This window comes from Streptomyces sp. NPDC058335 (assembly GCF_042723915.1).
Classification (GTDB): Bacteria; Actinomycetota; Actinomycetes; order Streptomycetales; family Streptomycetaceae; genus Streptomyces.
Genome location: NZ_JBHXHX010000016.1, coordinates 11,863 through 57,831, shown reverse-complemented (window position 1 = coordinate 57,831; position 45,969 = coordinate 11,863). Strand labels below are relative to the sequence as shown.

The 45,969-nt window shown below is 71.1% G+C and carries 43 protein-coding genes and 3 pseudogenes; 28 read left to right on the top strand and 18 right to left on the bottom strand.

The genetic code is table 11. The features are described 5' to 3' along the window. Positions 1 to 97: 97 nt before the first annotated feature. Positions 98 to 715, bottom strand: coding sequence for a hypothetical protein (locus ACFWJX_RS28555; protein ID WP_383248739.1), 618 nt, complete (start codon positions 713 to 715; stop codon positions 98 to 100). Between the two features lie 145 nt (positions 716 to 860). Between ACFWJX_RS28555 and ACFWJX_RS28550 the strand changes: the two genes are divergently transcribed. The 6 genes from ACFWJX_RS28550 (at position 861) to ACFWJX_RS28525 (ending at position 7,209) form a co-directional block, all read left to right on the top strand. Next, complete coding sequence (locus ACFWJX_RS28550) at positions 861 to 2,072, top strand: pyridoxal phosphate-dependent aminotransferase (RefSeq protein WP_383248737.1); 1,212 nt, start codon at positions 861 to 863, stop codon at positions 2,070 to 2,072. Between the two features lie 103 nt (positions 2,073 to 2,175). Then, positions 2,176 to 2,589: a hypothetical protein gene (locus tag ACFWJX_RS28545; protein WP_383248735.1), complete on the top strand. Its 414-nt coding sequence runs from the start codon at positions 2,176 to 2,178 to the stop codon at positions 2,587 to 2,589. A 208-nt stretch (positions 2,590 to 2,797) separates the two neighbouring features. Beyond that, positions 2,798 to 3,892: a hypothetical protein gene (locus tag ACFWJX_RS28540; RefSeq protein ID WP_383248733.1), complete on the top strand. Its 1,095-nt coding sequence runs from the start codon at positions 2,798 to 2,800 to the stop codon at positions 3,890 to 3,892. Next, positions 3,889 to 5,064 carry a toxic anion resistance protein gene (locus ACFWJX_RS28535; protein ID WP_383248731.1) on the top strand — a complete coding sequence of 392 codons (1,176 nt, stop codon included), beginning with the start codon at positions 3,889 to 3,891 and terminating at the stop codon, positions 5,062 to 5,064. The genes ACFWJX_RS28540 and ACFWJX_RS28535 overlap by 4 nt, the downstream gene beginning before the upstream one ends. After that, complete coding sequence (locus tag ACFWJX_RS28530; protein WP_383248729.1) at positions 5,061 to 6,620, top strand: substrate-binding domain-containing protein; 1,560 nt, start codon at positions 5,061 to 5,063, stop codon at positions 6,618 to 6,620. Before ACFWJX_RS28535 ends, ACFWJX_RS28530 begins: the two co-directional genes overlap by 4 nt. A 4-nt stretch (positions 6,621 to 6,624) precedes the next feature. After that, a complete protein-coding gene (locus ACFWJX_RS28525) occupies positions 6,625 to 7,209 on the top strand; it encodes a hypothetical protein (protein ID WP_383249000.1) in 585 nt (194 codons plus the stop codon). Between the two features lie 206 nt (positions 7,210 to 7,415). Here the strand turns inward: ACFWJX_RS28525 and ACFWJX_RS28520 are convergent, their stop codons facing one another. Beyond that, positions 7,416 to 9,239, bottom strand: a complete 1,824-nt coding sequence (locus ACFWJX_RS28520) for a phosphoenolpyruvate carboxykinase (GTP) (RefSeq protein ID WP_383248727.1) — start codon at positions 9,237 to 9,239, stop codon at positions 7,416 to 7,418. A 292-nt stretch (positions 9,240 to 9,531) separates the two neighbouring features. On the opposite strand from ACFWJX_RS28520, the gene ACFWJX_RS28515 reads away from it, so the two are divergent. From ACFWJX_RS28515 to ACFWJX_RS28500, 4 genes and pseudogenes are all read left to right on the top strand, one after another. After that, positions 9,532 to 10,245, top strand: coding sequence for a hemolysin III family protein (locus ACFWJX_RS28515; RefSeq protein ID WP_383248725.1), 714 nt, complete (start codon positions 9,532 to 9,534; stop codon positions 10,243 to 10,245). A gap of 105 nt (positions 10,246 to 10,350) precedes the next feature. Next, positions 10,351 to 10,900 (top strand): annotated as a pseudogene (locus tag ACFWJX_RS28510) (MFS transporter); the annotation flags it as partial. After that, the gene (locus tag ACFWJX_RS28505; RefSeq protein ID WP_383248723.1) at positions 10,897 to 11,538 is read left to right on the top strand and encodes a TetR/AcrR family transcriptional regulator; all 642 of its coding nucleotides are present in this window, start codon (positions 10,897 to 10,899) and stop codon (positions 11,536 to 11,538) included. The pseudogene ACFWJX_RS28510 and the gene ACFWJX_RS28505, both read left to right, overlap by 4 nt. Before the next feature lie 33 nt (positions 11,539 to 11,571). Further along, entirely contained in the window at positions 11,572 to 12,297 is a 726-nt protein-coding gene (locus tag ACFWJX_RS28500) for a Mut7-C RNAse domain-containing protein (RefSeq protein ID WP_383248721.1), read from the top strand. Here the strand turns inward: ACFWJX_RS28500 and ACFWJX_RS28495 are convergent. Both ACFWJX_RS28495 and ACFWJX_RS28490 read right to left on the bottom strand, forming a co-directional pair. Next, complete coding sequence (locus ACFWJX_RS28495; protein WP_383248718.1) at positions 12,294 to 14,708, bottom strand: galactose oxidase-like domain-containing protein; 2,415 nt, start codon at positions 14,706 to 14,708, stop codon at positions 12,294 to 12,296. The genes ACFWJX_RS28500 and ACFWJX_RS28495 overlap by 4 nt on opposite strands. Before the next feature lie 134 nt (positions 14,709 to 14,842). Further along, the gene (locus tag ACFWJX_RS28490; protein WP_383248716.1) at positions 14,843 to 16,135 is read right to left on the bottom strand and encodes a phospholipid carrier-dependent glycosyltransferase; all 1,293 of its coding nucleotides are present in this window, start codon (positions 16,133 to 16,135) and stop codon (positions 14,843 to 14,845) included. Between the two features lie 796 nt (positions 16,136 to 16,931). On the opposite strand from ACFWJX_RS28490, the gene ACFWJX_RS28485 reads away from it, so the two are divergent. From ACFWJX_RS28485 to ACFWJX_RS28475, 3 genes are all read left to right on the top strand, one after another. Next, positions 16,932 to 18,158, top strand: a complete 1,227-nt coding sequence (locus ACFWJX_RS28485) for a glycosyltransferase (protein ID WP_383248714.1) — start codon at positions 16,932 to 16,934, stop codon at positions 18,156 to 18,158. Then, entirely contained in the window at positions 18,155 to 19,339 is a 1,185-nt protein-coding gene (locus tag ACFWJX_RS28480) for a glycosyltransferase (RefSeq protein ID WP_383248712.1), read from the top strand. Before ACFWJX_RS28485 ends, ACFWJX_RS28480 begins: the two co-directional genes overlap by 4 nt. A 92-nt stretch (positions 19,340 to 19,431) precedes the next feature. Then, a complete protein-coding gene (locus ACFWJX_RS28475) occupies positions 19,432 to 19,755 on the top strand; it encodes a hypothetical protein (protein WP_383248710.1) in 324 nt (107 codons plus the stop codon). 29 nt (positions 19,756 to 19,784) lie between these two features. On the opposite strand, the gene ACFWJX_RS28470 is transcribed toward ACFWJX_RS28475, so the two are convergent. The 3 genes from ACFWJX_RS28470 to mca all read right to left on the bottom strand — a co-directional run bounded on the left by ACFWJX_RS28470 (position 19,785) and on the right by mca (position 23,364). Beyond that, positions 19,785 to 21,818, bottom strand: a complete 2,034-nt coding sequence (locus ACFWJX_RS28470; protein WP_383248708.1) for a thioredoxin domain-containing protein — start codon at positions 21,816 to 21,818, stop codon at positions 19,785 to 19,787. A gap of 426 nt (positions 21,819 to 22,244) precedes the next feature. Beyond that, positions 22,245 to 22,490 carry a hypothetical protein gene (locus ACFWJX_RS28465; protein ID WP_383248706.1) on the bottom strand — a complete coding sequence of 82 codons (246 nt, stop codon included), beginning with the start codon at positions 22,488 to 22,490 and terminating at the stop codon, positions 22,245 to 22,247. Next, complete coding sequence (mca, locus tag ACFWJX_RS28460) at positions 22,483 to 23,364, bottom strand: mycothiol conjugate amidase Mca (RefSeq protein ID WP_383248704.1); 882 nt, start codon at positions 23,362 to 23,364, stop codon at positions 22,483 to 22,485. The genes ACFWJX_RS28465 and mca overlap by 8 nt, the downstream gene beginning before the upstream one ends. 160 nt (positions 23,365 to 23,524) lie before the next feature. On the opposite strand from mca, the gene ACFWJX_RS28455 reads away from it, so the two are divergent. Both ACFWJX_RS28455 and greA read left to right on the top strand, forming a co-directional pair. Then, positions 23,525 to 23,923, top strand: a complete 399-nt coding sequence (locus tag ACFWJX_RS28455; RefSeq protein WP_383248702.1) for a DUF4307 domain-containing protein — start codon at positions 23,525 to 23,527, stop codon at positions 23,921 to 23,923. Between the two features lie 169 nt (positions 23,924 to 24,092). Beyond that, positions 24,093 to 24,593: a transcription elongation factor GreA gene (gene greA, locus ACFWJX_RS28450; RefSeq protein WP_355914345.1), complete on the top strand. Its 501-nt coding sequence runs from the start codon at positions 24,093 to 24,095 to the stop codon at positions 24,591 to 24,593. Positions 24,594 to 24,718: 125 nt separating this feature from the next. Here the strand turns inward: greA and ACFWJX_RS28445 are convergent, their stop codons facing one another. The 3 genes from ACFWJX_RS28445 to ilvA all read right to left on the bottom strand — a co-directional run bounded on the left by ACFWJX_RS28445 (position 24,719) and on the right by ilvA (position 27,969). Further along, positions 24,719 to 25,576, bottom strand: a complete 858-nt coding sequence (locus ACFWJX_RS28445) for an ABC transporter permease (protein WP_383248700.1) — start codon at positions 25,574 to 25,576, stop codon at positions 24,719 to 24,721. Then, positions 25,573 to 26,550 carry an ATP-binding cassette domain-containing protein gene (locus ACFWJX_RS28440; protein WP_383248698.1) on the bottom strand — a complete coding sequence of 326 codons (978 nt, stop codon included), beginning with the start codon at positions 26,548 to 26,550 and terminating at the stop codon, positions 25,573 to 25,575. Before ACFWJX_RS28440 ends, ACFWJX_RS28445 begins: the two co-directional genes overlap by 4 nt. Before the next feature lie 189 nt (positions 26,551 to 26,739). After that, positions 26,740 to 27,969, bottom strand: a complete 1,230-nt coding sequence (gene ilvA / locus ACFWJX_RS28435) for a threonine ammonia-lyase (RefSeq protein ID WP_383248696.1) — start codon at positions 27,967 to 27,969, stop codon at positions 26,740 to 26,742. A gap of 163 nt (positions 27,970 to 28,132) precedes the next feature. Between ilvA and ACFWJX_RS28430 the strand changes: the two genes are divergently transcribed. The 3 genes from ACFWJX_RS28430 (at position 28,133) to ACFWJX_RS28420 (ending at position 29,530) form a co-directional block, all read left to right on the top strand. Continuing rightward, the gene (locus ACFWJX_RS28430; protein WP_383248998.1) at positions 28,133 to 28,639 is read left to right on the top strand and encodes a MarR family winged helix-turn-helix transcriptional regulator; all 507 of its coding nucleotides are present in this window, start codon (positions 28,133 to 28,135) and stop codon (positions 28,637 to 28,639) included. A gap of 142 nt (positions 28,640 to 28,781) precedes the next feature. Continuing rightward, on the top strand, positions 28,782 to 29,285 hold the full coding sequence (locus ACFWJX_RS28425) for a sigma factor-like helix-turn-helix DNA-binding protein (protein ID WP_383248694.1): 504 nt from the start codon (positions 28,782 to 28,784) through the stop codon (positions 29,283 to 29,285). Further along, positions 29,282 to 29,530: a hypothetical protein gene (locus ACFWJX_RS28420; RefSeq protein ID WP_383248692.1), complete on the top strand. Its 249-nt coding sequence runs from the start codon at positions 29,282 to 29,284 to the stop codon at positions 29,528 to 29,530. Before ACFWJX_RS28425 ends, ACFWJX_RS28420 begins: the two co-directional genes overlap by 4 nt. 13 nt (positions 29,531 to 29,543) lie before the next feature. Here ACFWJX_RS28420 and ACFWJX_RS28415 read toward each other — a convergent pair whose 3' ends face one another. After that, positions 29,544 to 30,698, bottom strand: a complete 1,155-nt coding sequence (locus ACFWJX_RS28415; RefSeq protein ID WP_383248690.1) for a cystathionine gamma-synthase — start codon at positions 30,696 to 30,698, stop codon at positions 29,544 to 29,546. A 131-nt stretch (positions 30,699 to 30,829) separates the two neighbouring features. Between ACFWJX_RS28415 and ACFWJX_RS28410 the strand changes: the two genes are divergently transcribed. Continuing rightward, a complete protein-coding gene (locus ACFWJX_RS28410) occupies positions 30,830 to 31,948 on the top strand; it encodes a hypothetical protein (RefSeq protein ID WP_383248688.1) in 1,119 nt (372 codons plus the stop codon). 103 nt (positions 31,949 to 32,051) lie between these two features. On the opposite strand, the gene msrA is transcribed toward ACFWJX_RS28410, so the two are convergent. Further along, positions 32,052 to 32,564: a peptide-methionine (S)-S-oxide reductase MsrA gene (gene msrA, locus ACFWJX_RS28405; protein WP_383248686.1), complete on the bottom strand. Its 513-nt coding sequence runs from the start codon at positions 32,562 to 32,564 to the stop codon at positions 32,052 to 32,054. A 234-nt stretch (positions 32,565 to 32,798) separates the two neighbouring features. On the opposite strand from msrA, the gene ACFWJX_RS28400 reads away from it, so the two are divergent. From ACFWJX_RS28400 to ACFWJX_RS28375, 6 genes and pseudogenes are all read left to right on the top strand, one after another. Then, entirely contained in the window at positions 32,799 to 33,407 is a 609-nt protein-coding gene (locus ACFWJX_RS28400) for a DUF4291 domain-containing protein (protein WP_383248684.1), read from the top strand. A gap of 9 nt (positions 33,408 to 33,416) precedes the next feature. Next, positions 33,417 to 34,517, top strand: a complete 1,101-nt coding sequence (locus ACFWJX_RS28395; RefSeq protein WP_383248682.1) for a serine hydrolase domain-containing protein — start codon at positions 33,417 to 33,419, stop codon at positions 34,515 to 34,517. A gap of 46 nt (positions 34,518 to 34,563) precedes the next feature. After that, positions 34,564 to 35,205 carry a hypothetical protein gene (locus tag ACFWJX_RS28390; RefSeq protein ID WP_383248680.1) on the top strand — a complete coding sequence of 214 codons (642 nt, stop codon included), beginning with the start codon at positions 34,564 to 34,566 and terminating at the stop codon, positions 35,203 to 35,205. Beyond that, entirely contained in the window at positions 35,198 to 35,779 is a 582-nt protein-coding gene (locus ACFWJX_RS28385) for a hypothetical protein (protein WP_383248678.1), read from the top strand. The genes ACFWJX_RS28390 and ACFWJX_RS28385 overlap by 8 nt, the downstream gene beginning before the upstream one ends. Before the next feature lie 103 nt (positions 35,780 to 35,882). Further along, positions 35,883 to 36,623 carry a hypothetical protein gene (locus ACFWJX_RS28380; RefSeq protein ID WP_383248676.1) on the top strand — a complete coding sequence of 247 codons (741 nt, stop codon included), beginning with the start codon at positions 35,883 to 35,885 and terminating at the stop codon, positions 36,621 to 36,623. 84 nt (positions 36,624 to 36,707) lie between these two features. Continuing rightward, positions 36,708 to 37,380 (top strand): annotated as a pseudogene (locus tag ACFWJX_RS28375) (FecCD family ABC transporter permease); the annotation flags it as partial. Positions 37,381 to 37,450: 70 nt separating this feature from the next. Here the strand turns inward: ACFWJX_RS28375 and ACFWJX_RS28370 are convergent. Continuing rightward, positions 37,451 to 38,491, bottom strand: a complete 1,041-nt coding sequence (locus ACFWJX_RS28370) for an NAD(P)-dependent alcohol dehydrogenase (protein WP_383248674.1) — start codon at positions 38,489 to 38,491, stop codon at positions 37,451 to 37,453. Positions 38,492 to 38,661: 170 nt separating this feature from the next. On the opposite strand from ACFWJX_RS28370, the gene ACFWJX_RS28365 reads away from it, so the two are divergent. Further along, positions 38,662 to 39,585, top strand: coding sequence for a helix-turn-helix domain-containing protein (locus ACFWJX_RS28365; RefSeq protein WP_383248672.1), 924 nt, complete (start codon positions 38,662 to 38,664; stop codon positions 39,583 to 39,585). A 25-nt stretch (positions 39,586 to 39,610) separates the two neighbouring features. Here ACFWJX_RS28365 and ACFWJX_RS28360 read toward each other — a convergent pair. The 5 genes and pseudogenes from ACFWJX_RS28360 to ACFWJX_RS28340 form a co-directional block, all read right to left on the bottom strand. Further along, positions 39,611 to 40,073: pseudogene (locus ACFWJX_RS28360) on the bottom strand (group II truncated hemoglobin); the annotation flags it as partial. Between the two features lie 326 nt (positions 40,074 to 40,399). Beyond that, positions 40,400 to 41,083, bottom strand: a complete 684-nt coding sequence (locus ACFWJX_RS28355) for an ABC transporter ATP-binding protein (RefSeq protein ID WP_383248670.1) — start codon at positions 41,081 to 41,083, stop codon at positions 40,400 to 40,402. A 36-nt stretch (positions 41,084 to 41,119) separates the two neighbouring features. Next, the gene (locus tag ACFWJX_RS28350; protein WP_383248669.1) at positions 41,120 to 42,574 is read right to left on the bottom strand and encodes an ABC transporter permease; all 1,455 of its coding nucleotides are present in this window, start codon (positions 42,572 to 42,574) and stop codon (positions 41,120 to 41,122) included. A 135-nt stretch (positions 42,575 to 42,709) separates the two neighbouring features. Beyond that, positions 42,710 to 43,957 carry an Ig-like domain-containing protein gene (locus ACFWJX_RS28345; protein ID WP_383248667.1) on the bottom strand — a complete coding sequence of 416 codons (1,248 nt, stop codon included), beginning with the start codon at positions 43,955 to 43,957 and terminating at the stop codon, positions 42,710 to 42,712. A gap of 236 nt (positions 43,958 to 44,193) precedes the next feature. After that, entirely contained in the window at positions 44,194 to 44,580 is a 387-nt protein-coding gene (locus ACFWJX_RS28340) for a hypothetical protein (RefSeq protein WP_383248665.1), read from the bottom strand. Between the two features lie 109 nt (positions 44,581 to 44,689). On the opposite strand from ACFWJX_RS28340, the gene ACFWJX_RS28335 reads away from it, so the two are divergent. Beyond that, a complete protein-coding gene (locus ACFWJX_RS28335) occupies positions 44,690 to 45,022 on the top strand; it encodes an LAETG motif-containing sortase-dependent surface protein (RefSeq protein ID WP_383248663.1) in 333 nt (110 codons plus the stop codon). 42 nt (positions 45,023 to 45,064) lie between these two features. Continuing rightward, complete coding sequence (locus tag ACFWJX_RS28330) at positions 45,065 to 45,850, top strand: hypothetical protein (protein WP_383248661.1); 786 nt, start codon at positions 45,065 to 45,067, stop codon at positions 45,848 to 45,850. Positions 45,851 to 45,969 lie beyond the last annotated feature (119 nt).

Here is a 45,969-nt window from a genome sequence, read left to right as displayed (position 1 = left end):
CGGGGCGAGGGTCGGAGTCGGTGACGGTCAGCGGGGGCGGCCCGGCGGAGCCTGGAGGGGGGCACCTCAGCGCGTCGTGCCGCTCTCCTCTCCCCACCTACCGCGGCCCCTTGCCCCGACCCTTGGGGTTTCCCCTGCCCGAGTCGGTCGCCGGGGCGGAGCTGGGCACGGAGGGTGCGGAGGTGGTCGTGGGAGCGGCCGAAGGGGATGCCGTCGGCGGCCTGGAGGGCGTGGCTCCCGGCGAGGGTGTGGCTCCCGGCGAGGGCGTGGACTCAGTGCCGGTGGGTGAGGTCCCGGCCCCGGCGGACCGTCCGGCACCCGTCTCCGGAGGGAGGGACGGGGAGTCGGATGCCCCGGCCGCGTCCGGCGCGGCCGACCGGGTGCCCTCCGGCCGGCCCTTCTCCAGGTCGTCCGACGATCCGGCGAAGGCGAAGCCCGCGACCAGCGCGGCCACCGAGACGACGCCCACCGCGCCGACGGCGGCGACCGCGCGCCGGGGCCTGCGGGCCGCCCGCCGCCGGTCCGCGCGCCCGCCGGAGACCTGCGGGTCGGACGCCATCGGGGCCGACGGCTCCGCGATGCGAGGCAGCTCGCTGGTCTCGTCGTAGGCGTTCTCCCACCCGTGCGCCGCGGCCGGATCCCGGTACGCCTCGTACTGCGACGGGTCGGCCTCGGCGTACGGGAGATACACGTTCGGCTGAACCGGACGGTTCACGCTCTCACCTGGCCTGGACATGGCCGGGGATTGTAGGGATGCGGGGGCCTCCGGGACAGCGGACGGCGATATCACCGCAAACCTGGCGTCTCACGTGGCGGAAAACACGCCCCGAGGGGCGTTACCGAGCCGTAAGCTCCCAGACATGCAGGTGATCCAGTCGACCAAGCTCAGCAACGTCTGTTACGAGATCCGGGGCCCGGTTCTCGAGGAGGCGATGCGCCTGGAGGCGGCGGGCCACCGCATCCTCAAGCTGAACACCGGGAACCCGGCCGCGTTCGGCTTCGACTGCCCGCCGGAGATCCTCGAGGACATCCTCCGCAACGTCTCCTCGGCGCACGGCTACGGCGACGCGAAGGGCCTGCTGGCCGCGCGCCGCGCGGTGGTCATGCACAACCAGACGCTCGGCATCGAGACGGACGTCGAGCACGTCTTCATCGGCAACGGCGTGTCCGAGCTGATCGTGATGGCGATGCAGGGCCTGCTGGACGACGGCGACGAGGTCCTCGTCCCGGCGCCCGACTACCCCCTGTGGACCGCCGCGGTGGCCCTGTCCGGCGGCACCGCCGTGCACTACCGCTGCGACGAGCAGTCCGACTGGATGCCGGACCTCGCGGACGTCGAGCGCAAGGTCACCGACCGCACCAAGGCGATCGTCATCATCAACCCGAACAACCCGACGGGCGCGGTGTACGACGAGGCGATGATCCGGGGTCTGACCGACATCGCCCGCCGGCACAACCTGCTGGTCTGCTCGGACGAGATCTACGACAAGATCCTCTACGACGGCGCCACGCACATCCCGACCGCCAAGGTCGCGCCTGACCTGCTCACGCTCACCTTCAACGGAATGTCGAAGGCGTACCGGGTGGCCGGATATCGCGTCGGCTGGATGTCGATCTCCGGGCCGCGCGCCCACGCCGACTCCTACATCGAGGGTCTGACGATCCTGGCGAACATGCGCCTGTGCGCGAACATGCCGGGTCAGCACGGGGTCGTGGCCGCGCTCAGCGGGCGGCAGACGATCAACGAGCTGGTGCTGCCGGGCGGGCGGCTCAAGGAGCAGATGGACACGGCGTACGAGCTGCTGACGCAGATCCCGGGCGTGACGTGCGTCCGCCCGAAGGGGGCGCTGTACCTCTTCCCGCGCCTGGACCCGACAGTGTTCAAGATCAAGGACGACCGGCGGATGGTCCTCGATCTGCTGCGCCGGGAGAAGATCATGGTCGTCCAGGGCACCGGCTTCAACTGGCCGGAACCCGACCACTTCCGGGTGGTCACGCTGCCGACGGTGACGGATCTGCGGGACGCGGTCGGACGGATCGGGCGCTTCCTGGACGGCTACGGCCAACCCTGACGGTCACGCCCGGCAAGCCTCCGGGTCCGGTTTTAAGATCGACTCAACTTTAGACGAGTTCCAAGCTAGGATGGTTTCCTGCAAGCACACGGGAGGCCGTCTCATGTACGAACCGATCCGCACCAAGTCGGTCCACAGCACGACGGCCGGCACCTCCGACTTCCCTCACCGGACGCGCGAGGAGGAGCTGGACATCCAGCTCGCGAGTCATCTCGCGGCGCTGCTGGCCGTCACCGACGAGCTGCGCGCCCAGGCCCCCTCCACCGACCTGGACACCGCGGCCGAAGATCTCGCGCGGCAGGTCGCCCGGTTGCGGGGAGGCAGGCCGCCGGCCCGCGCCACGACCACCGGCCCGACCCGCTCCACGGCCCTGCACCGACGGGCCCACGCCCTCGCCGGACGCGCCCTGGTCGTCGCGGCGTCCCGCGCCGACACGGCGGCGGCGATCCTCTCGGCGGAGCGCATGGACGCCCACGCCGCCGCCCTGGCGACCGAAACCCTGGCCGCCACCGCCTGACCCCACCGGGTCCCCCGAACGGCCCCGGTCCGCGTGCACCCGCAGCGACGCGCGGACCGGGCGCCACACACCGCTGACGGCCCGGACGGAAGCCCCGGCACGAACCCATCCGGAACAGGCCCCTCCCGTTGCGTTCCGGGTCCGCTCCTTCACTCTCCGTTCATCCGGGGCACCCGGGAATGTGCGATTCCGGGAGCACGCTCCGGGCGTGAGACGTATCGCAGGAATCGTCCTCGCGGTGCTGCTGATCGGTGGCGTGGTGGCCGCCGTCGTCGCAGGCCGGGACAACGAGGAGACAGGCACGGCAACGAAGACCGTGCGGATGGTCATCGGATCGGAGAAGGCCGCGTTCTTCGCCGATCCGGACGTGGTGAAGGCCCTCGCCGCCAGGGGCCACACCGTGAAGGCCGAGACCTCCGGGTCCTGGGCCATGGAGGGGCTGGACCTCAAGGGGTTCGACCTCGCATTCCCGTCCGGCCAGGCGCCCGCGGCCGAACTCGCCGCCAAGTACAAGGTCACGGGGACCCTCCCCCGCCCGTTCTACTCGCCCCTCGTCGTCGTGGCCCACCGCGGGGCCGCCGAGGTGCTCGCCGGGAACGGGATGGCCACGCTCGACGGGAAGAGCCGCGGCACCCTGGACATGGCCGCCTACCTAGACGCGGTCGGCCGCGACCGCACCTGGCAGCAGTTGAAGGGCGCCGCGGTGTACGGGGAGCTGACCGGCACCCTCTACATCTCCAGCACCGACCCGGAGACCTCCAACTCCGGCGCCCTCTACCTGGCCGCCGCCTCCTACGTCGCCAACGGCGGCAAGGTGGTCGCGGGCGACGCCGAGGTCGACAAGGCCACGCCGCTGCTGCGCAAGCTGGTCAGCGTGCAGGGCGCCCAGCAGTCCAGCACCGACGCGGCCTTCCGGGACTTCGTCAGCGGCGCCGGCAATCCCCTCGTCCTCGTCTACGAGTCCCAGGTGGCCGCCCTCCTCGACGAGCAGGCGAACCCCGGTGACCTGGTCGTCCTCTACCCGGACACCACGGTCAACAGCGACCACACCGTCGTACCGCTGACCGAGCGGGGCAAGGCCGTCGCCGAACTCCTCGGCACCGACCCGGTGTTGCGCAAGCTGGCGGTCCGGCACGGCTTCCGTCCGCAGGGCGACCTCGCCGAGTTCGCGGCGGCCACCGCGAGCCGCACCGCCTATCTCAAGCAGCAGCTGACCGGCGTCCGCCAGGCTCCCGTGCCCACCTCCGCGGTGCTGCACGAGCTGGCGCGACGGGCGCGCGGACAAGGGGGACACACCAAGTGAGCACCAGCGACAGCGACTTCACGCTGACCCCGCCGGAGGCCGTCACGGCCGTGCCGCGGGAGAAGGTCGGCGGACTCGTCCCGGTCGACGACGGGGTCCGCAGTGACATGGCCGCCAAGGCCGCCGCCTACGTCGACGGCCTGGCCGCCCTGGACGCCCGCTCACCCGAGTTCGCCGGCAAGGTCGGCGAGATCACCGCGTTGGGCGCCGGCGAGATGCGCACCGCGACCGCGCAGTCCAACCGGATGCTGGAGCGCACCGTGCGCAGCCTGCCCGACAAGGGCGGGGACGCCCAGTCGAAGGTGGCGGGCTCGCTCGTCGAGCTGCGGCGCGTGGTCGAGGACCTGGACCCGCGGGACCTGCCCGCGAGCAAGGGCCGCAGGTTCCTCTCCCGGCTGCCCGGCGGCAACAGGCTGCGCGACCACGTCGCCAAGTACGCCTCCGCACAGGGCACCCTCAACAGAATCGTCGGCTCCCTCCGGGGCGGTCAGGACGAACTGCGCCGCGACAACGCCTCCTTGCAGACCGAGCGCGTCCGCCTGTGGGAGACCATGGGCAAGCTCCAGGAGTACGTCGTCCTGACCGAGGCCCTGGACGACGCCGTCGAGCAGCACATCACCGGCGCCGAGGCCACCGACCCCGCGCAGGCCGACACCCTGCGGGCAGACGTCCTCTTCCCGGTCCGGCAGAAGCACCAGGACCTGCTCACCCAGCTCGCGGTGTGCGCGCAGGGCTACCTCGCCATGGACGTCGTACGCCGCAACAACGAGGAGTTGATCAAGGGCGTCGACCGGGCGGCCACGACGACCGTGTCGGCGCTGCGGATCTCCGTGATGCTGGCCTCCGCGCTGGACAACCAGAAGAAGGTCGTCGAGCAGGTCAACGCCCTGCGGGGGACCACCGAGGACCTGATCCGGGGCAACGCGGAGATGCTCGCGACCCAGAGCGGGGAGATCCAGCGCATCGCCGCCGACCCGGCGGTCGGGGCCGAGACGCTGCGGACCGCGTTCCAGCAGATCTACCGCACCCTCGACGCCATCGACAGCTACAAGGTCCAGGCCACCGAGGCGATGGCGGTGACGGTGGAGAACCTGACGTCCGAACTCCAGCACGCGGGCACGTATCTCGACCGCAGCCGCAAGCAGGGCGCGCTGGAGGGTGGCCTCGGATGAGACGACCCCTGGCCGCCGTCCTCGCGTCCGTCGCCCTGCTCGCGGCCACGGCCTGCTCCGGGCCGAACGACGGCAAGGACGGCAAGGACGGCAAGGAGGACGCGAGCGCCCCGCGGCCGGGCACCCTGCGCGTCCTGGCCTCCAGCGAACTCAGTGACATGACCCCGGTCTTCGAGCGGGTCGCGAAGGACACCGGCGTCACGCTCCGCCCCACCTACATGGGCACCCTCGACGCCGTGGACCTGCTCGCCACCGGCAAGGCCGACGGCCGCTACGACGCCGTATGGCTGTCCTCCAACGACTATCTGCGGCTGCGCCCGGACGCGGCCGAGAAGGTCGTGTCGGAGACCCCCGTCATGTCCAGCCCGGTCGCCATCGGCGTCCGGACGGCCACGGTCGGGAAGCTGGGCTGGAAGCCGGCGGAGGTCACCTGGTCGCAGATCGACCTGGCGGTCCGGGACGGCCGGCTCACCTACGGCATGACCGACCCGGCCCGCTCCAACTCCGGTTTCTCCACGCTGGTCTCGGTCGCCTCGGCGCTCTCCGGCGCCCAGTCCGCGCTCACCGACGCGGACGTGGCGACGGCCCGGCCGCGGCTGAAGGAGTTCTTCCAGGGGCAGAAGCTGACCTCGGGCTCCTCGGGCTGGCTGGCGGGCGCGTACACCCGCCGCGGTGACGTCGACGCGCTGCTCAACTACGAGTCGGTCCTCGAGGGCATCCCGGGCCTGACCGTGATCCGCCCGAAGGACGGCGTCGTCACCGCCGACTATCCGCTCTCCTCGCTCGCCTCGACGGACACGGCGACCCGCGAGAACGTGCGCAGGGTGACCGAGGCGCTGCGCGCGGACCCCGTCCAGCGGCTGATCACCGACCGCACCCACCGCCGCCCGGTCGTCGCCTCGGTGCCGCCCGCGGCGGGCCTCGACACCGGCCGGCGGCGCGAACTGCCGTTCCCCGGCAGCCGATCCGTCGCCGACGGCCTGCTCGACGCCTACGAGAACGAGCTGCGCCGCCCCTCGCGGACCGTGTACGTCCTCGACACCTCCGGCTCGATGGAGGGCGACCGCCTCAGCCGGCTGAAGACGGCTCTCACCGACCTCACCGGCGACTTCCGCGACCGGGAGGAGGTCACGCTGATGCCCTTCGGCTCGGACGTCAAGAGCGTGCGCACGCACGTCGTCGACCCAGCAGACCCGGACCAGGGCCTCGACGCGATCCGCGGCGACACCAAGGGCCTGGAGGCCGACGGCGACACCGCGATCTTCACCTCCCTGCAGAAGGCGTACGACCATCTCGGCACCGGCAAGGACACGTTCACGTCGATCGTGCTGATGACGGACGGCGAGAACACCGCGGGCGCGGACGCCGAGGACTTCGACGCGTTCTACCGCGGGCTGTCCGGCGACCGCCAGGACATCCCCGTCTTCCCCATCCTCTTCGGCGACTCCGACCGCGAGGAGCTGGAGCACATCGCCGAGCTGACCGGCGGCCGCCTCTTCGACGCCCGGCAGGGCTCGCTGGACGGCGCCTTCGAGGAGATCCGTGGCTACCAGTAGGTTCATGGGCTACCTGGAATCCCGCAAGAACATCGCGGGCAGCGCGTGCGGGCTGGCCGGCCTGGTGCTGACCTTCACGGGTGCGGCGGGGCCGTACTGGCCGGTCGTGGTCGTCGGTCTGTACGGCGCGGGCGCGCTGACCGCGCCGCCGGAACGGCCCCCGCTGCCGGACTTCCCGGACCCGTCGGCGCAGCTCGACGAGGTGCGGGCCGACTTCGACCGGCTGAAGGCCTATCTGGCGGACGTCGAACTGCCGCCCGCGGCGGGCGGCCGGCTCACCGAACTGACCGAGCTGCTGACCGCGTTGCTGGACCCCGGCTGGGTCACCGAGATCCTCGCTCAGGACCCGGAGGGGGTGCACACGCTGTCCCGGGCGGTGCGCCAGGACGTTCCGGAGGCGGTCGACACGTTCGTGCGGACCCGCTGGTGGACGCGGCTCGCGCCCGGCCAGGAACCACCGGAGCGGCACCTGGAGCGGCAGTTGACGCTGCTGCACGAGGAGGCGGAGCGGCTGGCGGCGGGGCTGCGCGAGACGGAGACGCGGCGGCAGGAGTCGCACACCCGGTATCTGGAGGACCGCTCCCAGTAGCGGTTCCTCGGTGGGGGGGGCCGCACGGGCGAAGGCCTGCCGCCGCCCGTCCCGTCGGGGCTGACGGGTGGGCGACGACAGGCCCAGGGCCCCCCACGCCGTTGTGCGGGGCCTCGCCGGTCTGTGGTGCGGTCACCGCGGCCGGCCGTGACGATATTGCTGGTCAGGGCTCAATCGGAACCGGCCGCGGCGTCTCGGGGGCCGGCTCAGCCCAGGCGCTGCACCAGTGCGCGGTACTCGTCCCACAGTTCCTTCGGCGTGTGGTCGCCGAAGGTGTTGAGGTGCTCGGGGATCAGCGAGGCCTCCTCGCGCCAGATCTCCTTGTCGACCGTGAGGAGGAAGTCGAGGTCCTTCTCCGCCAGGTCGAGGCCCTCGGTGTCGAGGGCACCCGGCGCCGGCAGGATGCCGATCGGGGTCTCGACGCCCTCGGCCTTGCCCTCCAGGCGCTCCACGATCCACTTCAGGACGCGGGAGTTCTCGCCGAAGCCGGGCCAGACGAACTTGCCCTCGTCGTCCTTGCGGAACCAGTTGACGTAGTAGATCTTCGGGAGCTTCGCCGGGTCCTTCGCCTTGGCGACGTCGACCCAGTGGCCCATGTAGTCGCCCATGTTGTAGCCGCAGAACGGCAGCATGGCGAAGGGGTCGCGGCGCAGCTCGCCGACCTTGCCCTCGGCGGCGGCGGTCTTCTCGGAGGCCACGTTGGCGCCGAGGAAGACGCCGTGGTTCCAGTCGAAGGACTCCGTCACCAGCGGTACGGCGGTGGCGCGCCGGCCACCGAAGAGGATCGCCGAGATCGGCACGCCCTTGGGGTCCTCCCACTCGGGCGCGATGATCGGGCACTGCGAGGCGGGCACGGTGAAGCGGGCGTTGGGGTGGGCGGCCGGGGTCGCCGACTCCGGCGTCCAGTCGTTGCCCTTCCAGTCGGTGAGGTGGGCGGGCGGCTCCTCGGTCATGCCCTCCCACCACACGTCGTTGTCGTCGGTGAGGGCGACGTTGGTGAAGACCGCGTTGCCCCACAGCGTCTTCATCGCGTTGGCGTTGGTGTGCTCACCGGTGCCGGGCGCGACGCCGAAGAAACCGGCCTCGGGGTTGATCGCGTACAGGCGGCCGTCCTCCCCGAACCGCATCCACGCGATGTCGTCGCCGATGGTCTCGACGGTCCAGCCGCGGGTGGTCGGCTCCAGCATGGCGAGGTTCGTCTTGCCGCAGGCGCTCGGGAAGGCGGCGGCGACGTACTTCGACTCGCCGTGCGGCGGGGTCAGCTTGAGGATCAGCATGTGCTCGGCGAGCCAGCCCTCGTCGCGGGCCATGACGGAGGCGATGCGCAGGGCGTAGCACTTCTTGCCGAGCAGGGCATTGCCGCCGTAGCCGGAGCCGTAGGACCAGATCTCGCGGGTCTCGGGGAAGTGCGAGATGTACTTGGTCGAGTTGCACGGCCACGGCACGTCCGTCTCGCCCTCGGCCAGCGGCGCTCCGAGCGTGTGCACGGCACGCACGAAGAAGCCGTCGGTGCCGAGTTCGTCGAGGACGGGCTGCCCCATGCGGGTCATGGTGCGCATGGACACGGCGACGTAGGCGGAGTCGGTGATCTCGACGCCGATCGCGGAGAGGTCCGAGCCGAGGGGGCCCATGCAGAACGGGACGACGTACATCGTCCGGCCCTTCATGGAGCCGCGGAAGACGCCCTTGTCGCCCTGGAAGATCTCCCGCATCTCGGCGGGGGCCTTCCAGTGGTTGGTCGGGCCCGCGTCCTCCTCCTTCTCGGAGCAGATGAAGGTGCGGTCCTCGACCCGGGCGACGTCGGTCGGGTCGGATGCCGCGTAGTAGGAGTCGGGGCGCTTGACGGGGTCGAGTTTCTTGAAGGTGCCCTTCTCGACCAGTTCCTCGCACAGCCGCCGGTACTCGGCCTCGGATCCGTCACACCAGACCACGTTGTCCGGTTGCGTCAGTTCGGCGATCTCGTTGACCCACGAGATCAGTTCCTGGTGCTGGGTGGGGATGACGGGGGGAGCCGCGATGTCGCGCGCCACGATCGCTCCTAGGTGAGGGATTTTGTCCTTGTCTGCCCCGTGGGGGCCGCGGCCCGGATGCTTCGCAGCAAGCTGCTGAGCGCTCATCCGGTGCCGACCGCACTCATTTGATCATCCGACGCAAGGGCGCATCTGTCCAGAGGGCATCACAGATGAGCGGCGTGAGGCTCGCCACGTGCCCAACCGTCGACCCCTGCCGCGCCCCCCGGACGCGTGAGATGATGACCACTCTTGCCCCCTCATCTCGCCCCACCGATCCGTAACTTACGGTTCCGTAGGTACGATGGAACGCATGACTGCGTCCGCCCCCGACGCGCGTACGGATACGCCGGCCGCCGGCCGCGGCCCCGTCGCGCTCCCCCTGCCGCATCCGGTCAAACCGAAGCTGCGCGGCTGGCTGCATCTCGGAATGTTCCCCGCCGCCCTGGTCGCGGGCCTCGTGCTCACCGCCCTCGCCGACACCACGAGAGGCCGCATCGCCTGCGGCATCTTCGCCCTCACCGCCTGCCTGCTGTTCGGCGTGAGCGCGCTGTACCACCGGGGCGACTGGAGTCCCCGCATGGACGGCGTCCTGCGCCGCCTGGATCACGCCAACATCTTCCTGATCATCGCGGGCACCTACACGCCGCTGACCATGCTGCTCCTGCCGGGCGGCAAGGGAGAGGTGCTGCTCTGGGGCATCTGGGCGGCAGCGGCGGCGGGGATCATCTTCCGCGTCTTCTGGGTCGGCGCCCCGCGCTGGCTCTACACGCCCTGCTACATCGCGATGGGCTGGGCAGCCGTCTTCTTCCTGCCCGACTTCATGCGCGCGGGTGGCATCGCCGTGCTGGTCCTGGTGATCGTCGGCGGCCTCCTCTACAGCGCGGGCGGCGTGATCTACGGCATCAAGCGCCCCAACCCGTCACCGCGCTGGTTCGGGTTCCACGAGGTGTTCCACTCCTTCACGCTGGCGGCGTTCATCGCGCACTACGTGGGCATCTCGCTGGTGGCGTACCAGCACGGATAGCGCCCACCTAGCGCCCACCCCTCCCCTTCCAGGGCCACGGCTTTCGAGCCGTGGCCCTTCTCCGTGCGCCGACATTGGTTGACGGTGAGTATCTTTTGACATCTACTCTCACTCCTCGCCTTCGCCGCGCTCCTGGGCAGCCCTGCGACGGTGGACTCCGGGTACGGCTTCACCGCGCTGTGGCTCATGATCGCCGGGGTCGGCTTCGGCTTCTCGATCGTCCCCGCGATGTCCGGCGCCCTCGGCACCCTGCCCACCGACCGGGCCGGCAGCGGCTCCGGGCTGCTGATGCCCCTGCGCCAGGTGGGCGGCGCGATCGGCATCGCCCTGCTGGGCAGCCTCCTCGCGAGCGCCTACCGCGACCGCCTCGACGTCACCGGGCTGCCCGCGGAGGCCGCCGGCACCGCCGGGGATTCCGTCGTCGCCGCGCATGTCGTCGCCGACCGGGCGGGCGCGGCGGACCTCGTGGCCTCCGCGAACAGCGCGTACGTGCACGGCCTGGGCGTCGTGATGCTGGTCTGCGGTGTCGCCGCCCTCGTCGCCGGCCTGCCGGCCGTCGCGTTCCTGCCGGGGACCCTGTGCGGCAGCCGAATCCCGGCCGCCGACCCGGCCGCCCCTGCACCTCGTCTCCCCGGCGGCGGATGCCCGACAATGACGACCATGACGGCCGCACGCTCCCCCCTCTCCCCCGCCGACCGCCCCCAGCTCGGGCTCCGTGAGCGCAAGAAGATCAAGACACGCGAGGCGATCCGCGCCGCGACGTACGCGCTGGTCGAGGAGCAGGGGTACGAGGCGACGACGGTCGAGCAGATCGCCGAGCGGGCCGAGGTGTCGCCGTCGACCGTCTTCCGCTACTTCCCGACCAAGGAGGACATCGTCCTCACGGACGAGTACGACCCGATCCTGCTGGAGGAACTGCGGTCCCGGCCCGCCGACGAGCCGTGGCCGGACACCATCCGGGACGTGATGCTGTCCGCCGCCCGCGTGGGCGGCGAGGAGGACCTGAGCGTGGCGCGGCTGCGCACCCGCCTGATGGTCGAGATCCCGGCCGTGCGCTCGCGGATGCTGGAGAGCATGTCGGTCACCGGCCGCATGATCTGCGCCGCGCTCGCCGAGCGCACCGGCCGTGACCCCGACGGCCTGGAGGTCCGTGTCTACGCGATGTCCTTCGTCGGCGGCCTGATGGAGGCCTCGCTGTACTGGGCGGAGAACGGCCACCAGGGCGACTTCACCGACCTCGTCGACCGCGCGCTGGACGTCCTGGAGCACGGCCTCGGGAAGGAGAACCCCTGAGACGACCTCGTGTCCCCATGCCATCCTGACCGGGTGAACGCACCCGAGATCCGCGTCGAAGTCGCCCCCGAGCTGGCCCTGTTCGTCCCGCCCGCCCGGCGCTCCGGCGCCACCGCCCTCGCCGTCGACGGCGTCTCCACCCTCGGCCATGTCGTCGAGTCCCTCGGGGTGCCCCTCACAGAGGTCGGCACCCTGGACGTCGACGGCCGTGAGGTACCCGTCTCGCACGTCCCGTCCGACGGCGAGTCGGTGCGCGTACGCCCCGTCACCCGCCCCCAGCGGGTGCCGGGCGCCCCCCTGCGCTTCCTCCTCGACGTCCACCTCGGCACCCTCGCCCGACGGCTGCGACTGCTCGGGGTGGACACGGCGTACGAGTCGGCCGACATCGGCGACCCGGCGCTCGCGGCCCGCTCGGCGGCCGAGCGCCGGGTCATGCTGAGCCGCGACCGAGGTCTGCTGCGCCGCCGGGAGCTGTGGGCCGGCGCCTTCGTCTACAGCACGGACCCCGAGGAGCAACTCCGCGACGTCCTCGACCGGTTCGCCCCCGAGCTGCGCCCCTGGACGCGCTGCACCGCCTGCAACGGACTGCTGCGCGAGGCCACCAAGGAAGAGGTCGCCGACCAGCTGAAGGGCGGCACGCGCAAGACGTACGACGTGTTCGCGCGGTGCGGGGAGTGCGGGCGGGCGTACTGGAAGGGCGCGCACCACGAGCAGCTGGAGGCCATCGTGGAACGCGCCCTTCGGGAGTTCGCGGGCTAGCGCTGCTTCTTCTTCACGTCACCCTTTCCGCAGGCGATGCCGTCCTTGTCGCGGTCCAGACCGTGGCGGTCGCGGCCGGAGACCTTCAGGCCGGTGCCGTAGCCGTTCTTCTCGAGCCAGTCGCAGCGCTCGGCGACGGTGTTCAGCTTCTTCGGGAAGGTCCACGGCACGCACTGGCTGATCGTGCCGTAGGAGTGGTCGCAGCCGTCGAAGCCGGCGGGCATCTCGACGCCCTCGTGGCCCTGGTGGTTCTGGTGGTCGCCGTGGTCGGTGCTCTCCGGTACGGCGGTGTCCGTCTCGCTCGCGGGAGCGGCCCTGAGGTCCTCCGCGAAGTCCTGGACCCGGGCCGTCGCGACCTGGCCGGCCGCGCCGATCCGCACCCACTTCGACACCGACGGCACGCCGTTCGCGTCGACGACCGACAGCATGTACCAGCCGGGCGGGGCCAGGTTGGGGTTGCTGGTGAGGCTGAGGTCGATGGTGTCGCCGTCGACCGTCATCGGCAGGTCGACATAGCGCTGGTTGGGGTCGGAGGAGTGGGTGATGGCCGCCGGGCGGATCAGCGAGGCCTTGACCACCGGCTTGTCGACGGTGATGCGCTGGTCGGTGCCGTAGGTCCAGTCGGTGCCGGCCACGGAAGTGATCTGCGGGCGGTCGCCCTTGAACAGGTACGGCGGCTCGTAGATGGACACCCGCTGGTCGAAGGAGCCGTCGCCGGGGTTGTCGCCGACGCTCAGGACGCGGCCGTCGGGCAGCAGCAGGGACGACGAGTGGTAGGTCCGCGGGACCGGGTCGGTCGCCAGGCCCGCCTGGAAGGTGTTGGTCGCCGGGTCGTACAGCGACGCCTCGAAGACGGGGTCCTCGCGGTAGGTGTGCAGGGCGCCGCCGGTCTCCAGGACCTTGCCGTCCGGGAGGATGACCGCGGAGACGTACACCTTGCCCTCGGCGCCGGTCTGCGGCGTGCCGTCCTGGTAGTGGCCCTTCGGCAGATCGGGCCCGGGTACGTACTGCGGCGAGTCGGCCTTCATGTCGATCAGGTCGACGAGTCCGTGCGCGTCGGGTGCCACGGTGTGGTTGCCGCCGCCGATCGTGGCGACCTTCTGGTCCTGGGCGGGCGGCAGCAGCACCGACATGGACTGGTCGCGCTCGTCCTTCTTGCGCAGGCCCGGTACGTCGGCGATGGTCCCGGCCTCGTAGTCGTACACCGAGGCGCCGGTGCCGGGCAGGCCGTTGCCGAAGACGTGGCTGCCCGTGTAGAAGAGGCGGCCGTCCTGGAGCAGGATCATCGACGGGTACAGGCCCCAGAAGGACCAGGCCTGCTTGGCCTCGCCGAGCGGCAGCCACTTGTTCTGGGCGTAGGAGAAGTGCTCGTTGACGACCGTGCCGGAGGAGTCCTCGGCGAGGCCGCCCAACGAGACGACGTCACCGTTGCCCATCGCGGTCGCCGACGGGTACCAGTGGCCCGCCAGCATGTCGTTGACCTTGATGTACTTGTTCTGGTCGGGGTCGAAGACGTAGCTGCTGCGCAGACCCTTGTAGCCGACGCTGCCGTCGGGTGCGGCGTAGTCCTTGTTGCCGCCGACGACCAGCACCCGGCCGTCCGGTAGCTGTACGTGCCCGGCGCAGAAGAAGTCCTCGGGCGTCGGGATGGCGGTGTAGCCGCCGGTGACGGGGTCGTACAGCGAGGTCCTGAAGGTGCCCGCCTCGAACATGTCGAGGTCGTTGCCGGAGCCGGCGATGAGCAGCACCTTGCCGTTGTGCAGCAGCACCGAGTGCATGGCCCGGACGGGCATCTCGGAGGTCTGGACGGTCCATTCGCCCTTGCACTCCGGTCCCGTGCCGCCCGTGGTGCAGGGGTCGGGATCGGCGGGGACGGTGGCGTCCGTCATGGCGTAGTCGTCGGTGGTGAGGCTGCCGACGCCGTAGAGGGCGCCGCCCCAGGTGATCCGGTCGGTACCCGGCGGGATGACCGGGGTGCGGACCTCGGTGCGGGTCCAGCCGGCCGACTGCTCCAGGGTCTTGAGGTCGGTCCAGTAGACCCAGCCCTGGACGGTGTCGTGGCGGAAGAGGGTGAAGGCCACGTCCGGTGTCGTGGACCTGTACCAGAACGACAGGTCGTACTGGTGGGCCGGAGTGACCTGCGGGGCGCAGGCGTTCTCCAGCATCATCGTCTTGCGGTCGCCGTCGGCGCGCCGGGTCAGCTCGATCTGTACGGCCCGGCTGCCGGAGTGGGCGTCACCGGTGACGGTGAAGGAGAAGTCGTTGTCTCCCCAGCCCGACTTCTCGAAGCACTGCGGGAACTGGGACGGCCCGTCGAGGATCTCCAGGCCGGGGTTCCTGACCAGGTTGGTGGCGGCGTTGGCGGGTTGGGCGCCCAGCGGGCCGAGCCCGAGGGCGGCGGCGAACAGCATGAGGGCGGTGAGCAGCAGACGCGGTGTCCTTCCGGGTGGAAGGGTCCGCCGCCCTGGTTGTCTTCGGGCTCCGTACATGGTGGTTCCCCCCTTGTTCACGAGCCCCCCGCATCACGGGTGGTGCGTCGCTCGCGTCATTCGTCGTGTCCGATGCGGAGGATGTCGATCCGGCCGCCGCCCTCACCGAAGGTGGCGACCGGCGTGCCGTGCGCGAACAGGTCCCGCAGGGTGGGGAGATGCTCGCGTTCGCCGCGCAGGGCCGCGGTGGACACGACGTAGTCGATGTCCTTCCAGCCGTGCGGCAGCGTCTTGGTGACCGCCGGGTCCTGGTCGAGCTTGTAGTGCCAGATGACGCCGGTGCCCGGCCGGTAGCCCGCGTCGACCGCGTCGAGCCAGAGCACGCCGTCGGTGACGATGCGCACCTGGTCGCGGTCGCCGACGGGCGTCTCGCGCAGCCAGCGGGCGGCGTCCTCGTAGACGCCGTTGTCGTCGGCCCGCATGGCGACCCGGTCCTGCTCGTACCAGTGCGGTGCGGCGAACACCGCGGCCAGCGCCACGGCCGCCAGGGAGGCGGCGGGCCGCAGATGCGGCCTGCCTGGCAGCCGGGTCACCAGGGCCTGGCCCAGCCCGGCCACGGTGAGCGCCAGGAACGGCAGGACCTGCACGATGTACATCTGCGGCAGGTATCCGCCGGGGCGCAGCGCGACCAGTGCCAGCACCAGTACGGCGAAGGCGGCGGGCCGCAGCCGGCGTACCGCGAACGCGCAGACGGCGGCCGCGGCGCCGCCGATCAGCAGATACGGGTCCCGGTCCAGCCAGCCCGTGAACAGCTGGTGGGCGTCCGTGCCGTCGGCGAACACCGATCCGCTGCCCTCGCGCCCGCCGAGCTGGAACTTGAGCGTGCCGAGCAGCGAGACGTGTCCGGCGCCGGGGAACAGCTCGCCCTTGAGCAGGGCGTACAGCGGATAGAAGAGGCCGGTGAGGACGAATCCGGAGCCGAAGCCGGCGAAGGAGAACTTGCGGGTGCTGGGGTGGCTGCCCTGCCAGAGGGTGACGAGCAGCACGGGCAGCAGGACCGCGATGGTCTCCTTGGAGAGCACGGCCATGGCGAACGCCATGCCGGCCGCGGCGTGGTGCCACAGGTGGCGGCGCGGCGACAGCGCGAACGCGAAGGACACCAGCACCCACAGGACGGCGAAGTTGTCCAGGTAGATCTGCCGGTGCAGCACCACGGCGAGCGGTGACAGCGCGTACAGCAGCATCGCCGCGGCGGCCGTGGGGCGGGCCAGGCCGAGGCGCCGGCCGATCACGAAGACGAGGACCATCGAGGCCGCGGCCACCGGGAGCATGGCGATCCGGCCCTGCACGAACGTGGGCAGGTCGGGCAGCAGCCAGTTGGGCAGCCAGGACATGGAGGCGAGCTGCATCCAGCCGGCCGGCGGGTGGTCGTACCAGTAGGTGTAATGCGCGAGTTCGCCGTGCTGTACGGCCCACGCCTGCGCGAGATACGTACCCTCGTCGTCATTCGGGAATGGGTAATTTCCGATTCCGAGAAGCCGTGCCAGGACCCCGGCGAAGAGAACAGGCGCAACCCAGATATAATCGCGCTGTAACACACTTCCGCGTATGGAGGTGCGATCGGATCCGGAATCCCCGGACACCGGCCGTGAAACGGAAGCAGTGCCTTCCGAGCCTTCGGAAGGCCTTGTTTCGGACTCGTCTCGCACACGTGTTTTCGGTACGGCAGTCCCCATGCGGAATCCCCCCACCCACTTCTCGGCCTGATGGCAGCCGTGGAGCTCCCCCTCGAAACCCCCCGGAATCAGGCATGCCGGAGCATCATGGCACACGTCTGGGCGCCACATAAGCAGAACATATGATTCCGCTTGGGGCGGGGATCATCACGCCGAGACCGCATTGCGGCGGAAATGCCGAACCTGCTAACTTCGGCCAAGGTTTGCTCGTGGGCCCGGATCGATCATGCGCGAAAACCCCGGTGTATCGGGGTGGGGAACCGGCCGGTAACCGGGCCGTCGCCAAGGGCCTTCGAAGATCACGAGCAGAGAGAACACCGTCCGCCGGGGGGCCGCAGACGGACGGGCTCATTCCGCGGAACACCGAGTGACACCGAGCAGAACAACATGTTCAAACAAGGATGACCAAGAAAGACCGAGGGGGGAATTCGTGGTCTCCGCCATTCTATTCATCGATTCGATCATCCTCATGGGCGCCGCCGGCGTGACCCTGTGGTGGATGCTCCACGCCTGGCGCACCCCGGAGACACTGGAGTCGACGGCCTTCGCCAAGCCCGACGGCAGGGCCGACCTGTCCTTCTCACTGCTGGTCCCGGCCCGCCAGGAAGAGGCCGTCCTGCGGCACACGGTCGAGCAGATGCTGCGCATCGACCACCCGGACTTCGAGATCCTGCTGATCGTCGGCCACGACGACCCCGGCACCGCCGCCATCGCCCACGAACTCGCCGCCGAGCACCCGGACAAGGTGCGCACGGTCGTCGACACCCACGCCAAGAAGAACAAGCCCCGCGCCCTCAACACCGCGCTGCCACATGCCCGCGGCGAGGTCGTCGGGGTCTTCGACGCCGAGGACGTCGTCCACCCCGAGCTGCTCAGCCACGTCGACTTCGCCTTCCGGCGCGACGACGCCGACGTCGTCCAGGGCGGCGTCCAGCTGATCAACTACCAGAGCAGCTGGTACAGCCTGCGCAACTGCCTGGAGTACTTCTTCTGGTTCCGCAGCCGGCTGCACCTGCACGCCCGCAAGGGGTTCATCCCGCTCGGCGGCAACACCGTCTTCGTCCGGTCCGCCCTGCTGCGGGACACCGGCGGCTGGGACGGCGACTGCCTCGCCGAGGACTGCGACCTGGGCGTCCGGCTGTCCAGCGGCGGCGCCAAGGTCGTCGTCGCCTACCACTCCGCGCTGGTCACCCGCGAGGAGACGCCCGACTCCATCAAGGCGCTCTACAAGCAGCGCACCCGATGGAACCAAGGCTTCCTCCAGGTCCTGCGCAAGGGCGAATGGCGTCAACTGCCCGGATTCGGCCAGCGGATGCTCGCCCGCTACACCCTCTGCACCCCGTTCGTGCAGGCCGCGACCGGCGTGATGATCCCGCTCGGCATCCTCTTCGCCGTCCTCGGCGGAGTCCCGCTGCCCTTCTCCATGTTCGCCTGGCTGCCCATGCTGCCGATGGTCGCCATGATCGTCTTCGAGGCGGTCGCCCTGCACGACTTCGGCCGCGAGTACGGCTTCCGCATCACCTTCGGCCAGTACGCCAAGCTCGTCCTCTTCGGCCCCGTCTACGCCGTCATCCTCGCGGGCGCAGCGCTGCGCGCCGTGTGGCGCGAGTACACCGGGCGCCGCGACTGGGAGCTGACCTCCCACGTCGGGGCGCACCTCCCCGTCCACACCCCGCAGCCCCAGGAGGCACGGTGACGGCCCTGCCCGCCGACGTGTCCATCGTCGTCCCCACCTTCAACGAGGCCGACAACATCCACGAGTTGCTCGCCCGCATCGGCGCCGCGATCCCCTCCGGGACCCGCGCGGAGGTCGTCTTCGCCGACGACTCCACGGACCACACCTGCGAGGTCATCGAGGACGCGGCCCACCACAGCGCCGTCCCCGTCGTCCTGCACCACCGGCCCGTCCCCGAGGGCGGCCTCGGCGGCGCCGTCGTAGAGGGCATCGCCCGCGCCTCGGCCCCCTGGATCGTCGTCATCGACGCCGACCTCCAGCACCCGCCCGAACTCATCCCGCAACTTCTCGCCCGCGGCACGGCCACCGGCGCCGAACTCGTCGTCGCCAGCCGGTACACGGCCGGCGGCGACCGCAGCGGCCTGGACGGCGGCTACCGAAAAATCGTCTCCAGCTCCTCCACCCTCATCACCAAGTCCCTCTTCCCCCGCGCCCTCAGCGGCCTCACCGACCCGATGAGCGGCTTCTTCGCGATCCGCCGCACAGCGGTCGACCGGGCCTCGGCGGAGGACGAGGGTCTGCAACCCCTCGGCTACAAGATCCTCCTCGAACTGGCCGTACGGTGCCGTCCGCACGGCATCGCCGAGGTGCCGTACGCCTTCGGGGAGCGGCACGCCGGCGAGTCCAAGTCGACGGCCCGCGAGGGCATGCGCTTCCTGCGCCACCTGATCACCCTGCGCACCGCCGACCCCCGCGCCCGCGCGGTCGTCTTCGGCCTCATCGGCCTGTCGGGCTTCGTCCCCAACCTGGCCCTGCTCTGGTTCCTCACCGACCAGGCACCCGGCCTGCACTACGCCCCGGCGGAGATCATCGCCAACCAGGCGGGACTCCTCTGGAACTTCGCCCTGATCGATTCCTTCGTCTACCGCAACCAGCGGCGCCACCACCGGCGCAGCGTCCGGCTCCTGACGTTCGCCGCCGTCGGCAATGCCGACCTGGTCGCCCGCATCCCGCTCGCCGCGCTGCTGATCGGCGCCGCGGGCATGACCGCCCTGCCGGCGACGGCACTCGCCATGGCGATCGTCTTCACGGCCCGCTTCCTGGTCGTCGACCGCTGGCTCTACCGCCGCCTGCACACCAGCCTCCCGGCCCTCCCCCGGGTCACGCCCGACCCTGAGCCGGTACCGGATCCCTTGGGCTGACGGACGGAACCGGGCGAGGGGCCCACCCCGGCCGACGACCGGGGCGGGCCCCTCCCAGGCACCCGGCCGCCGCGACCGCCGCCACCACACCCGTGGCCGCGGCCGAGTCCCCCGCCCGGTTCGCCGACGTCCACCTGATGACCGAGCCCGCCCCCGGCCGCTACGCGACGCACGACCTCGTGCGCCTCCACGCGCGCCGGCTCGCCGAGAAGGCCGGCAGGACGGCGCGGACCCCGACCTGCCGCCCCGTCTCCTCGACCACCACCTACGCGCCGCGCTCGCCGCCAACGGCCGCCGCCGAACCCGACGACCCGCGCCCCGACCACGGCACCCCCGAGGCTGCTGTATCGCCTCAAAGCGGTTCGACGGCGGGCGTGGCGGCTGGTCATGCTCCCGGGCCGCCGACGGGGCCGTGACAGGTACGGCCCACGCCACGCCCGTCACCTCACGGCGTGACCTTCTCCCGCAGGGCGTCCACGTCCGTCACCGGCAGGTCGCACACGAAGCCCCGGCAGACGTACGCCGTCGGCGCCCCGCCCACCAGGACCCGGTCCGCGAGCAGCGGAAACTCCTCGCTGTCCGGCGTCCCGCAGGCGACCACCGCTCCCGGCGCGGTCGCCAGCAGCGCGGCGCGGTGCAGCTCACGGGTGGCGGGATCGTCGAGCGCGGGCCCCACGACGGCCACCTCGCGCGGCCCGTCGAGCAGCGCCTCGGCGGCGGCCAGCCCCCACCCGATGAACCGCGGCACCCGCGGGCCGAGCGCCTTCACGACGCCCAACGCCTTCTCCGCCGCGGAGCGGTGCGCCTGCGAACCCGTGTGGGCGGCGTACGACAGCAGTGCCCCGGCCGCCGCCGACCACCCGGAGGGCACCGCGTTGTCGGTCGGGTCCTGCGGGCGCCGGATGAGCTGCTCGGCGTCGGACGCCGTGTCGTACAGCGACCCGGACTCCGGGTCGGTGAACCGCGCGAGGACGTGGTCGAGCAGGAACCCGGCGAAGTCCAGCCACACCCCCTCGCCCGTCACCCCGGCCAGCGCGAGGAAACCCTCGGCCACGTCGGCGTAGTCCTCCAGGACGCCCGCGTTGGCGCCGACCTTGCCGTCCTTGCTGGTCCGGGAGAGCCGCGCCTGGTCGTCGAGGTGCAGCCGGACGAGGAGGTCGGCGGCGGCGACGGCCGCGTCCACCAGGTCGGGCCGGTCGAAGCAGGCGCCGGTCTCGGCGAGCGCGGCGACGGCGAGGCCGTTCCAGGCGGCGACGACCTTGTCGTCCCTGCCGGGTGCGGGCCGCTCCGCGCGCACGGCCAGCAGCCGCCCCTTGATCGACGCGATCTTCTCGGCGTCGAACACGGCCTCCTGCCGCGGCAGTTGCAGCACGGAGGCACCCTCCTCGAACGTCCCCTCGTCGGTCACCCCGAAGTAGGCGGCGGCGACGGCCGCGTCCTCCGCGCCGAGGGCCTCGGTGAGCTGCTCGGGCGTCCAGACGTAGTACGCCCCCTCGACGTGCCGCCCGGTCCCGTCGTCGCTGTCGGCGTCCAGCGCGGAGGCGAACCCGCCCTCGGCGGTGCGCAGTTCCCGCACCATGAAGTCGGCGGTCTCCAGCGCGACCCGCCGCGCCTGCTCGGACCCCGTGGACCGCCACAGGTGGGTGTACACGCGGCACAGCAGCGCGTTGTCGTACAGCATCTTCTCGAAGTGCGGCACGACCCAGTCGCGGTCCACGGAGTAACGCGCGAAACCGCCGCCGAGCTGGTCGTAGATCCCGCCGCGGGCCATTCGCTCGCAGGTGTCCCGGGCCATCTGGAGGGCACCGTCGGCCCCGGTGCGCGCGTGGTGGCGCAGCAGGAACTCGATCACCATGGACGGCGGGAACTTCGGCGCCCCGCCGAACCCGCCCCGCTGCGGGTCGTACTCCCGGGTCAGCCCCAGCAGCGCCTGCGCCAGCTGCTGCTCACCGGGCGCCAGGCTGTCGCCGTAGGAGATCTCGCGCCCGGCGAGGTCGCGCACGATCTTCCCGGCGACCTCGGCGACCTCGTCCCGCCGCTCCCCCCAGGCCTGCCGTACGCCCTCCAGCACCTGCCGGAAGGACGGCATGCCCTGCCGGGGTACGGGCGGGAAGTACGTTCCGAAGTAGAACGGCTCGGCGTCCGGCGTGAGGAACACGGTCATGGGCCAGCCGCCCTGCCCGGTGGCGGCCTGTACGGCCTCCATGTAGACGGCGTCGACGTCGGGCCGCTCCTCCCGGTCGACCTTGACGCCGACGAAGTGCTCGTTGAGGTAGTCGGCGGTGGCCTCGTCCTCGAAGGACTCGTGAGCCATGACATGGCACCAGTGGCAGCTCGAGTACCCGACGCTGAGCAGCACCGGCACCCCCCGCCGGCGCGCCTCCTCGAACGCCTCCGCCGACCAGGGCCACCAGTCGACCGGGTTGTCGGCGTGCTGGAGCAGGTACGGGGACGTCTCATGGGCCAGTCGGTTCGCCATGGGTCCATCCTGCCGCAGGACCCGGCCCGGGACGCGTCAGGCGTCTCCCGGCCCGCGGGCCGTGCCCCGTGCCTTCACATCCTGCACGGTTCGCACCCTCACGCCCGTGCGGCCGCCGCAGCACACTTGACCAAGGAACGCCGTGGCCGCCGCAGGGGGACGACATGCGGACCAGCCATCGGGTGGAAGCCGAGCGGCTGTTGGTACGGGCCGTGGAGGAGGAGGTGCGGCGTGGACGATGCACGCCCTCGCGGCGATGGAGCGGGACCGGCGCGGCTGCCGGGAGGTGATGGGGGTGACGGTGGAGGGGGACTGAGCCGGGAAGCGGGCAGCCGGGACGGCTCACGGCGGCACGGGCCGTCGGCACGCCGCCCTGCCCGGCGGGGGCGGGCGGCGGGTGCCGACGGTCCGGTGGTGCGGCCCGGCTCAGCCCTTGGCGGGCGTGGTCCTCCCCGTGGCGGCCTCGCCGGAGGTGTCCTCCGGCGTCTCCACGAAGTCGACCTTGGCCATGCGGCGGTTCATCGACTTCATCAGGCCCCACACCGCGATCGCCATCGCCGCGAAGACGATGAAGCCGAGGACGCCGGGGGTGACCTTGTTCTCGTCGACCTCCTTGGCGAGGGGGACGAGGTGCGTCATTGCCAGGCTCACGCTTGCGCTCATGTCAGGCATTGTCGCGGATGCCCGCAAAGAGGTCGTCCTCGGGGAGGGAGGTATCGACGAGCGACTTCGCCAGCTCGTACTCCTCCGTCGGCCAGACCTCCCGCTGGAGCTCCATCGGCACCCGGAACCAGCCCCCGTCGGGGTCGATCTGCGTGGCGTGCGCGATCAGCGCCTTGTCGCGGATCTCGTAGAAGTCGGCGCACGGAACATGCGTGGTCAGCGTGCGCTCGACCCGCTCGAACTCGCTCCAGCGCTGGAGCCACTCCCCGTACGGCGACTCCAGGCCGCGGTCGAGCATCGCCTGGTGCAGCGCCTCGGTGCGCGGACGGTTGAAGCCCTGGTTGTAGTAGAGCTTCAGCGGCCGGTACGCCGGACCGAACTCGCTCTCCGGGTACTTCGCGGTGTCGTCAGCGCCCTCGAAGGCGACCATCGAGATCTTGTGGGTCATGATGTGGTCGGGGTGCGGGTAGCCGCCGTTCTCGTCGTAGGTGGTGATCACCTGGGGACGGAAGGAACGGATCTGCTTCACCAGCTCACCGGCCGCCTTGTCGACGTCCTCCAGGGCGAAGCAGCCCTCGGGCAGCGGCGGCAGCGGGTCGCCCTCGGGCAGCCCGGAGTCGACGAAGCCGAGCCACTCCTGCTTGACGCCGAGGATCTCGCGGGCCTCGTCCATCTCCTTCTTGCGTACCTCGTGGATGTGCTCCTCGATGTACTTGTCGCCCTGGAGCTTGGGGTTGAGGATGGAGCCGCGCTCCCCGCCCGTGCAGGTCACGACCAGCACGTCCACCCCCTCGGACACGTACTTCGCCATGGTGGCCGCGCCCTTGCTCGACTCGTCGTCGGGGTGGGCGTGCACGGCCATCAGTCGCAGCTGGTCAGTCAAGACTCATATCCTCAGTAAGTCGGCGCCCCCATGGAACGGGGTGCGATCGGCGGCTTCTATAGTGACCGAATCGGGGCGCCAATAATTCCGTGGTGCTGCCCCCGCGGCCCACTTTCGGACCTCCGCCCCACCGGCCGGAGGCCCTGCCGAGAGGACGATCATGAGTACGGCGAGCACGCGACCCCCCGAGGGCCGTTACGGCCGTTCCTCGGATGCGCGCGCGGACCGCACCCTCAAGGTCGTCGGTGCCGTGCTGGGCGCGCTGCTGCTCGCGTTGATCGGCTACTTCGCCTATCACTACGTCGGCCAGAACAAGATCAGCGGCGAGCTGATCACGTTCCAGGTGTCGGACGACTCGGTGCGGGTGCACCTCGAGGTCCGCAAGGACGCCGGCACGAGCGGTTACTGCACGGTCCGCTCACAGGCCGAGAACGGCAACGAGGTGGGCCGCGCCGACTTCCGCTTCTCCGGCCCGGACACGCGGATCGACGAGATGGTCACCCTCCGTACGACGTCCCGGGGCACGACGGCGGAGCTGCTCGGCTGTCACGCCGACTGACTGTCATCCGGAATACGCAGGCGATGACCTGCGTTGACGTAATTCTTATGGCTTATGTCCTCCCCCTTGGGCCGCTGAATTGTTAGGCTCGTGGTTTCGCCCATCCCTGGAGGAACATGCTTCCGGGTAGGGCGAGCTTTGTATTCCCAGTACCGACGAGGAGCACCCTGTGACCCAGACCAGCGAGAACGTCACCTGGCTGACCCAGGAGGCGTACAACAAGCTCAAGGATGAGCTTGAGTACCTTACTGGTCCTGCGCGCACCGAGATCGCCGGCAAGATCGCGGCCGCGCGCGAGGAGGGCGACCTGCGCGAGAACGGCGGGTATCACGCGGCCAAGGAGGAGCAGGGCAAGCAGGAACTGCGCATCCGCCAGCTGACCCAGCTCCTGGACAACGCCAAGGTCGGCGCGGCCCCGGTGTCCTCGGACGGCACGGTGGCGCCCGGCATGGTCGTGACGATCGCCTTCGACGGCGACGAGGACGACACGCTGGACTTCCTGCTGGCCTCGCGTGAGTACGCCAGCTCCGACATCGAGACCTATTCGCCGCAGTCGCCGCTGGGCTCCGCGGTGGTCGACCACAAGGTCGGCGAGGACGTGCAGTACGAACTCCCGAACGGCAAGAAGGCCTCCGTACGCATCCTCAAGGCCGTGCCCTACAACGGCTGACGGACCCCGGCCGGTCCCCCGGTTCCGGAGCAGTCCCCGAATCCCGATCGGACCCCCGGCGCCCCCGTGGCGCCGGGGGTCTCGTCATGGGGTGTGGCGTGGCGCGGTCATGCGGTGCGCCATGGTCATGCGGTGGCCGAGCGGTACTTGCGGACCGCCAGGGTGCGGAATATGAGGATGATCAGCACCGAGTAGATCAGCGACGCCCAGACCGGGTGCTGCATGGGCCAGGCGTCGGACGCCGACTGTCCCGGGTTGGCGAACAGCACGCGGCAGGCCTGGACGGTGGCGCTGAACGGGTTCCACTCGGCGATGTGGCGCAGCCAGGGCGTCATGTTGCCGGTGTCCACGAAGGCGTTCGATATGAAGGTGACCGGGAAGAGCCAGATCAGTCCGCCGGAGGTGGCCGCCTCGGGGGTGCGCACGGACAGGCCGATCAGGGCGCCGATCCAGGTGAACGCGTAGCCGAGGAGGAGCAGCAGGCCGAAGGCTGCCAGGACCCGTGCGGCGTTGGTGCTGCCGTCGGAGCCGACCCGCCAGCCGACCAGGAGCGCGACGACGGCGAGGACGAGCAGGGTCAGTGCGGTCTGCACGAGGTCGGCGAGGGTGCGTCCGGTGAGGACCGCGCCGCGGGCCATGGGCAGGGAGCGGAAGCGGTCGATGAGCCCCTTGTGCATGTCGTCGGCGATGCCCGCGCCGGCTCCTGCGGTGGCGAAGGTGACGGTCTGGGCGAAGATCCCCGCCATGAGGAAGTTCTTGTAGTCGGTGGCGCTGGTGCTGCCGCCGATCTGCATGGAGCCGCCGAAGACGTAGGTGAACAGCACCACGAACATGATGGGCTGGATGAGCCCGAAGATGACCATCTCGGGGATCCTGGACATCCGGATCAGGTTGCGTTTTGCAACCACCAGGGAGTCCCGGACGCTCTGCCCGAGCGGGTTGCCCGGGGCCGTACCCCGGACGGCGTCGGTGACGGCGCTCATTTCACGGCCTCCTTGCCGGTCTCTTCGGGCTTGTCCTCGGCGACGTGTCCGGTGAGGGACAGGAAGACGTCGTCGAGGGTGGGGCGGCGCAGGCCGATGTCGTCGATCTCGATACCGCGGATGTCCAGCTCGCGGATGACCTCGGCGAGGAGCTTCGCGCCGCCGGTGACGGGCACGGTGAGCTTGCGGGTGTGCTCCTCGACCGTGGTGTCGCCCTTGCCGAAGCCGGCCAGGACCTCCACGGCGGTGGGTATGTGCTCGCGGTCGTGCACCACGACCTCCACCCGCTCGCCACCGGTGCGGGCCTTGAGCTGGTCGGAGGTGCCGCGGGCGATGACCCGGCCGTGGTCGACGACCGCGATGTCGTGCGCGAGGTGGTCGGCCTCCTCCAGATACTGCGTGGTCAGCAGCAGTGTGGTGCCGCCGGAGACGAGGCGCTTGATCACTTCCCACAGCAGTTGGCGGTTGCGCGGGTCGAGGCCGGTCGTCGGCTCGTCCATGAACATCACGGACGGGGAGACCACCAGCGCGGCGGCCAGGTCGAGCCGGCGGCGCATGCCTCCGGAGTAGGTCTTCGCCGTGCGGTCGGCGGCGTCCGTGAGGTCGAACTGGTCGAGCAGCTCGGCGGCCCGGACCTTCGCGTGCTTCGCCTTCATCTGGTAGAGCTGCCCGACCATCTGGAGGTTCTCCCGGCCGGTCAGATACTCGTCGACGGCGGCGAACTGGCCGGAGAGGCCTATTCGGCGCCGGACCTCGTTGGGGTTCTTGAGCACGTCGAGGCCGGCGACCACGGCCCGGCCGCTGTCCGGGCGCAGGAGGGTGGTCAGGCAGCGGACCGCGGTGGTCTTGCCCGCGCCGTTCGGCCCGAGGAGGCCGAGTACGGTGCCCTCCGGGACGTCGAGGTCGACGCCGTCCAGAGCCCTTACGTCACCGAAGGTCTTCACCAGGCCTTCGGCATAGATGGCGCCTGGCATGTGAGTCTCCACGTCGTTGGGGATGCTTCGTCGTTGGGGATTCTTCGGAAAGCCTAGGTTTGCGTGTTTCGTTCCGCCCGATCGAGATGCGTCGAGCACACCGGCGAGATGGCGTGCCACACACCATAACGCGATGTATCGCGTCTCTCAACGGACTTTCCCGAAGGAGTGACGAAGAGGGCTGTGACCTCAGCCGATGACGATGTACCCGGCCTCGCGCAGGGCCTGGCCGACCTCGGCGCAGTGCACCGGCCCCTTCGTCTCCAGGTGCAGCTCGACCTCCGCCTCCGTGAGCCCGAGCCGTGGGTCGGTCCGTACGTGGCTCACATCGAGGACGTTAGCGTCGACCACTGACAACACCCCGAGAAGCGTCGCGAGCGCTCCCGGCCGGTCCGTCAGCCGCAGCCGTACGGCCAGGTAGCGGCCCTGCGCGGACATGCCGTGCCGCAGGACACGCTGCATCAGCAGTGGATCGACGTTGCCGCCGGAGAGCACCGCGACGACCGGTCCCTCGAAGGCGTCCGGCTCGCTCATCAGCGCCGCCACCGGGCTCGCCCCGGCCGGCTCGACCAGCAGCTTGGCCCGCTCCAGGCACAGCAGCAGCGCGGTGGCCAGCGCGTCCTCAGACACCGTGCGCACCTCGTCCACCAGGTCGCCGACGATCCCGAACGGCACATCACCGGGCCGGCCGACCTTGATGCCGTCCGCCATCGTCGCCGGGCTGCGCAACGCCACCGGCCGCCCCGCCACCAGCGAGGGCGGGTACGCCGCCGCCCCCTCCGCCTGCACACCGACGATGCGCACGTCCGGCCGCAGCTCCTTCACCGCGACCGCGATACCCGCCGCCAGTCCCCCGCCGCCGACCCCGACGACGATCGTGCGCACCTCCGGGCACTGCTCCAGGATCTCCAGACCCACCGTGCCCTGCCCGGCGATCACGTCCGCGTGGTCGAAGGGGTGGATGAACACCGCACCGGTCTCGGCCGCGTACTCCTGCGCCGCCGCCAGCGTCTCGTCGACCACGTGCCCGTGCAGGCGTACCTCCGCGCCGTACTCCCGGGTCGCGCTGATCTTCGGGAGCGGGGCGCCGTTCGGCATGAACACCGTGGAGCGCACGCCCAGCAGGGTGGACGCCAGCGCGACCCCCTGCGCGTGGTTTCCCGCGCTCGCCGCGACGACCCCGGCCGCCCGCTCCTCCGGCAGCAGTCCGGCGATCCGGACGTACGCGCCGCGCAGCTTGAAGGAACCGGTCCGCTGGAGGTTCTCGCACTTGAGGTGCACCGGTGCCCCGACGAGCTGGGACAGGTACCTGCTGCCCTCCATCGCGGTCACCCGCGCCACGCCCGAAAGCATCTTCTGGGCGCCGCGCACATCGTCGAGAGTGACGGGCCGCAAGGAGTCAGCCGTGCCATAGCTCATGACACAAGCATCGCAGTTCACAGGCGGGAACGACCGCTGTGACCAACCACCGAGACCGGTTTCCGCAGCGCCGGTACGACCCGCCTCCGGGCCGCGTACCCTGTCCCCCAACCCAGCACCCTTTTCATGAAGCGAGCCCCCGGCCATGCCCACAACACCTGGAATGTCGATGGACATGACGACCCTCGGTGACACCGGTCTTCTCGACACGTTGCAGCACGAGGTGGCGGTCTTCGCGCGCCGTGCCGAACAGACCCGGCTCGGCGGGGTCGGGCAGGTACGCAACTCCATGGACCGCGCCGCGTACCTGCTGCTCAACCGCCTCGACAAGGAGGGCCCGATGGGCGTCAAGGCGCTCGCCGCGAGCATGGGCATCGACTCGTCGACGGTCACCCGGCAGGTGGCGCCGCTGGTCGACACCGGCCTGGTCAAGCGGACCTCGCACCCCGAGGACGGGCGGGCCGTGGTGCTCCAGCTGTCCCCGCGCGGGCTGTCCCGGCTGGACGAAGTGCGCTCCTCCAGGCGTCAGTTGATGGCCGAGCTGACGCACGACTGGAACCCGGAGGAGCGCGAGGCGTTCTGCGCGCTCCTCACGCGCTTCAACACCGCACTGTCCAGCCGAATGGCCTCCCACGGCCTCCCCGGCGCGGAGCCCGCACCGGCTTCCTGACGCCCCGCGCGCGCGTCCCGACGCCCGCGCGTGCGCGGCTCTTGACCCACGGCCCGCCCCTGGCCTCATATGAGACCGGGTCCCCGTCCGCCGCAGACGGCCGGGATCCGTCCCAGGGGGTCGCCGGCAGGCGGGAGGCGCGATGCGAGCACGGCGTGCGGCCCAGGACGTCCGCCGGGCCAGGGAGTTCGAGGCGTTCGTGGCCGGCGCGGGCGGGCGGCTGACGCAGACCGCCACCCTGCTCACCGGGGAGCCGCCCGACGAGAACCCGCGCGCCCGACGGCTGCTGACCTTCGCCCTCGCGCACACGTACGCGTGCTGGGACCGGCTGCACGGCGAGGATCCCTACGACCACGCCCGCCGGCACCTCGCCATCCGCTTCGCCGACACCGCCTGGCACCACTACGCGGCCCGGGGCCGGGCCCGGCGACACCTCGCCGGCCCGCTGGCCGGGCTCACCCCGCAAGAACGCCTGATCCTCGTCCTCAGGCTCTACGAGGGCGTCGGAGAGGAGCAGGTCGCAGCCCTGCTGGGCCTGCCGACGGAACGTGTCCACGCCATCTGCGACCGGGCTACGGCGACCGTCCTGCACCCACCCCCGGCACCGTCGCCCCCGCTCCCCGGGGCGAAGGCGGCGGCTACGTGAACCGCCCCGAGCGGGAAGCCGCCGTCCGCCAGATCATGGAGCGCACGGTGCCCCGGCTGCCGCCCGAGCTGCACACGGACGCGGTCCGCCGCGGCAGCCGTATGCTGCGCCGCCGCACGCTCGCCCGGCGCCTGCTGTGGCTGCTGCTGTGGGCGGCGGCCGTCGCGTTCACCGTCTGGGCGATGGTCGCCGAGCCGTGGGTGGAGCCGCCGTCGGAGACGACCCCACCCCTCACCGGCTGGTGACCGTGCTCCCGCTCTAGCCGAGAGCCTGCTGGAGGTCCGCCAGCAGGTCGTCGACGTTCTCGATGCCGACCGAGATCCGCACCAGGTCGGCCGGGACCTCCAGGGCCGAACCGGCCGCGGACGCGTGCGTCATGCGCCCGGGGTGCTCGATCAGCGACTCGACGCCGCCGAGGGACTCGCCCAGCGTGAACACCTTGGCGCGGTTGCAGACCTCGACCGCCGCCTCCTCGCCGCCCGCCACCCGGAACGACACCATGCCGCCGAACGCCCGCATCTGCTTGGCGGCGACCTCGTGACCGGGGTGGTCCGGCAGGCCCGGGTAGAGGACGGTCGTCACGCGCGCGTGCCGGGTCAGCATGTCGGCGACCTTGGTCGCGTTCTCGCTGTGCCGGTCCATGCGCACCGACAGCGTCTTCGTGCCGCGCAGCACCAGCCAGGAGTCGAACGGCCCGGCGACCGCGCCCATCGCGTTCTGGTGGTACGCCAGCTCCTCGCCGAGTTCCCGGTCGCCGACGATCAGCGCACCGCCGACGACGTCCGAGTGCCCGCCCATGTACTTGGTGAGCGAGTGCACGACGACGTCCGCGCCGAGCGCCAGCGGCTGCTGGAGGTACGGCGTGGCGAAGGTGTTGTCCACGACGAGCCGGGCGCCCGCGTCCCGCGCCACCTGGGCGACGGCCGCGATGTCGGTGATGCCGAGCAGCGGGTTGGAGGGGGTCTCCACCCACACCGCCTTCGTCTTCGGCGTGATCGCGGCCCGTACGGCGGCCGGGTCGCTGGTGTCGGCCACCGACCACTCCACGCCCCACCGGGAGACGACCTTCGCGAACAGTCGGAACGTGCCGCCGTACGCGTCGTTCGGGATGACCACGTGGTCGCCGGGGCTGAGCAGCGTACGCAACAGGCAGTCCTCGGCCGCCAGTCCGGAAGCGAACGCGAGACCCCGGACGCCGCCCTCGAGGGCTGCCAGGTTCTCCTCCAGGGCGGTCCTGGTCGGGTTGGCGCTACGGCTGTACTCGTAGCCGCCGCGCAGGCCGCCGACGCCGTCCTGCTTGTAGGTCGAGACCTGGTAGATCGGCGGGACGACCGCGCCGGTGAGGGGATCGGCGGTGTTGCCCGCGTGGATCGCGAGGGTCTCGAAATGCTGACTGATGTGCCTGTCGCTCATGAGCACCGAGCGTAATGCGCCGGAGGGAAAGGTGCGGGACGGCGGGGTGCCCGGCGTCCCTGCCGCGAGGTTTTCCACAGGGCGACGGAGGGGGTTGGCCAATTGTCGGTGGCGTCTGGAACCCTGGAGGCATGGAAATTCTCTGGGTCCTGATCGCGCTGGTCATGCTCAGCTTCGTGCTGCTGCCGGTCCTGCGGCGCAGGCGCGGCATGATCGAGCAGGTCCCGGCCGGCCACCCCGACGCGGCGGACCCCGCGGACTACGGCTTCGTCCGCGAGGAGGAGCTGGACATCCGCATGCCCGGCCCCGACCAGGACCTGCTCGACGTTCTGAACGTGGTGCAGCGCACCCAGGACTACCGGGCCGCCCAGCAGCTGCTGGCCGGCACCGAGGCCGAGGGCGAGCGGCGCTGGCAGCGCGTGCAGGCCTTCGCCGGCGCGGCCGCGCTGGAGCTTCACCAGCGGCCCGGCGGGGTCAGTGACACACCGGGCGGGCAGTGGCTGCGGGTCTGGCGCGCCGAGGCGCCCAAGGACGCGGGCGGGGCGGCCGTGCACGCCGAGTTCCTCGTGCAGCAGGCATGGCGCACATCGACGCCCGGCACGGACGACTTCCGGATCATCATGGAAGAGGCGAAGGACGCCTGCGGGCAGGCGGCACTGCTCGCCCCCGGTGACCCGATCCCGTACATCGTCGAGCTGTCGGTGGCCCGCGGCCTGGCCTACTCGCAGCAGGAGTTCGAGCAGCTCTGGCTCAAGATCCTGGACCGCGCCCCGGCGCACATGGGCGCGCATCTGGCGGCGCTGCACTACTGGTGCGAGAAGTGGCACGGCTCGCGCGATACGGCGATGTCGTTCGCGGAGGCCGCGGCGGCGCGCGCCCCCCAGGGCTCCCTCCTGGCGGCGATGCCCCTCTTCGCGGTGTTCGAGCACCTCCCCGAGGTGAACCTGGTGACCGGCTTCTACCAGAGCGAGGTCGTGACCAAGGCGATCCACGGCGCCCTCTACGCCGTCCACGCGGCCCGCCCCGGCGATCCCATGCTGGCGCACGTCCGCCATCTCCTCGTCTTCTTCCTGGTGCGCGCCGAGCGCTGGTCCGAGGCGGTGAACCAGCTGATACACGTCGACGGGCACGTGGGCGCGCTCCCCTGGACCCTGTCGGCCGACCCGGCGGGTGAGTTCGCGCTGTACCGCGCGATGGCGGTGGCGGGATACGAGGCGAACGGCGGCAACCCTGCGTCGCTCCCGCACTGAGCCCCGACCTGAGGAGCCCGGACCTGAGGAACCCGAACCGGCCCCGGACCGGAATGCCCCGGGGCGGCCAGTGAGCCCGCGCCTTCCGCCGGGCGCCTAGCGGTCAGTCCTTCGCGCGGGCGGGCAGCCGCCATCCCGGGCGCGGGAAGTGGCACGTGTAGCCGTTCGGGTAACGCTGGAGGTAGTCCTGGTGCTCGGGCTCGGCCTCCCAGAACGGGCCGACCGGCTCCACCTCGGTGACGACCTCGCCCGGCCACAGTCCGGAGGCGTTCACGTCCGCGATCGTGTCCTCGGCGATCCGCTTCTGCTCGTCGTCCACGTAGTAGATCGCCGAGCGGTAGCTGAGACCGATGTCGTTGCCCTGGCGGTTCTTGGTGCTCGGGTCGTGGATCTGGAAGAAGAACTCCAGGATCGTGCGGAAGTCGGTCTTCGCAGGGTCGAAGAGGATCTCGATGGCCTCCGCGTGCGTGCCGTGATCACGGTAGGTCGCGTTCGGCACGTCGCCCCCGGTGTATCCGACCCGGGTCGCCGTCACGCCCGTCTGCCGGCGGATCAGCTCCTCCATCCCCCAGAAGCATCCGCCTGCCAACACTGCCCTCTGCGTCTGCGCAGCCATTACGGCCCTCCAATATCTGTCAGCTCGGTCACTCGGGGCTGCACGGCTCACACTCCACCGGCCTCCCCTGGCCACTCCCCTCAACGCCAGACGGCCCCAGGCGATTCCGCGCCGCTCCGACCGGGCCTGCGCCCACCTGCGGCGGCTGCTCCCAGGCCGGGATCCGAGCTGTCGGCGAGCCGGCCAAGGGAAAACCGGTGGTCTCCCCGATCGGCCCGCCGCACGCTGTACGCCATGGAAGAACCGCAACGCCGGATCCGCGCCCTGTACGGGGAATCCACGATCACCGTCTACCAGGCGTACTCACCGGAGATCGGCGTGCCCGCCGCCCGCGACGGCCGTTTTCCCGCCGCGTGGAAGCGGGACCGGATGACGTGGATCAAGCCGTCGTTCCTGTGGATGATGTACCGCTGCGGCTGGGGTGAGAAGGCCGGGCAGGAGACGGTCCTCGCCGTCGAGATCACCCGTGACGGCTTCGAGTGGGCGCTGCGGCATGCGTGTCTGTCGAGTTACGTGCGCGGAGTGCATCCCGACCGTGCGGCCTGGCAGCGTCAGTTGAAGCGTGCGCCCGCTCGCGTGCAGTGGGATCCCGAGCGGGACCTGCGCCTGCGAGCCCTGCCGTACCGGTCGCTGCAGCTCGGTCTCACCGGGGAGGCCGTACGGCGCTACGCCGACGAGTGGACGGTCGCCGTCCGTGATGTGACGCCGGTCGCCCGCGCGATACGCACCCACGTGACCAGCGGCGACCTCGACGCGGCGGCCGGGCTGCTGCCGCCCGAACGGCCCTACCCGGCCCCTCCCGTCGCCGAATTCGGTTGCCGCTCCCCCGGCCGGGCGGGCTAGATACTGAGCATGGCCGACATTCAGGGCTCGTACGATCATCTGTTCGTCGCGGTTCCGACCGCGTTGGCCGCTTCGCTGGACCGTGGGGACGCCGGTGGTTCCGTGGCGGTCTTCGTGGACGGTGAGCCGGTGGTGGATGTGTGGGGTGGGTTCGCCGACGCGGAGCGGACGGTTCCGTGGGAGCGGGACACCATCGTCAACGTCTGGTCCGTCACGAAGACGATGACCGCCCTGTGCGCCCTGCTGCTGGCCGACCGTGGCGAACTGGATCCGGCCGCGCCCGTCGCCCGGTACTGGCCGGAGTTCGCCGCGGCGGGCAAGGAGGGCGTGCTGGTACGGCATCTCCTCGCGCACACCGCCGGTCTGCCCGACTGGGACGGGCCGGTGGCCGAGCTGTACGACTGGCCGGCCGCCACGGCTCGGCTGGCCGCGCAGGCGCCGCAGTGGGAGCCGGGCACCGCGGCCGGGTATCACTCCCTCACCCAGGGGTTCCTCGTGGGTGAGGTCGTACGCCGGATCACCGGGCGGAGCCCCGGCGAGTTCTTCGCCGCCGAGGTCGCCGGACCGCTGGGCGCGGACTTCCGTATGGGGCTCTCCGCCGAGCACGACCACCGGGTGGCCGGCACTGTCCCGCCGCCGGGACGGGACGGGGACTTTCGCGCGAGCGCACCCGGTGGCGATGCCGTTCCGACCGCGGCCACGCCGATCCGTGTCCGTGACGGGAACAGCGTCGCCTGGCGGCGTGCGCAGATTCCGGCCGCGAGCGGGTACGGCAACGCCCGCTCGGTCGCCCTCGTCCAGTCGGTGATGGCCTGCGGGGGCTCGCTGCGCGGGGTGCGGCTGCTGTCGCAGGCGGGCTGTGACCGTGCGCGCGAGGAGCAGTTCAGCGGCGAGGACCGGGTCCTGGGGATGCCGGTGACGTGGGGTCTCGGCTACGGGATCTTCGGCGGCACCTACGGTTGGGGCGGCTGGGGCGGTTCGCTCGTGATGATCGACCCCGCCGCGCGCATGGCCGTCGCGTACGTGACCAACCAGATGCGCGAGCCGGGCGACGACAACCGGGGACTGGAGATCGTGATGGCCGCCTACGACGGACTCCAAGGACTGTGAGAGACCAGTGCGCCCCTCCAGAACGGAACTCCAGGAGCATGACCAGATGGTGAAGTGGACCGCCGGAATCCCCTCCCTGGAGCGGCCGGACCCCGAAGCGGGGCTTTCCGAGTACCAGTTGGCCATGCGGGACCGGCTGCTGGCCGCGCCGGTGGTGGCCGCGCCGGCGCCCTGGCGGGCCGTCTTCGGTTCCTCCCTCGCCCCCGTCGGCGGGCTGCTCGGGATCGGGTTCGCCGTGCATCCGGGCAGTGGGAACGACCTGGTGATGGTCGTCTCGCAGGACGGCCATGGCCTCTTCGACGCCGTCACCGGCGAGAAGATCGCCCGCGACCGCGACCCCGCGCCCGAGGACGGCACGCCCGACGAGAGCGAGGACCTGTCGTGTCCGGGGCTGGGGCCGATCGCCGGCACCAGAGTGCACATCGCGGGCCTGTTCGGCGGAGGGCTGCACTCCGGCACCGGGGACGGCTGGTCGGTGGAGGTCGTCCAGCCGGCCTGGCCGAACGAACGCGTCCTGCTCTCCCACGGCGACGGACTGCCGCACCACGGCCCGCACGGCGAGAAGTGGTGGCACGTCTTCCACTCGAGCTACTCCACACTCCGCGCCGTCGGTTTCTCCCCCTCCGGACGCACCCTCGCCGTCGCGACCAGCAGTGACGTGACCCTGTGGAGCCGTGGCGGTGGGTGAGGACCTGGCACGCCTCTGGCGGGAGCGGCACCCGTCCGTCCCGCCCGTCGCGCACACCTTCCGCACCGTGTTCGCCGACCGGTGGGTGCGTTTCCACAGCCTCCCCGAGTCGAAGCGCCACCCGGAGTCCGAGGACGAGTACGCGATCGTGCTGCACCGCCACAACACCGTGCTCGACGAACTCTTCGGGGAGCAGGAGGTGTTCGTGGTGACCAGCGACTGGTCGTCCACCGCGGGCGGGCCCGCCGGCTTTCCCACCCCGCGCCGGGAACTGCACCCGGACGGTGTCCTGTGGTGGACGGAGCCGGACCTGTCGGGCCCGGACCCGGGGTTCCACACCTACTCCCGTTTCTACGCCGACCGCCGGCCGTGGCGGCGCGGCTGTGTCGACGACCTGCTGCGGGCCGTCGCGGACGAGGAGATCGTCGACGTCTTCCTCACCGACACCGGTCTGCGCCGCGTCCACCACCCGTACGACGGCGGCGCGGACGCCGTCCTGACCACCCCCGCGGAACGGGACCGCCTGCGCGCCCGCCACCGCGACTGGCTCTCCCGCCACCCCTCCGGCTGCTGACCCCGGCAACCGCCGAAGGCTGCCCCTCCCGAAAAACGGGAGCGCGCGGCCGCCCGGTCATGAGTTACTACGCGTCATCCGTACAACCCGGGGGGAGATCCGCATGAGTGGCAGCAGTGACGTGTTCCTGATCGGCGGCGGCAGTGACGAGTCGGCCGCCGAAGCGGTCTACGGCCCGTTCCTGCGCGCCGCCTCGGCGGCCGTGCCCCGCGTGCTGTGCGTCCTCGTCGACGAGGGCGCCGGCGCCGATCTCTTCGCCCGGTACGACACGCTGCTGCGCAAGGCCGGCGACTGCACGCCGGTGCCGCTGCTGCTGCCGCTCGGGGAGCCGTTCGAGCCGGGGGCGCTGACGGCGGACGTGGACGCGCTGCTGGTGTGCGGTGGGCTGACGCCGGCGTACCACGAGGCGTTCGGCGGGAGTCTCGACACCCTGCCCGCGCTGCTCGCGCAGCGGGGTGTGCCGTACGCCGGTTTCTCCGCGGGGGCCGTGATCGCGGCCCGGCACGCGGTGCTCGGCGGCTGGCTGGTGGACGGGGTGGCGGTGTGCCCGCCGGACACCGCGGAGGACCTGGAGGAGGTCGAGGTGCGGCCCGGACTCGGGCTCGTGCCGTTCGGCGTGGATGTGCACGCGGCACAGTGGGGGACGCTGGCGCGGCTGGCCGCGGTCGTGGCGGACGGGTGGCTGGCGCACGGGGTCGCCGTCGACGAGAACACGGTGGTGCGGGTCGCGGACGGACGGGCGCATGTCGCCGGACCGGGCCGCGCCCACTCCGTACGCCCGGCGCCGGCCGGCGGAGTCCTCGTCCGGTCCTACGGCGCCGGCGACTCCTTCCCCGCAGACTGAGCCCGGCCACCGCCCCCGACCGGTCCCTGCACCCACCCTCCGGAATCACCCCCTCCGGAATCCGCCCCTCCGACTCCAGTCAAGGCGACCGGCGTGATCACCTCCCCCGGCGCGATGCCGGCCGTCTCGGTCGCGGGCGGGCTCGGCGCGGCGGCTCTCTTGTACGCCCTCGCCTGGCGCCGGGGGATGCACCCGCACCGGTTCGTGCTGACCGGGGTCGGCGTCGGCGTGGCCCTCTCCTCGGTCGTGCAGCTCTATCTCACCGGCATCGAGCTGGAGGCCGCCGAGCAGATCAAGCTGTGGCTCACCGGCAGCCTCAACGGGCGCGGCTGGGACCAGGCAGGTCCGCTCGCCACCGTGCTGCTGTTCGCCGTGCCCACGCTGGTGTGGGCGGGCCGGGCGGTACGGCCGCTGGGGCTCGACCCGAACACGGCCGCCGCGCTCGGCGTGCGGGTGGACCGGGTGCGGCTCGGCCTGACGGTCCTGGGGGTGGTCCTCGCCGCGACGGCGACCGGGGCGGCCGGGCCCATCGGCTTCTTCGCCCCTCACCGCGCCCCAGCTGGCCCGCCGCCTCACCCGTACGCCCCACCTGCCGCTGCTGACCTCGGCGCGGACCGGCGCGGCCGTTCTGGTCGGCGCCGATCTGGCCGCCCGTACGCTGCCGCCCCCGCTGGAGATCCCGGTCGGCGCGCTGACCGCGCTCGTCGGGGGGCCGTACCTGCTGTGGCTGCTGGGCCGGCGGCGGTCCGGCGGATGACGTACGACGAGGGCCCCCGGCATGCCTGCGGCCGGGGGCCCGTCGTGAGGTGACCAGGTGACGCGGAAGGTCAGATGGTCGCCGTGTCGATCACGAAGCGGTAGCGGACGTCGCTGGCCAGCACCCGCTCGTAGGCCTCGTTGATCTCGGAGGCGCTGATCAGCTCGATCTCCGCGCCGAAGCCGTGCTCGGCGCAGAAGTCCAGCATCTCCTGGGTCTCCTGGATGCCGCCTATGCCGGAGCCGGCGAGGGTCTTGCGGCCGCCGATCACCGAGAACAGGTTGAGCGCGACGGGCTCCTCGGGGGCGCCGACGTTCACGAAGGCGCCGTCCGTCCTCAGCAGGGCCAGGTAGGCGTCCAGGTCGAGCGGGGCGGAGACGGTGGAGAGGATCAGGTCGAAGGTGCCGGCCAGTTCCCTGAAGGTCTCCGGGTCGCTGGTGGCGTAGTAGTGGGCGGCGCCCAGCTTGAGGCCGTCGTCCTTCTTGCGCAGCGACTGGGACAGCACGGTCACCTCGGCGCCGAGGGCGTGCGCGATCTTGACGCCCATGTGGCCCAGACCGCCCATGCCGAGGACGGCGACCTTCTTGCCGGGCCCGGCGTTCCAGTGCTTCAGGGGGGAGTAGGTGGTGATGCCGGCGCAGAGCAGCGGGGCGGCCACGTCGAGGGCGAGGCCGTCGGGTATGCGGACGACGTAGTTCTCGTCGACGACGATCTTCTCGGCGTAGCCGCCGTACGTGGGCTCGCCGTCCTTGCCGACGGCGTTGTACGTGCCGACGCTGCCGCCGGTGCAGTACTGCTCCAGGCCGGCCTTGCAGTTGTCGCACTCACGGCAGGAGTCGACGAGGCAGCCGACGCCCACGCGGTCGCCGACGGCGAACTTCGTCACACCGGGGCCGACCTCGGTGACGACGCCGGCGATCTCGTGGCCGGGCACCATCGGGAAGATGGCCTCGCCCCAGCCCTCGCGGGCCTGGTGGATGTCGGAGTGGCAGATGCCGGCGAACTTGATGTCGATCAGGACGTCGAACTCGCGGACCTCTCGTCGCTCGATCGTCGTGCGCTCGAGCGGAGCCTTGGCGGAGGGGGCGGCGTACGCAGCAACAGTGGTCATGCCGGGGATTCTCCTAGCGGGTCGTACGCCCGGTCTGCCTTCGGACCGGGCACGACGTCCAGCCTGCCCTGTTTCCCGGCGTCCACCCAGGCCTCACCTGTGCCTACGTTCGCTGTGCCTACCACTGGCGGGGTCAGGATCGCCTGCGTACGACCGTGAATACTGGACGCATGGACGAACAGGCCGAAGCCGTACCGCAGCCCGGCGGGCGGCTGGACCGGCGCGCCGAACTCAGCGAGTTCCTGCGCACCCGGCGCGCCCGGCTGAAGCCGGAGGACGTGGGGCTGCCCGACTTCGGACGGCACCGGCGGGTGCCGGGGCTGCGGCGCGAGGAGCTGGCCCAGCTGGCCGGGGTGTCGGTGGCGTACTACACGCGCCTGGAGCAGGGCAACGGGCGGAACGTGTCGGCCGAGGTGCTGGACTCCATCGCCCGCGCGCTCCGGCTGACCGACGCCGAGCACGCCCACCTGACCCATCTCGCCAAGCCGAAGCAGCACAAGAAGAAGCCGACGACGCGGTCCCAGCAGGTGCGGCCGGCGCTGCGGCAGCTGCTGGACCTGATGGACGGGGTGCCCGCGTACATCGTCGGGCGGCGGTCGGAGATCCTCGCCTGGAACCGGATGGCGGCGGCCGTCTTCGGGGACTGGGGCGAGCTGCCGGTCGCCGAGCGGAACTGGGCGCGGCTGGTGTTCCTGCGGCCCGACTACCGCGACCTGTTCGTGGACTGGGAGCAGAAGGCGATCGACATCGTGTGCACGCTGCGGATGGACGCCGGCTGCTATCCGGACGACCCACGGCTGTCGGCGCTGGTGGGCGAGTTGTCGGTCAAGAGCGAGGACTTCCGGCGGCTGTGGGCGACCCACGACGTCAAGGAGAAGTCCTACGGCGTGAAGCTGCTGCACCATCCGCTGGTGGGCGACCTGTCCCTGAACTTCGAGGGGTTCCAGCTGCTCGGCGAGAGCGAGCAGTCGATGGTGTCGTACCACGCGGACCCGGACTCCCCCTCTGCGGAGGCTCTCCGCCTCCTGGCCAGCTGGGGCGCCGACCCGGGCCGCCTGGGCTCCGCCGGTCCCAGGCCGCCGCTGTCGGCCTGAAGCGCGCCGAGCCGCCCGTTCGGTCCTGGTACGGCGGTGCCGCGCCCCAGCTCCAGAGCGGGACCGGCTGGTCGGCCGACGGTTCGGCGTCGGGGCCGGAGAAGTGGACGGCGAGGCGGGTGCCCCAGTCGATGTCGGCGAGGAACGCGGTGCGGAACTCGGCGTCGGTGGGCAGGCCCGCCTCGTCGGCGGTGTCGTGGACGAGGTCGACCCGGCGGCGCCGCTGGGGCTCGGTGATGCCGCGGCCGAAGTGCTCGGCGACCATGTGGCCGTGGCCGCCCCGGGTCTCCGAGTAGGCCGGGGGGGCCGCCGAAGACCTCCGCGAGCCAGAGGGCGGCGTGCTCGGCGTGCTCGGCGGCGGGGCCCGCGAAGACGGCGGCGAGGAGGTCGTCCTTGGTGACTTTGGCGTAGGAGGTCTCGCTGAGGCGGGAGAAGGCCTCGGCGCCGCCCGCCCAGGCGTCGAGGGTGGGCGCGGCGGCGCCACCGCCGTGATCGGTGGCGCCCCGGCGTCCCGGCCGGATGGGGCTCGGCCGTCACGCCACCGCTTCCCCGCCCGGAGGTTGATGCCGACGATCCGGGATGCCTCCGCGTGGCTCACACCGCTGCATGAGCTGAAGGCAGACGCGCCGTTCCTCGGTCGGGGAACGGCGCCCCCGGTTGACCGAACGGTCCCGGACCTCGAAGTCCATCGCACACCCCGAGCAGGGGTGTTGCGACGACCACGAGATCCAAACTGCTGCTCCGGGGGCCGTTCGCTCAGCGCTCGGCGGGCCGGGTCACGGGGACGCCGTACCGCGTGGGGGGAACCGCGCGGTCAGGAGCCCGCGTTCTCCTTCACCGTGATCTTGCCCTTGCGGATCGTGGCCACGCGCGGGGCCTTCCTCGCGATCGCGGAGTCGTGGGTGACCATGATGAAGGTCAGGCCGTGCTCCTTCCACATGGTGTGCAGTACGTCCATGATCTCGTCGCGCATGCCCTCGTCGAGGTTGCCGGTCGGCTCGTCGGCGAGCAGCACCTTGGGCTGCTTCACCAGCGCGCGGGCGATGGCGACGCGCTGCTGCTGGCCGCCGGACATCTCGCCGGGGATGTGTCCGAGCCGCTCGCCGAGGCCGACCGACTTCAGTGCCTCGGCGGCCCGTTCGCGCCGCTCCTTGGCCTTCACGCCGAGCGGGACGAGGGCGGTCTCGACGTTCTCCTGCGCGGTGAGCGTCGGGATGAGGTTGAAGGACTGGAAGACGAAGCCGATGTTCTCGCTGCGCACCTTGGTCAGCCTGGCCTCGGACAGCTTGGCCAGATCGGTGCCGTCGAGGACGACCTCGCCCTCGCTGGGCCGGTCGAGCCCGCCGATCATCTGGAGGAGGGTGGACTTGCCGCCTCCGGTGGGGCCCTGGATGACGAGCCGGTCGCCGTCCGGGATGGTCAGGTCGACACCGGCGAGGGCGTGGACGGTGTCCTTGCCGCGGGTGTAGCGCTTGGTGACGCCTCTGAGTTCGTACATGGGGACAACAACTCCTGAGGTAGGTGAGGGGGTTGGCTACTCGACGCGGCGCAGCGCGTCGGCCGGCCGCAGCCGGGACGCCCGCCAGCCGCCGAACGCCCCCGCGATCAGACCGCCGGCGACGGCAAGTCCGACCGCCACGGCCACCGTCGTGACGCTGACCGGCGCCGTCAGCGCCACGTCGAGCGTGCGGGCCGCCGCCTGTCGGCCGCCGCCGAAGCCGCCACCGCCGCCGGGACCGCCCTGGCCGCCGCCGGTGCCGCCGCCCATCTCGGCCTGGAGGGTGGGGCTGACGGCGGTCACCACGTAGGCGCCGCCGAGGCCGAGCGCGATGCCCAGGGCGCCGCCGAGGAGGCCGTTGACCATCGCCTCGCCCACGACCTGACCGGTGACCCGGCCGGACTTCCAGCCCAGGGCCTTGAGCGTGCCGAACTCCCGCACGCGCCGGGACACCGCCGAGGAGGTGAGCAGTCCGGCGACCAGGAACGCGGCGACGAGCACCGCGATGGACAGCCACTTGCCGACGCTGGTGGCCAGCGAGGAGGCCGTGGAGAGGGAGCCGGAGACGGTGTCGGCGAGGTCGGCGGAGGTCGTCACCGTCGTACCCGAGACGTTCTTCTGGATCGCGGACTTGACGCTGTCGATCTTCTGGGAGTCGGTCGCCTGGACGTAGATCGTGGTGACCTTGTCCTTGGAGTCGCTGAGCGTCTGAGCCTGCGTCAGCGGGATGTAGACGTTGGCGGCGGAGTCCCCGCTGTCGGCGGTGGCGATGCCGATGACGCTGTACTTGACGCTCTTGATGGTGACCGTCGAACCGGCTTTGAGCTTCTTCTCCTTGGCGTAGGCCGAGTCCACGACGGCGACCTTGGCGTTCGCCTCGGTGGTCTTGAAGGTACGGCCACTGGTGATCTTGGAGGAGGTCAGCGGGCCGAGCGCGGGCTCGGTGACGTCGGTGCCGAAGACCGAGTAGTTGTCGACGTCGAAGTTCGCGCCGCCGCCCTGGACCTCGCCCTGCGGCTGGCCGGTGCCGCCGCCGGGTCCGCCCTGCCCGCCGCCTCCCTCACCCTGCTGGAACTGACCGCGGGTGAACTGGCCGTTCACCTTGATGACCTGGAGGCTCAGCCCGCCGACCGCGTCGGAGACGCCGCTCTGCTTGCCGACCTCGGTGACGGTGGCGGCCGACAGGGTCTGGAAGCCCTGGACCATGACGCGGTCGCTGCTCTGCTCGGCGTCGGAGTCGCCGTCCTGCGCGTCGAACTGGAAGCGCGGACGCTCGGAGGTGTCGGCGGTGGGCGCGGCCGCCTTGGTGACCGTCATGTCCGTGCCCAGGCCGTACAGGGACTGGAGGACCTTGTCCTGGGCCTTCCCCATGCCGGAGGAGACGGAGGTGACGACGATGACGAGCGCGATGCCCAGGGCCAGTCCGGAGGCGACGACGAGGGCCGCTTTTCTGCGGCGGCGCAGTTCGCGCCTCAGGTAGGTGAAGAACATGGCCGCAAGCTAGGTACGGCCCGTGATGAAGCCATAAGGCTGAGATAAGAGGAGCATGAGAAGGCTGTGCCCGGCCCCGGAAACACCGATGCCGCCCCTGGGGGCGGCATCGGAAGACTGCGAGCGGGATGTGCGTCAGGCGGCCGAACCGGCCTTCCACTGCGCCCAGTCCATGTTCCAGCCGTTGAGGCCGTTGTCCGGCGAGACGGTCTTGTCGCCGGTGTTCTGGACCACGACGACGTCACCGACGATCGAGCTGTTGTAGAACCAGGCGGCCGGCGTGTTCGGGTCGTCGGCGCCCTTGGTGTCGGACAGGCCGACGCAGCCGTGGCTGGTGTTCACCGAGCCGAAGATGGACTTCGCGCCCCAGTAGTTGCCGTGCAGGAAGGTGCCGGAGCTGGTCAGACGCATGGCGTGCGGCACGTCCTTGATGTCGTACTCGCCCTTGCCGTCGTCGTCGGTGAAGCCGACCGTCGCGCCGTTCATCCGGGTCTCCTTGAACTTCTCGGAGATCACCATCTGGCCCTCGTACGTCTTGTTGTCGGGCGAGCCGGCCGAGATCGGGATGGTCCGCACGGTCTTGCCGTCCTGCGTGACCTTCATCTGCTTGGTCTTCGCGTCGACGTACGTGACCTGGTTGCGGCCGATCTTGAAGGTGACGGTCTTCTGCTGGACTCCGAAGACCCCGTCGGCACCCTCGACACCGTCGAGCGCGAGCTTCAGCGTGACGGTGGAGTTCTCCTGCCAGTAGTCCTCGGGCCGGCAGTCCATGCGGGTGGTGCTGAACCAGTGGCAGACGACTTCCTGGCCGCTGGTGGTGTTGACCGTGACGCCCTTCTGGACGGCGGCCTTGTTGGTGATCTCCTTGTTGAAGTTGATGGAGACCGGCATGCCCACGCCGACGGTCGAGCCGTCCTCCGGCGTGAAGTTGCCTATGAAGCTGTTGTCCGGGGAGACCGTGGTGAAGGAGGCGTTCTCGTGGGCCTCCAGGCCCTTGGCGTCCTTCGCGGTCGCCGCCAGCTTGTAGGTGGTCGAGCGCTCCAGCTGGACGCCGGGCTTCCAGCTGGTCTTGTCGGCGGACAGCTCGCCCGCCACCGTGCTGCCGTCGGCCGCGGTCATCGTCACCTGGGTGAGCGTGCCCTTGCTCACGGTGACGGTCGCGGAGTTGTTGATGGAGGCGTTGTTCGAGCCGTCCGCAGGTGTGATCTTGATCTGGGCCTCGGAGGACTTCTGGGCCGCCGCCTCGTCGGCCTTGGCCTGCGAGGAGCTGCCTCCGCCGTCGGCGGCGTCACTGTCGCCGCCGGAGCACGCAGAGAGCACCAGAACACCGCCGAGCAGTGCGGACGCGGTCATGAGACCCTTGCGCCGCCTACTGTCCGTCATCACACGCTTCTCCATCGTCGCCGATTCCCGGTAACCGGGAGTCCCCGTCAAGACCTTCAACGCTACGACCGGTTCGCCCCGTTCCACATATGTCACATGTGTGGGCCACACCACGTCCGCGGGCGCTCGGTCCCCCGTCCGGGGCCCCTGGTGCGGGTGTCGGTCAATGCGTCCTGTGAGACGACGAAACCCCGGGCGGCGGTTGCCGTCCCGGGGTCATCAATTCCCCGGGAAGCTCAGCCGATGCCGCCCGCGCGGCCGTCCCCTTCGGCGTCCGCCGCGCCGTCCTCGCCGTCCTCGCCGTCATCATCCTCGTCGAGATCCCAGCCGGGCGAATCGGGGTCGTAGTCGACGGGCTCGGTGGACCAGGAGGCCTGTTGGAGTTCCACGCCGGGGATCTCGCTGACCAGGTCGAACGGGTCCACGAGACAGGCGAGGGCCTCGGCGGTGTCTTCCGTCACAGCGCTCTCCGCATGCGCGCGCTCGCTCTCCGGCATCCCCGGGTCGGCGGCCTCCTCCGCGAGTCGCCGCAGTGCCGCCTTGGTGAGGGCGCCCTCGTCGTCGATCTCCAGGACGAGTTCGACACGAAGGCGGACAAATCGTGATGTCTTTTCAGAAGTCATGCACGGAGCGTACGACTGACGGCTCCCGCGACTTTCCCGCGACCCGGGACTTTCATTAGCATCGGTCCACACGGCCAATTCGCCAGCACCACAAGGGGATCGATATTCCGTGTCATCCGCTCGCCGTCCCTTGCTGACCGCCACCGCCGCGGGAACCCTGCTGGGTGCTCTGTGGTTCGTCCCGAACGCCCAGGCGACCCAGGACGAGCCGATGAGAACGGCCGTGACGACGCAGGTCACCACCCAGGCGCGGGCCGCGTCCACGGACAGCGCAGGCACCGCCCTCACCGGCGACACCTCCGACAGCACCTCCGGCGGCACCCGCCTCGCGGACACCGGAAGCTTCGACACCACCCCGTACATCGTGGGCGGGACCGGCCTCCTCGCGCTCGGCGCCGGCTTCGTCGTGTATTCGGTTCGCCGGGAACGTCTGGGTTTCTGAATTGATTTGACGCTTCCTTGACGAAACCCTCATAGTCCGCTCATGAAGAGATCATCGGGGGCGCGGCTGTGCGCCACGGCTGCTGTGGGCGCACTGTCGCTCGTCCTCATCACGGGCTGCTCGGACGACGGGTCGAAGAAGGACTCCAAGGGATCCTCGAAGGGTTCCGACTCCTCCTCCTCGGCGTCCTCGGCCCCGGCCGCGAAGGCGCTGACCGCGGCCGAGCTGGAGAAGCTGCTCCTCGCCCAGGGCGAGGTCAAGGGCTACAAGGTCGACGCGGGTGACGACACCCTGCCGAAGTCGAAGTCGGAAGTGAAGACGGACAAGCCGGCGTGCGACCCGCTCGCGTGGGCGACGGCCGGTCTGGCTCCGGGCGAGACGGCCGCGAACGCGAGCAACTCCGTCGCCGAGGACAAGGTTTCGGGCGCCACGGCGCAGCCGGAGGACCTGGCCGACGCCTTCGACATCGACATGACGTTCGTGGGCCTGTCCTCGTACGAGGGCGACGGCGCCGAGAAGGCCATGAAGGCCCTCTCCGACGGCGTGACCGCCTGCTCCGCCGGGTACGGCCTGGCCACCGGCGGCGAGAACTCCAAGGTCACCAAGGTGGTCTCGGAGAAGGGCTCTGGGCTGGGCGACGAGTCGGTCGCGTTCTCCGAGGACGTCGACATGGACGGTGAGGGCTCGGCCACCTTCCACACGGACGTCGTGCGCAAGGGCAACACCATCGCCACGTTCTACACGGTGAACTTCGCCTCGCTCGGCTCGGGCAAGGCCGCCGACATCCCGGCCGCCGTGGTCCAGGCGCAGGTCGCCAAGCTCAAGTAGGCACACCGGTAACCACGTCGGGGGGCGGGCCCCCCGCCCCCCCCCCCCCGGGGCGGGGGCCCCCCCCCGCGACAGACGGCCGCGGGGCATCGGGGGCGGCCCCCCCCCGCCCGACCCCC

Bases quoted from the DNA above. Each gene is read 5' to 3' on its own strand.
- ACFWJX_RS28550 (WP_383248737.1), top strand. From the start codon at position 861: ATGCAGGTGATCCAGTCGACCAAGCTCAGCAACGTCTGTTACGAGATC.
- ACFWJX_RS28545 (WP_383248735.1), top strand. From the start codon at position 2,176: ATGTACGAACCGATCCGCACCAAGTCGGTCCACAGCACGACGGCCGGC.
- ACFWJX_RS28530 (WP_383248729.1), top strand. From the start codon at position 5,061: ATGAGACGACCCCTGGCCGCCGTCCTCGCGTCCGTCGCCCTGCTCGCG.
- ACFWJX_RS28525 (WP_383249000.1), top strand. From the start codon at position 6,625: ATGGGCTACCTGGAATCCCGCAAGAACATCGCGGGCAGCGCGTGCGGG.
- ACFWJX_RS28515 (WP_383248725.1), top strand. From the start codon at position 9,532: ATGACTGCGTCCGCCCCCGACGCGCGTACGGATACGCCGGCCGCCGGC.
- ACFWJX_RS28505 (WP_383248723.1), top strand. From the start codon at position 10,897: ATGACGACCATGACGGCCGCACGCTCCCCCCTCTCCCCCGCCGACCGC.
- ACFWJX_RS28495 (WP_383248718.1), bottom strand. From the start codon at position 14,708: ATGCTGTTCGCCGCCGCCCTCGGGCTCGGCCCGCTGGGCGCCCAACCC.
- ACFWJX_RS28490 (WP_383248716.1), bottom strand. From the start codon at position 16,135: ATGCAGCTCGCCTCCATGTCCTGGCTGCCCAACTGGCTGCTGCCCGAC.
- ACFWJX_RS28485 (WP_383248714.1), top strand. From the start codon at position 16,932: ATGGGCGCCGCCGGCGTGACCCTGTGGTGGATGCTCCACGCCTGGCGC.
- ACFWJX_RS28470 (WP_383248708.1), bottom strand. From the start codon at position 21,818: ATGGCGAACCGACTGGCCCATGAGACGTCCCCGTACCTGCTCCAGCAC.
- ACFWJX_RS28465 (WP_383248706.1), bottom strand. From the start codon at position 22,490: ATGCCTGACATGAGCGCAAGCGTGAGCCTGGCAATGACGCACCTCGTC.
- ACFWJX_RS28455 (WP_383248702.1), top strand. From the start codon at position 23,525: ATGAGTACGGCGAGCACGCGACCCCCCGAGGGCCGTTACGGCCGTTCC.
- ACFWJX_RS28445 (WP_383248700.1), bottom strand. From the start codon at position 25,576: ATGAGCGCCGTCACCGACGCCGTCCGGGGTACGGCCCCGGGCAACCCG.
- ACFWJX_RS28440 (WP_383248698.1), bottom strand. From the start codon at position 26,550: ATGCCAGGCGCCATCTATGCCGAAGGCCTGGTGAAGACCTTCGGTGAC.
- ilvA (WP_383248696.1), bottom strand. From the start codon at position 27,969: ATGAGCTATGGCACGGCTGACTCCTTGCGGCCCGTCACTCTCGACGAT.
- ACFWJX_RS28430 (WP_383248998.1), top strand. From the start codon at position 28,133: ATGTCGATGGACATGACGACCCTCGGTGACACCGGTCTTCTCGACACG.
- ACFWJX_RS28425 (WP_383248694.1), top strand. From the start codon at position 28,782: ATGCGAGCACGGCGTGCGGCCCAGGACGTCCGCCGGGCCAGGGAGTTC.
- ACFWJX_RS28415 (WP_383248690.1), bottom strand. From the start codon at position 30,698: ATGAGCGACAGGCACATCAGTCAGCATTTCGAGACCCTCGCGATCCAC.
- ACFWJX_RS28410 (WP_383248688.1), top strand. From the start codon at position 30,830: ATGGAAATTCTCTGGGTCCTGATCGCGCTGGTCATGCTCAGCTTCGTG.
- msrA (WP_383248686.1), bottom strand. From the start codon at position 32,564: ATGGCTGCGCAGACGCAGAGGGCAGTGTTGGCAGGCGGATGCTTCTGG.
- ACFWJX_RS28400 (WP_383248684.1), top strand. From the start codon at position 32,799: ATGGAAGAACCGCAACGCCGGATCCGCGCCCTGTACGGGGAATCCACG.
- ACFWJX_RS28395 (WP_383248682.1), top strand. From the start codon at position 33,417: ATGGCCGACATTCAGGGCTCGTACGATCATCTGTTCGTCGCGGTTCCG.
- ACFWJX_RS28390 (WP_383248680.1), top strand. From the start codon at position 34,564: ATGGTGAAGTGGACCGCCGGAATCCCCTCCCTGGAGCGGCCGGACCCC.
- ACFWJX_RS28380 (WP_383248676.1), top strand. From the start codon at position 35,883: ATGAGTGGCAGCAGTGACGTGTTCCTGATCGGCGGCGGCAGTGACGAG.
- ACFWJX_RS28370 (WP_383248674.1), bottom strand. From the start codon at position 38,491: ATGACCACTGTTGCTGCGTACGCCGCCCCCTCCGCCAAGGCTCCGCTC.
- ACFWJX_RS28365 (WP_383248672.1), top strand. From the start codon at position 38,662: ATGGACGAACAGGCCGAAGCCGTACCGCAGCCCGGCGGGCGGCTGGAC.
- ACFWJX_RS28355 (WP_383248670.1), bottom strand. From the start codon at position 41,083: ATGTACGAACTCAGAGGCGTCACCAAGCGCTACACCCGCGGCAAGGAC.
- ACFWJX_RS28350 (WP_383248669.1), bottom strand. From the start codon at position 42,574: ATGTTCTTCACCTACCTGAGGCGCGAACTGCGCCGCCGCAGAAAAGCG.
- ACFWJX_RS28345 (WP_383248667.1), bottom strand. From the start codon at position 43,957: ATGACGGACAGTAGGCGGCGCAAGGGTCTCATGACCGCGTCCGCACTG.
- ACFWJX_RS28340 (WP_383248665.1), bottom strand. From the start codon at position 44,580: ATGACTTCTGAAAAGACATCACGATTTGTCCGCCTTCGTGTCGAACTC.
- ACFWJX_RS28330 (WP_383248661.1), top strand. From the start codon at position 45,065: ATGAAGAGATCATCGGGGGCGCGGCTGTGCGCCACGGCTGCTGTGGGC.